This window comes from Ruminococcus difficilis, assembly GCF_016680995.1.
Window position 1 is genome coordinate 1 of sequence record NZ_JAEQMG010000040.1, and the last position, 57,671, is coordinate 57,671.

The 57,671-nt window shown below is 51.3% G+C and carries 41 protein-coding genes and 1 tRNA gene; 19 read left to right on the forward strand and 23 right to left on the reverse strand.

What is annotated here, in order from left to right:
• Nucleotides 1–407: 407 nt before the first annotated feature.
• From JKK62_RS02565 to JKK62_RS02620, 12 genes are all read right to left on the reverse strand, one after another.
• Nucleotides 408–830, reverse strand: a complete 423-nt coding sequence (locus tag JKK62_RS02565) for a flavodoxin (protein WP_201426844.1) — start codon at nt 828–830, stop codon at nt 408–410.
• A 952-nt stretch (nt 831–1,782) separates the two neighbouring features.
• Nucleotides 1,783–2,496 carry an SAM-dependent methyltransferase gene (locus tag JKK62_RS02570; protein WP_201426845.1) on the reverse strand — a complete coding sequence of 238 codons (714 nt, stop codon included), beginning with the start codon at nt 2,494–2,496 and terminating at the stop codon, nt 1,783–1,785.
• Nucleotides 2,497–2,562: 66 nt separating this feature from the next.
• Nucleotides 2,563–3,057, reverse strand: coding sequence for a GNAT family N-acetyltransferase (locus JKK62_RS02575; RefSeq protein WP_201426846.1), 495 nt, complete (start codon nt 3,055–3,057; stop codon nt 2,563–2,565).
• Between the two features lie 50 nt (nt 3,058–3,107).
• Entirely contained in the window at nt 3,108–4,406 is a 1,299-nt protein-coding gene (locus JKK62_RS02580) for a sensor histidine kinase (protein WP_201426847.1), read from the reverse strand.
• Nucleotides 4,403–5,080 (reverse strand): response regulator transcription factor, encoded by a 678-nt coding sequence (locus JKK62_RS02585; protein WP_366502883.1) that lies wholly within the window; start codon nt 5,078–5,080, stop codon nt 4,403–4,405. The genes JKK62_RS02580 and JKK62_RS02585 overlap by 4 nt, the downstream gene beginning before the upstream one ends.
• Nucleotides 5,081–5,156: 76 nt before the next feature.
• Complete coding sequence (locus JKK62_RS02590) at nt 5,157–5,516, reverse strand: four helix bundle protein (RefSeq protein ID WP_316637471.1); 360 nt, start codon at nt 5,514–5,516, stop codon at nt 5,157–5,159.
• A 55-nt stretch (nt 5,517–5,571) separates the two neighbouring features.
• Nucleotides 5,572–6,231 (reverse strand): urease accessory protein UreH domain-containing protein, encoded by a 660-nt coding sequence (locus JKK62_RS02595; protein ID WP_201426848.1) that lies wholly within the window; start codon nt 6,229–6,231, stop codon nt 5,572–5,574.
• Between the two features lie 4 nt (nt 6,232–6,235).
• On the reverse strand, nt 6,236–7,015 hold the full coding sequence (locus tag JKK62_RS02600; RefSeq protein WP_201426849.1) for an acyl-CoA dehydratase activase: 780 nt from the start codon (nt 7,013–7,015) through the stop codon (nt 6,236–6,238).
• A 4-nt stretch (nt 7,016–7,019) separates the two neighbouring features.
• Nucleotides 7,020–8,300, reverse strand: a complete 1,281-nt coding sequence (locus tag JKK62_RS02605; RefSeq protein WP_201426850.1) for a 2-hydroxyacyl-CoA dehydratase family protein — start codon at nt 8,298–8,300, stop codon at nt 7,020–7,022.
• 148 nt (nt 8,301–8,448) lie between these two features.
• Entirely contained in the window at nt 8,449–10,194 is a 1,746-nt protein-coding gene (locus tag JKK62_RS02610) for a 4Fe-4S binding protein (protein ID WP_201426851.1), read from the reverse strand.
• 12 nt (nt 10,195–10,206) lie between these two features.
• Nucleotides 10,207–11,469: a 2-hydroxyacyl-CoA dehydratase family protein gene (locus JKK62_RS02615; RefSeq protein WP_201426852.1), complete on the reverse strand. Its 1,263-nt coding sequence runs from the start codon at nt 11,467–11,469 to the stop codon at nt 10,207–10,209.
• The gene (locus JKK62_RS02620; RefSeq protein ID WP_201426853.1) at nt 11,450–11,965 is read right to left on the reverse strand and encodes a hypothetical protein; all 516 of its coding nucleotides are present in this window, start codon (nt 11,963–11,965) and stop codon (nt 11,450–11,452) included. Before JKK62_RS02620 ends, JKK62_RS02615 begins: the two co-directional genes overlap by 20 nt.
• A gap of 251 nt (nt 11,966–12,216) precedes the next feature.
• On the opposite strand from JKK62_RS02620, the gene JKK62_RS02625 reads away from it, so the two are divergent.
• From JKK62_RS02625 to JKK62_RS02675, 11 genes are all read left to right on the forward strand, one after another.
• Nucleotides 12,217–12,816 carry a ribonuclease domain-containing protein gene (locus JKK62_RS02625; protein WP_201426854.1) on the forward strand — a complete coding sequence of 200 codons (600 nt, stop codon included), beginning with the start codon at nt 12,217–12,219 and terminating at the stop codon, nt 12,814–12,816.
• Nucleotides 12,817–12,835: 19 nt separating this feature from the next.
• The gene (locus JKK62_RS02630) at nt 12,836–13,126 is read left to right on the forward strand and encodes a barstar family protein (RefSeq protein WP_201426855.1); all 291 of its coding nucleotides are present in this window, start codon (nt 12,836–12,838) and stop codon (nt 13,124–13,126) included.
• Nucleotides 13,127–13,368: 242 nt separating this feature from the next.
• On the forward strand, nt 13,369–13,545 hold the full coding sequence (locus JKK62_RS02635) for a hypothetical protein (protein ID WP_201426856.1): 177 nt from the start codon (nt 13,369–13,371) through the stop codon (nt 13,543–13,545).
• Nucleotides 13,546–13,547: 2 nt separating this feature from the next.
• Nucleotides 13,548–13,904, forward strand: a complete 357-nt coding sequence (locus JKK62_RS02640) for a TnpV protein (protein WP_201426857.1) — start codon at nt 13,548–13,550, stop codon at nt 13,902–13,904.
• 327 nt (nt 13,905–14,231) lie between these two features.
• Entirely contained in the window at nt 14,232–15,617 is a 1,386-nt protein-coding gene (locus JKK62_RS02645) for a sensor histidine kinase (RefSeq protein WP_201426858.1), read from the forward strand.
• A gap of 2 nt (nt 15,618–15,619) precedes the next feature.
• The gene (locus JKK62_RS02650) at nt 15,620–16,324 is read left to right on the forward strand and encodes a response regulator (protein WP_201426859.1); all 705 of its coding nucleotides are present in this window, start codon (nt 15,620–15,622) and stop codon (nt 16,322–16,324) included.
• Between the two features lie 239 nt (nt 16,325–16,563).
• On the forward strand, nt 16,564–20,493 hold the full coding sequence (locus JKK62_RS02655; protein ID WP_201426860.1) for a dockerin type I domain-containing protein: 3,930 nt from the start codon (nt 16,564–16,566) through the stop codon (nt 20,491–20,493).
• Nucleotides 20,494–20,660: 167 nt separating this feature from the next.
• Nucleotides 20,661–21,002 (forward strand): hypothetical protein, encoded by a 342-nt coding sequence (locus JKK62_RS02660; RefSeq protein WP_201426861.1) that lies wholly within the window; start codon nt 20,661–20,663, stop codon nt 21,000–21,002.
• A gap of 52 nt (nt 21,003–21,054) precedes the next feature.
• A complete protein-coding gene (locus JKK62_RS02665) occupies nt 21,055–21,432 on the forward strand; it encodes a VOC family protein (RefSeq protein ID WP_201426862.1) in 378 nt (125 codons plus the stop codon).
• An 87-nt stretch (nt 21,433–21,519) separates the two neighbouring features.
• Complete coding sequence (locus JKK62_RS02670; RefSeq protein ID WP_201426863.1) at nt 21,520–22,173, forward strand: hypothetical protein; 654 nt, start codon at nt 21,520–21,522, stop codon at nt 22,171–22,173.
• 235 nt (nt 22,174–22,408) lie between these two features.
• On the forward strand, nt 22,409–23,215 hold the full coding sequence (locus JKK62_RS02675; RefSeq protein WP_201426864.1) for a hypothetical protein: 807 nt from the start codon (nt 22,409–22,411) through the stop codon (nt 23,213–23,215).
• 161 nt (nt 23,216–23,376) lie between these two features.
• On the opposite strand, the gene JKK62_RS02680 is transcribed toward JKK62_RS02675, so the two are convergent.
• From JKK62_RS02680 to JKK62_RS02710, 7 genes are all read right to left on the reverse strand, one after another.
• The gene (locus JKK62_RS02680) at nt 23,377–24,165 is read right to left on the reverse strand and encodes a nucleotidyltransferase domain-containing protein (RefSeq protein ID WP_201426865.1); all 789 of its coding nucleotides are present in this window, start codon (nt 24,163–24,165) and stop codon (nt 23,377–23,379) included.
• Nucleotides 24,166–24,262: 97 nt separating this feature from the next.
• Nucleotides 24,263–24,338, reverse strand: a tRNA-Ala gene (locus JKK62_RS02685).
• Between the two features lie 353 nt (nt 24,339–24,691).
• Nucleotides 24,692–26,071 (reverse strand): thioether cross-link-forming SCIFF peptide maturase, encoded by a 1,380-nt coding sequence (gene scfB, locus JKK62_RS02690; protein WP_201426866.1) that lies wholly within the window; start codon nt 26,069–26,071, stop codon nt 24,692–24,694.
• A gap of 245 nt (nt 26,072–26,316) precedes the next feature.
• Entirely contained in the window at nt 26,317–26,469 is a 153-nt protein-coding gene (gene scfA, locus JKK62_RS02695; protein WP_201426867.1) for a six-cysteine ranthipeptide SCIFF, read from the reverse strand.
• Between the two features lie 63 nt (nt 26,470–26,532).
• Nucleotides 26,533–27,921: an aminotransferase class I/II-fold pyridoxal phosphate-dependent enzyme gene (locus JKK62_RS02700; RefSeq protein ID WP_201426868.1), complete on the reverse strand. Its 1,389-nt coding sequence runs from the start codon at nt 27,919–27,921 to the stop codon at nt 26,533–26,535.
• A 2-nt stretch (nt 27,922–27,923) separates the two neighbouring features.
• A complete protein-coding gene (locus JKK62_RS17720) occupies nt 27,924–29,177 on the reverse strand; it encodes a 2-hydroxyacyl-CoA dehydratase (protein ID WP_201426869.1) in 1,254 nt (417 codons plus the stop codon).
• Nucleotide 29,178: 1 nt separating this feature from the next.
• Nucleotides 29,179–32,199, reverse strand: coding sequence for an acyl-CoA dehydratase activase (locus JKK62_RS02710; RefSeq protein WP_201426870.1), 3,021 nt, complete (start codon nt 32,197–32,199; stop codon nt 29,179–29,181).
• Nucleotides 32,200–32,450: 251 nt separating this feature from the next.
• On the opposite strand from JKK62_RS02710, the gene JKK62_RS02715 reads away from it, so the two are divergent.
• Nucleotides 32,451–33,257, forward strand: coding sequence for a hypothetical protein (locus JKK62_RS02715; protein WP_201426871.1), 807 nt, complete (start codon nt 32,451–32,453; stop codon nt 33,255–33,257).
• A 199-nt stretch (nt 33,258–33,456) separates the two neighbouring features.
• Here JKK62_RS02715 and JKK62_RS02720 read toward each other — a convergent pair whose 3' ends face one another.
• Nucleotides 33,457–34,950 (reverse strand): UDP-N-acetylmuramoyl-L-alanyl-D-glutamate--2,6-diaminopimelate ligase, encoded by a 1,494-nt coding sequence (locus tag JKK62_RS02720; protein ID WP_201426872.1) that lies wholly within the window; start codon nt 34,948–34,950, stop codon nt 33,457–33,459.
• Nucleotides 34,951–35,473: 523 nt separating this feature from the next.
• Between JKK62_RS02720 and JKK62_RS02725 the strand changes: the two genes are divergently transcribed.
• From JKK62_RS02725 to JKK62_RS02740, 4 genes are all read left to right on the forward strand, one after another.
• Entirely contained in the window at nt 35,474–36,763 is a 1,290-nt protein-coding gene (locus JKK62_RS02725) for an extracellular solute-binding protein (RefSeq protein WP_201426873.1), read from the forward strand.
• A 154-nt stretch (nt 36,764–36,917) separates the two neighbouring features.
• A complete protein-coding gene (locus JKK62_RS02730; protein WP_201426874.1) occupies nt 36,918–38,417 on the forward strand; it encodes a carbohydrate ABC transporter permease in 1,500 nt (499 codons plus the stop codon).
• Nucleotides 38,414–39,271 (forward strand): sugar ABC transporter permease, encoded by an 858-nt coding sequence (locus JKK62_RS02735; RefSeq protein WP_201426875.1) that lies wholly within the window; start codon nt 38,414–38,416, stop codon nt 39,269–39,271. The genes JKK62_RS02730 and JKK62_RS02735 overlap by 4 nt, the downstream gene beginning before the upstream one ends.
• Before the next feature lie 655 nt (nt 39,272–39,926).
• Nucleotides 39,927–41,522, forward strand: a complete 1,596-nt coding sequence (locus JKK62_RS02740) for an alpha-amylase family glycosyl hydrolase (RefSeq protein ID WP_201426876.1) — start codon at nt 39,927–39,929, stop codon at nt 41,520–41,522.
• 151 nt (nt 41,523–41,673) lie between these two features.
• On the opposite strand, the gene JKK62_RS02745 is transcribed toward JKK62_RS02740, so the two are convergent.
• The 3 genes from JKK62_RS02745 to JKK62_RS02755 form a co-directional block, all read right to left on the reverse strand.
• Nucleotides 41,674–42,585, reverse strand: a complete 912-nt coding sequence (locus JKK62_RS02745) for an alpha/beta fold hydrolase (RefSeq protein WP_201426877.1) — start codon at nt 42,583–42,585, stop codon at nt 41,674–41,676.
• Between the two features lie 57 nt (nt 42,586–42,642).
• Nucleotides 42,643–46,176, reverse strand: a complete 3,534-nt coding sequence (locus JKK62_RS02750) for an ABC transporter ATP-binding protein/permease (RefSeq protein WP_201426878.1) — start codon at nt 46,174–46,176, stop codon at nt 42,643–42,645.
• Nucleotides 46,177–46,434: 258 nt separating this feature from the next.
• Complete coding sequence (locus JKK62_RS02755; protein WP_201426879.1) at nt 46,435–47,706, reverse strand: MGDG synthase family glycosyltransferase; 1,272 nt, start codon at nt 47,704–47,706, stop codon at nt 46,435–46,437.
• A gap of 319 nt (nt 47,707–48,025) precedes the next feature.
• Between JKK62_RS02755 and JKK62_RS02760 the strand changes: the two genes are divergently transcribed.
• From JKK62_RS02760 to JKK62_RS02770, 3 genes are all read left to right on the forward strand, one after another.
• Complete coding sequence (locus JKK62_RS02760; RefSeq protein ID WP_201426880.1) at nt 48,026–49,732, forward strand: VanW family protein; 1,707 nt, start codon at nt 48,026–48,028, stop codon at nt 49,730–49,732.
• 1,089 nt (nt 49,733–50,821) lie between these two features.
• On the forward strand, nt 50,822–54,061 hold the full coding sequence (locus JKK62_RS02765) for a dockerin type I domain-containing protein (RefSeq protein ID WP_201426881.1): 3,240 nt from the start codon (nt 50,822–50,824) through the stop codon (nt 54,059–54,061).
• A 1,373-nt stretch (nt 54,062–55,434) separates the two neighbouring features.
• Entirely contained in the window at nt 55,435–57,234 is a 1,800-nt protein-coding gene (locus JKK62_RS02770; RefSeq protein ID WP_201426882.1) for a dockerin type I domain-containing protein, read from the forward strand.
• Nucleotides 57,235–57,671: the final 437 nt, after the last annotated feature.

Consider the following 57,671-nt stretch of genomic DNA (forward strand, 5'->3'; position numbering starts at 1 on the left):
TTTACTTCAAGCTGAAAAAATGTTCTTCGGCTTGTTTGCTATGCCTTGCTTTGTGTATGCCCAAATAATCTCATCTTTTTTCATTTTAGGGCTTGACTTTTATTTGCAAGACTCCTGTTTCGGTATTCTATCCTTGTGAAAAACGCGATCATCGGATAACGACGACCGCGTTCTTCTCAGAAGGAAAAAGTACATAGGGTGAAGAGCAATATCATTCAGTTAAGGAAGGCTCCTTTTGGGAAAAGGAGCTGTCGCCCTTGCGGCGACTGAGGAATTGCATCAATTGACCGAGCGGACACTTGTGTCCGCCGAGATACATTTTCCTTAACTTAATGATATTGAGGTGAAGGGGAGCTCAATTTATTCCCTTTACCCAAAAATGAAATCGCTGCAATTCGTTGACTGACTTATTCAGTCAGCGCTTTACCGAGCGCTTCGCACGCGGCGATCGCTTCGTCATCGGGCGCCTCGTTGCAAATAACAGGTTCACAAGTCAAAACCGCTCCGGCGCTCTCACACTCTTCCTGCCAGTTGCGCATCCACTCGCCGTCACCCCATCCGTAGGAACCGAAGAGGGCGATTTTCTTTCCGCCGAGCTTGGGTGAGCAGGCGCTGAACATCGGCTCAAATTCATCCTCTTCAAGCTGCTCTGCGCCCATTGAAGGACAACCAAATGCGATGGAATCATAATCGTCTATCATTGTTTCGTTGAATTGGCCGCAGGTCAAAACATCGACCTCCGCTCCGGCGGCTTTCACACCGTTGGCTACCGACTGAGCCATCGCTTCGGTGTTGCCCGTTCCGCTCCAGAATACAACTGCTGTTTTCATATCAAAATCTTCCTTTCTATTCAGTCCCGTTAAGGGTTTTTACCATATCTGTTTTATGCCGCCGTCAAGCCTGTCAAAAGCGACACGCCGAAGGTTGGCATGATAGAAAATGCTGTCAGCTTCATGATATTCGATTCATTATATATGCTGGTTAGCTTTTGCTAACTAACGGATAAAAATAATAGCGGTTAGTCATCGCTAACTGCTATTGTATATTACTTTTAATGATTTGTCAAGGATTATTTCAAAACATAACCACTTGTTCGTTATGAACAAGTGGTTATGTTTCTGGTGGAGATAAGCTATGCTATATCTGTTGGATATCGGTTACCCCGTCTTGGGAGCGACACCTCCTGTCAAAAGTCGCGCCTACGCTCTCCTTAAAATCAGTCCGCCGGACTGATTTTACCTTCAGTTCTTCGCGCACATAACGGGGTCCCCATAATGCCCCGCATTATTGGGCGAGGAGGAACCGCCACATGAGGTTAAGTCATACCAACCGGATATGACTACCGAATACGGCGAGTGACGACGACGGCACAGTCGCCAAAACGCTGCGCTATCCGCTTATCTGCCACTTTGCTGGTATAATCAGAAAGAACGGATATCCTTTATGGATATCCGTTCTTTCTGAAATGGTGGAGATAAGCGGATTCGAACCGCTGACCTCTTGAATGCGAACCAAGTGCTCTCCCGAATGGGTGGCTTACGAACCCCATAGAGATTGACAAAACATTAAAAGGTGCTTCATCCTAACTGCCGTGTAATTATGGCGAAATCGCCATAATTAAAAAACTTTGTACCTCATTAAATGTTTTGAATGGAAGCAACTGTTGATCCGCAAATTGAAATTCAATATCATTAGATTAACATTACAAACAAATATCGGGCGAAGATGGATTTTTTAATTCACCTTCGCCCGATATATTTTTGCAAGTATTAAGGGAACCCTTTACACTTTTTGAATAACAAGTCCGACCGTTGACAGATACTTTCCGATTCCTTTTTTAAAGAACTCCTCATCATGCAGTGCCAATTCATGTCGGGACAAAAACCAATCCTGCCATGCTTCATCAAAGCTCTCTAAATCAAAATCCATCAAAACCTTAAAGTCATCACTCTGACCTATTTGTTTCAGCCACCAGTCCCTGCAGTGATATAAAGAATATTCGCTTTCCTCACCGTCTAACCATTCCAGTATTACTTCCGGTTCCTTGCCGTGTATCTCTTCTTTTAATCCCGGCATTGCTATTATTGCCACGCCTTCCGGTTTCAACAACGGTAAAATCTTTTGCTCAAAGAAATGCGGTTGTGCTGCAAAATAATGAAAGGAATCTATGCTCACTACAGCATCAAAATAGCTCTCGGCAAACGGCAAATCATTCGCATCAGCATGGATCGGGATCACTTTGTCCGAAATCTGCCATTCATTGAATCGAGTATGATTCTCCGTTGCACTGATCCACAAATCGTTTGCAAAAACATTTACATCAGCCTCTTTTACAAGAAACAAACTGGTCAATCCTTTTCCGCAGCCGAGGTCTAATACGCGCATACCCTTCTCAAGCGGATATTTTTCAAGCATTTCTTCAAGCAACCTCACGCTGTTGGGCCCCATCAAATAATCTTTATTAAAATACATCTTATATGCATCAGCTTTTTTCACTGTAATACCTCCTTCTGTATTCACATAACTATCTCACGGCAGACTTCAAAAAAACTGTCAACCGGTTCATCGTAAGCATTTATAATCGGTATATTCTACAACACCCTGAATATGGTCGAGCGCACCGGCAACAAGCTCCTTCACCATCAGGCACTCCGGCGCAGGAAGTCCTACGCTTTTGCCTGCAATGATACCGAAATCCGCAGAGGTCTGAAAGCCGCGGCTTCTGTAATTCTGCGGATTGCCCTCGACGATCACCGCGCTGAATCCCATTTGCCTTGCTTTTTCAAAACCGTATTCGATGATTTCTTTTGAAATATGCTGCCGCTGCAATTCGATTTTGACGGCAACAGGGCTAAGCAGCAAAAGTTCATCCTTATATTTTCCTCCGAGGTGAAAGCCTGAGAACAAAGCGTATCCGATCACTTCGTCTTCGTCGTTCACCATTATCAGCTCCAGCTCGGGAATATAGGTGCTCATTGAACGGGTTTCCTTTATCAGCCTGACGACCAAATCCGCTTCCTCCTCGTTTGACCAATCGGCAAAGCTTCTTCTTACCATATCTAATGACGGTTTTAAATATTTATCTTCCATTGATTTGATGATTCTTTTCAACTCAATACACGTCCTTTCGGCAAGGTACAGATAATTTGCAATTTGTCATCATCAACAATCTTTGCCTTGATGGTTCCGTTATGCTTTTCGGTGATCGCGCGAGCTACGGAGAGTCCGATGCCGAAGCCGCTGTTCTCTTCCTTGGAGCGGGATTCGTCACCGCGGTAGAAGCGGTCGAACAGGTGCGTCAGCGCCTCCTCGCTCAAAGGCTCTTTCATGGTGTTTTCTGTTTGGAAAATAATGTTCTTTCCCGATTGACGGAGCGATACATGGATATCGCTGTCCTCGGGTGCGTATTTGACGGCATTGTCGCACAGGATACCGATGAGCCTTCTGACAGCAGCCTCGTCGCCGTTGAATATCAGTTTATCTTCCGCGTTGACGATCAGGTTTTTGCCGTTAAACTCCGCCATGCCGATAAACGGATCGGCAGTATCACGCACGGCGTTTGAAAGGTTGAATTCATGCATTTCCAAAGCGGAATCCGCTTCATCCATGCGCGAGAGGTAGACAAGTTCGTTTACGAGCTTGCGCATATTGGCCGCCTGTTTTTGGGTGCTCTGTATCCACTCGTTTGGCCCGATATCCATCGACAGCACATCCATGTTAGCGGAGATGACCGTCAGCGGTGTTTTCAGCTCATGGCCCGCGTCGGTGATGAATCGCTTTTGCCGTTCGATGTTATCCATCATCGGCTGTATTGCTCTCTTGCTGAGCAGCGATACCAGCAGCAACGACAGCAGGATACCGACTGCGCAGGCGATCAGCGAGATCACGGCGAGCGACACGATCTCTGAACGCTTGGATTCGATGTTGAGGAACACTGCGGACTTTGAACCATCAGTATTCTGTGTCACCTGATACAGATAGTTGTTGGCATAACCCGAGGCTTTGCCCGAAGCAAAAATGTTTTCCGCGATCAACAAAAGATCCTCTTTCGCGTACTCGGTTTCCTTAGTGCCTGTACCGAGAAAGGCTTCACCGTCCGCACTTTGGATCGCGATAAAATACCGTGATTCTTCAAGTTTGGTATTCATGCGGTGATCGCTGCCCTTGTGACGATACAGCTGTGCACTTTCGTCGGTCGAGAGAGCCTCTTCTTTTTCAATATCAAATTTCCCCTGCTTTTTCTGTGTATTGTTGTTCTCGCTTTCGACAAGGTAGTTCAGCGTTTCTTTCAATTCACTTGTCGTGTTGACATAATGAACAGCATTGATGACGCCTGCCACTAACAGCATAGCAAGCGTCAGCGCGAGTAACGCAATCTTGATAAAGCGTTGTCTGATCTGTTTCATAACGAACTCTCCAAAGAATAACCGACTCCGCGGACTGCCTTGATCTTAACATGCGCGCCCAGCTCCGATAGCTTCTTGCGTAAAAAAGAGATGTTCACCCATACGACGTTGACCTCTGCGTCGCTGTCCCAGCCCCAGACGCGTTCCATGATCTGCGAGATGCTCAGCACCGCGCCGGGATGTTCAACGAGCATTTCCATCAGCTGAAACGCCTTGTTGGTCAGGCTGACGCTTTTCTCGTTACATCGGACGGTCATTGCAGATCTGTCCAGCTCGATATCGGCGAATTTGATCACATCATGCCGGTAATCCTCCTTGCGTCTGAGCATAGCACGGATACGGGCGAGCAGTTCCGAGGCAGCGAAGGGCTTGGGCAGATAATCATCCGCGCCGGTATCCAGCCCTTCCACTCTGTCCTCGATCGCGTCTCGGGCGGTGAGCATGAGTACGGGCGTTGTGATCCCATTGGAGCGCATTTGCGCGAGCACCTCGATACCGCTGAGCCGCGGCATCATCCAGTCGAGGATCACGCCGTCGTAGTCGCCCTGTTCGATATAGTCGATCGCGTCCCGACCGTTATAGACCGTGTCAACGGAATAGCCCGAACGCGTGAGAAGTGTTTGCACCGCTTTGGAGATATCGCGGTCATCTTCCGCAAAGAGTATACGCATCATAAACACCTCCGGTGTTTTTTTAGTGGTTAGTGGTTAGTGATTAGTGGTTAGAAACAATCAATAACGCATTTTAATACTACAAACTACTTAGTTTTCCTATTAGTCCGTTCAACATTTTCCCTACTTCGTTTGAAAGTTGCATTGCGGTGTCGATTTCTTCTTCGGACAGATAATTCAAGCCAACGCAAATCATCAATTGCGTTTGCAACTCTGCATTTGAACCTTTTGCTATGGAAAGGAAATTAATGAACTCTTTCTTTGAGTTTCTTTGTTGTCCCTCTGCGATATTGGAGGGAACCGATACAGCAGAACGTCGGATTTGAGAGGACAAAGCATACAGCTCTTCTTTTGGCAGATTTTTTATCAAACGATAGACTTCAAATACCAATGTCATCGATTTCTGCCAAACTGTTAAATCCCTATAACTCTTTACCACAAAAAACGCTCCCTTCCAACTCTATCCACTAGCCACTAACCACTAACCGCTTTTTTTAATTATACCAAAACAGTGATACGACTGCAAGGATCAAAAACAGGATATATACCGTTAACTGCACATACGGCATCGCCTTACCGAGCTGTTTGTTGATCTTGCCGCTGAGCGCTCCCGATAAGCCGAAAACAACCAGCATGGGCGTCAGGGAACTTGCCAGTGCAAACGCGGCGCCGAGCAGAACAGCCGCAGGCAGCGACAACAGCATCGCGTAACCGGCTACCATCGTCAGCGGAACACACGGATAAGCGCCGTAGGCCAGCCCGACAGAGAAGGATGGGATCAGGCGAGTCTTGTGCTTTGCAGAGCACTTGCCGCCGCATTTTTTGCAGTCGGGTTTGCGATTGCGAAACCACCGATAGATCAAAAACAGAGCCGATACGATCATCACCCAAGACACCAGATGATGCAGGTTGAAGCCGCCGATCATGCCGTTCTCATCGATGAACACCTTACCGATCGCCGAGGTCAGCGCGCAGATGGCACAGACCGCGAGGATCTTGCCGAGAAAGTAACTGCCGACGTGTTTCATCGAGCTTTTGAAACCGCCGCCCTCGGTAAGTATGTAGACCGCCAGAAAAGATGACGCTGATGAGCCGCAGCAGGTGCCGCAGCCCAAGCCCACCGATACCGACGCCGCCAATGCTTCCATCAACATACGCTCAACCCCTTTCGCTTGCGAGCAGCGCCGCACCGATCGCTCCGTTGAACTGCGGATGATTCGCGACAAAGATATCGCGCATCAGCTCATCCTCAAACGCCTTGCGCAGTCCGATATTCAATGCGCCGCCGCCTTTCATCAGAACATCGCCGTTCTTCTCGCTCTTTTTCATCATCTTGATGATGCGCTTCGCCATCGACAGGTGCATTCCGGAGAGGATGTCGCGGCGGTCGAATTTGCGCGCGATCAGAGAAATGACCTCCGACTGTGCAAACACCACGCAGGTGCTGTTGATATCGCAGGGCGCGGTGCTTTCCAGCGAAAGCGGCCCGACTTGGTCGATGGTGGTTTCCAAAATCTGCGCGATGACCTCCATAAACTTGCCGGTGCCCGCCGCGCATTTATCATTCATGCTGAAATTCTTAACGGAATAGTTGGCGTCCAGATAGATAATCTTGCTGTCCTGACCGCCGATATCAACGATCATGCCGGGACGATAATCGCGCGGAGCCGTCACGCGCACACCGTAGGCGTGAGCGGTGATCTCGCTGACATCGTCATCCGCTACCTCCAGAATCTTGCGGCTGTAGCCGGTCGCCATCGTATAGTCGACGCGGGATACGCCAACCTCGCTCATCAGCTTTGCAAGCAGCTTTTGTGCCGCGCCGTTGTTGTCGATACCGGTATTGGTTACGCCCGTGCGGAGCACCCTGCCGTGTTCGTCCAATAAAGCGGCTTTCAGATAGGTGGAGCCGCCGTCCAAGCCTGCGTATACTTTCATATTCTTACCTCCCATACTTGATCAATTCGATAAACGCCTCCACACGGATGCGGAGCTGTTCGACGTCCTCTTCGTTATAATCGCTCTCGACGCGGATAATAGGAATACCGAGCTTTCCGAGCTCTTCTTCCATTACCTGATACTCATAGTCATAGACGAGGCATCCGCGCAGGACGTGATAGATCACACCCTGCACCTTGTAATCCTCCAGCATTTGCATGATACGGTACAGCCTACGCTTGTTATCGACAAAGGTCGGACAGGTACAGGGACGGGTGCTCTTGTTCGCCAATGCCCGCATGATACCGTCGGTGCTTTGATCGACGATAGCGGGCGGATCATAAGCACCGCGCTCACCCATGCAGGTCTCATCAGCGACCAGCGCGCCGCCCATTTCTTCGATCAACAGCGGCAGTTTGAAGTTAGGGAAAACGATCGGCGAGCCTGTGATCAGGATGCGCGGACGGTTTTCTTTGGATGCCATCTCGCCGCGCTTTGCTTTCGCTTCTATCTCATCACAAAGGTCATGCATATACTGCGTCCAAAGTGAGATATGGGTGTAGCTGATCGCATTCATCGCCGCCATGTAGTGCGTTCCCTTAACGGCAAGCGGATATCTGCGCCGCAGTTCGATGAAGCGGGACAGCTCATACTGCGCCGCAGCGGTCATGCCGCAAGCCCATGACAGACGCTCATAGCTGAGTTCGATTCCTGTTACTTCTGTCAGCTTTTGGCTGAACAGATACAGCTCTCTGACGTACTGCTCCATATCCTCGTCGCGGTCGCGTCCGGAGGGGACATGAAGTGTAACGGTCTTGCGGTGTTCGGCAAGGTAGCCGGCGAGCTTCTTTTTGCAGTCACAGGTGATCGGCACCGCCATCAACTGACACTCCTGATACACCGGCATCACGCCGATGCTCTCAAAGCCCATGATCGCCTTGACCAGCGGACAGGCGTCGCGCGGCGCGATATCGTCGCCGACGTTGAACGCGGTATAACTGCCGCCGCAGAGCTTGACGGGCATCGCGCCCGCCGCGTAGATCAGCTCGGGCGGTACCATCACGCAGTAGGTGCCGACGGACGGGACACCCTTGGGCTTCACCGCGCCCTGCATATCGACGAAAACGTGTTTTAAAACATCCGTGAACGGCTTCAGTGCTTCCGGCTTATGCGGCAGGTCTTCAATTTTTCTGAGATACTTGATCGCGGTCGCGGAAGATTTATTGAGAAAACGCGCTTTCCTGCGCTCCTCCGGGGTACCCTGTCGGGTGTATATCTCACTCATTCTTATCACTCTTTTCTCGTCCTCATCGGCTGAACTCGGTAGGCGTAACCGGTAGGTACGCCTTGACCTCGTATCGCCGTTCGTCCTCTCCCCAACACGCAGGCGTGTCGGGGACCCCATATCAACCTTGCAACGAACGCAATGGTTATCAGTGCTTTTCCTTATCATAAAACGGTGTGTATTTGTCGGGTTTCGGTGCGTATTGTTTCATGAACTTCATGCGGTCTGCGTTGTAGACCTTCTTTCCGCAGAAGGTAATAGCTAGAGCATTGTTTTCCGGGCATCGGCGCACACTTTCGCCGCACATGATGCAATCGGCGGTGGTAACGTCGATCTTGCGGATATCCTTGCCCTCGCGCTCGGTAAAGATCGACTTGATCCCCATCGGACAGGCTTCGTAGCACGCGCCGCATTCGGTACAGGCGACCGCGTCCTTTTTGAGCTTGAACAGCGACGCCTTATGCGTCAGCCCGAGGATATAGCCCAGTGGACAGATATTGCAGAAGGCTCTGCGCTTGAAGAAGCCCGCGACGATCACAACGATCATGAAGAAACCGCCGAGACCCAAGCTCAATTTAAAGCCCGCCAGAGCCGGAGATAGTGCCGCCGCGGGACAGAAGTCGCAGAAGTTGCCGCCGATAAAGCCGATCCCGAGGAAGATGATCAGCATGATCCATTTGACCAGCGTGAGGACGGCGTACATCTTCTCGTTGAGTGAGATCCCCTCGATGTGCAGCGCCTGTCTTGCTTCATGCGCGACGTCCTGCACAAATCCCAACGGACAGATAAATCCGCACAGGACGCGTCCGAGCAGGACGGCACAGATGATGAAGCTGCCGAAGAAGGAGAGGATCTCCTGCCAGCCTTCGCTGAATAACACGTCGAGGTGGCTGAAATAGTAGCAACCGGCGCTTGTCAGCTGATCGAGGTTGCACGGACAGGCGAGCACCGGGAGCTGGACGTTGGTGAATACCGTTCCCGTCAGTCTGCTGCCGAAGATCAACAGCCCGAAGCTGAGAATCATAATGATCCATCTGATCGTCTGAAAGCCGAATACAAATCGCTTTTTGCGTGTATCTTTGGAAGTGATCTGCGTTTTGCCGACCGGCATCTTTTCCTTTTTGTACAAGAGCTTTCTCAGCCATACATCCAGCGCGATGCAGATGACCGATACCAGGATGATGATCCCGAACGGCAGCATTGCCAACAGCCATCGCGCAGTGAAGATCGTATCCGCCTCCACCTGATAGTGGAGCGTATAGGTGTTGTGTGCATCGGGGATATAGGTAAAGGTCAGACCGTCGCGAACATCGTTAAGGTCAAGCTCGTTGATGTTTCCGTTCTCGTCGGTCGTGACCTGCTTTGTCGTGCCGTCCGCAAGCGTTACGGTGATGGTTGTATCAGGTATGGTTTTGCCTTCGAGATAGACGGTGAAATGATCTCTGTCGACATACGCGACCTCAAAGGGTATCTCGTCGCTGAGGAAGACGTTTGCCGAGGTGGTATATCCCTGCGTGTATTCCATATCGGTCTTGGCGATATGATAAACATGTTCGGTGGTCCCGTCGCCGTCGTCGTTCGACACATCGATCCGTACAGCGGCGAAGCTGCCGAGAAAATCAGCAGGCAGGGATTCTGTATGTGCTCCCTCAACGGTTTTGACACCCTCGACCGTCAACGCGTAAACGGTCGAATCCTCCGCGCCGTGCAGGGTGATCGCGTCGTTATCATAGGTGAAAGATAAATTTTTGTCGTCGTTTTCAACGGTCAATGAGGCGCGTGCTAAGGGATCGTCATACTGAAAGAACGCCAGATCTGCCGCAAAGTATGCCGCGACGCATATTGCAACCGCGAATACGGCAAAGAGAATCTTTTTTATTGTTTTGTTTTTCATTGTGATCCTCCTTTATGCGCTTCGTTTTGCCTTTCTTTTGACGATATTTCTTTGATTCAGCATCTCGCCGAACGCCTCCATACGGATCCTGAGCTGTTCCATATCCTGATACTGATAATCGGTCTCTAAGCGGAACACCGGGATGTCGAGCTCCTCCGCCGCCTTTTCGATATGCGGCAGCTCAAAGTCGTATTCGATCTGACCTTTCAGGATATGACACACGATTCCGTCGGGACGGAGCTGATCGACTAGGTGCAGGAAGTAGGAATATAAGCCCTCGTTGTTCACTCTTGCGCCCGAGGACGTCGCCCGCAGATGATCCTGCGCGATCTGATCCAGTATGCGGTCGGCTGAGATCATCCTGCCGCCTCTTTTGACCGACAGCGCCGCCTCTACAGACAGGCTGTCGGCGATCGCCGCGATCCGCATATTTGCCGAAGCGATCAACTGCGGCACCTTGTAGTTTGGGAACACGACGGGTGAGCCGAGGATCAGGACATTAGGCTTTTCTTTTTGGTTGAGCATGAACCGCTTGTTCAGCGTTTCCAATTCCGCTGTCAGAGCAACGGTATGAAGTGCCCATTCATCCAAGCTGTCTGCAAAATACATGCACTGCGTGACCAACAGAACCGCCTCATCGGTAATGAAACCCTTCGCAGTATGCGCTGTCGCGGTGAATCTTTGCCAATGTCGGTGCGCGCGGGCGACCTTTCGTACAGCGTGCCTGAGATTACCGCCTGTCAGATGCTTATGCGTATGCTTGCCGATCTTCTCCGCAAGCATCACCATTTGATCTTTATAGTAGTGAATCGCGTTGCTCGTGTTGTTCATCGGAGGGACATCCATCGCGGCGACCTGACGCCCCGCGCTTTGCAGGACGGAGATCAGCTTGCGCCTGCTGTCCGAGGATGTTGCCGTGACAATCAGAGCATTTTTGGTGATATCAAAATCGGGATTGATCAGCCAGCCCAGTGTCGATCGGCTGAACGGATCGGTATCGCGCGGGGTCAGTTCATCCGCCCAGTGCGCCGTACCGAGGCTGCCGCCGAGCACATAAAAGGGTTGATCGCATACCGCGTACAGCACTTCGGCGGGGATATCGTTGCCGAGGACGATCACCTGCGGCCGCGTTTTCTTCAGATAACTTTCATCAAATCTTAACAGCGCTGTTTCCAAAAACCATTTCAATTCAAAGAGATTGCTGTTTTCTGTTTCGATCCTGCCGATCGTTTCCATGGCTTCATTTTTGAAGCTGTTATGCTCCGTATGTTTCATAGTATTCCACCGTTGCGCTCTCTGCCTTGGAGCGTCCTTTCATACATCTGGGGCTGACGAGTGAGCATCTGTGTCTGCACCCGCCGCAGATCATGGTCGAGAGGAATTCTGTCAAAGACGGTACGTCGCCGCCGGACTGCTGTTCCGGTTCGGGCTGCCATTCCTCATCACGATTGTCGTCCTGTGAAGAATCATCTTCGTAATTGTTTTTCTCGGGTGCCTCGGTCTCCGCAATAGTCGGAGGTTCGGTCGGCATTTGCGTGGGGGCTGATGTTTCCGCCTGATGCCGCATGAACATTTCTGTCGGCGATTCCGTCGGAGCGGATGTCGGGGGCTGTGTCGCCTGTACCGCTGTTGTCGGCTCTGTCTTCTTCCAATCAGCCGCAATCAGCGCGCCGGGATCGCTCATTACCGCGAACGGCTGTTTGATCAGCGCATAGGCGAAGAGAACGCCGACCGTCCCCGCCGCGAACCGCTTCAATATCTTATCTCTCATATGAGCCACCTCCTGTGCTATGCTTGTATTGTAATCGGTGAACCTAATATGAAACTTAAATCGCCCCCGCGTTATGTGAACACCGTGTGAAACTTGTATGAAGATTGTTTGAAATAAAAAGCAGATTATCGACAAACACAAATAATAATGTTACAATCATTTTATAGTTGCATAATACTATGCAACTATAATCGAAATCTCCTCATAAGTGAAAGGCGAAACTATCTTTTACTAAATGAAGGAGAGAAATAATGTTTGTTAAAAAGACAAATGGCTATGTTATCAGAAACAATCGGATAAGCACAACCAAATTTTTACAGGCACTTCTTGTGGATTGGATTACCGATGCAAATGTCCATTTTCTAAACTGGGTAGTAGTTGAAGACGAAAAGTTGTGTGTACAATGCAAGAATATGTGGGGGAAGGTTTACAAAAGACATAATCTGGTCTTTCCTCTTCCGCCTTTACACCCTCATTGTCGATGTACTATACAACCGATTCAAATAGCTATAGTCGGAACCGCAACTAACGAGAAACATAATGGAGCTGACTGGTGGATAAAAAGCCAAGGAAAGCTTCCTGACTTTTATATCACTTATCAAGAAGCTGTGAAATTAGGCTTCAAACCTAAAGAGGGGAATCTCGACAAGGTGGCTCCCGGTAAGATGATTACAAGAGGTCAGTACTTCAATCGTAACGAGCATCTACCTGAGAAGCCCGGACGAATATGGTATGAGGCGGATATCAATTATTCCGGGGGCTACAGAAACAGTGAAAGAATACTATACTCCAATGACGGATTGATTTTTATTACTCTTGATCATTACAGAACATTTGTTGAAATTATATAAGGAGGTTAATCTATTTAATATGAAAGCAATAAAGATAACATTAGATTTTACCAATATGAAATATCCTGCACAACTCCATAGGGAACTGAAAACAAAGTTTGAGTTTCCGGATTATTACGGTGAGAATTGGGATGCTCTTTGGGACTGTTTAGATGGCTGGTATGAAGATGATGAGAATGTAACTGTTGAAATCAAAGGGTTAGAAACAATGCCGGATGATATGCGACAATACGCGCAGACTATGCTCAAGGTTTTTGATGATGTACACAGCAATTCTCCCAATGTTATTTTTATAATAGCGACAGCATAATAATCACATAACAATAACCGCTTGTTCGTTATGAACAAGCGGTTATTTTTCTGGTGGAGATAAGCTATGCTATATCTGTAGGATATCGGTTACCCCGTCTTGGGAGCGACACCTCCTGTCAGAAGTCGCGCCTACGCTCTCCCGAATGGGTGGCTTACGCACCCCCATAATTTAATCCGCACATTCGTCTTTTGGAGCTGTCTGTTATACAATGATGGTACTATATCAAGGGAGGAATGTCAATGCGAAAGAAATATCATGTTTATCTAACAAATGAACAGCGTCGTATTATGTTAGACAGCCTTATCGAAAAGAAGAATGTGCTGATCAGAACAGGACACTACACCGATGCGATTGATGAAATCATCATCAAGGTTATGAAAGCGAAAATCATGCGAGCGCGCGTAAAGGAGCGATGACTATGAGCACAGATATTACTTATACCAGACAGGGAGACTACAACCTGCCTAACCTGATCTTACCGGAGCAGGGTAATCGTGAAATCGGGATTTGGGGAGCAAGGCGAAGACGCTGTCTGAGAGAGCATCACAAGATTCTCTACTACAATTTGCTGACAGCCTGCAAACTCCACGATCACCTTGCCGAGATCAACGAAGAAGCAACCGAAATGTATGATCTCCTTGTACGACAACTTGCTGAACAAGAAGGATTAACCGAACAACTCAAATCGGAAAGTCAAATGTTGTGGATTAAGCGAATGAACAACATCCGCAATAGGGCAACCGAAATCGTCAACGATGAAATTATCCATCAATAAGCATAGCCTGCTGATCGAATCGGTCAGCAGGCTGTTTTTTATACAAAAGATAAATGGAAATGGGTACAATAGTTTCTTAGTAACCATTCCAAGCGAAAAGTGATTATTTTCACTTGATTTGTTATGATTTATTATTATTTATTAAATATTTTTTGTTGACAAGTGATTGTTATTAGTTATAAATTAGAAGTAGACCAACAAGGAGAGATATTCGTACGGATAATGTACCTATTAGCCAAAAGTTTTATAAGGCGTAAATCGCTACAGTATGAAGGGGAGATAGAAAAATCATGAAACTATTATTTGTTCAATTGAAGGATGATCGGTATGAATGAATTGATACAGCGGATCGGGATATCGGGAATAATACAAATCGCCGTGTCGCTTTGGAGCAACATACTTCTTGTTATTATCACACTGTCGCTTTCATCAGGCATCAAAAAAAGCAAAAGCGCTGCCGGACCGAATAACTACCAAACGCCGTTCACCAAAGAAATCATGATTTTCTTTATCGCGGTGTTTTTCTACAACACCTTTGATATCGTCATCAATCTGATCACAGGCGTACCGGGGGATTTCAGCGTATCGATACACTATGTGATGCTCATCGGCTATTTTGCCGTAGGCGCTTTTCAGACCTTGCTGTTTTTGCAGGTCGTCAAAAAGTATGTGGCTCAGGTAAACGGAATGGAAAGGCTGAGAAAAACTACGTTATTGATTCAGCTCCTCCATATACCCGCGCTGGTGCTTCTGGCGATCACGCCGTTCACGCATTGGCTGTTCTACCTTGATGAGCGCTCCGATTATTTTCGAGGCGCACTGTATCCGATATGGTATTACACCACGATCATATCCTTTGTTTATATCTTACTTGTTCTCGTTTTCTGCCGTCGGAAGATGGATCGGTTTATCTTTAAGGTGTTGATCACCACCTCTGTTCTGCCGATCATCGGATTTATCCTTAACATTACCTACACGGGAATCAGCTTCAACAATATATCCGTCACGCTTTCGGCGCTGATCGTATATGTGTTTTACGAAAGCTACCGAACCTCAACAGCTGTCAGCAGAGAGCATGAGCTCAACCGGGTGCAGCAAGAGCTATTGGAGAGCAGGCTTGCGACAGAGCAGGCGAACAATGAAATGCTGATGGCGCAGATCCAGCCGCATTTTATCAGCAATTCGCTGATGGCGCTGCGCGCGCAGTGTACCGAATATCCTGAGATATATGAAAGCATCACCAACTTTTCCATGTACCTACGTTCTCATTTTGAAGCGCTCAGCGGTTCCAATAAAATGATCTCCTTTGAAAAGGAAATGGAGAATACCGAAGCCTACCTCGCCTTGGAACAGCAGAACTTCGGAGATCGCCTGAACGTGATCTATCACATCGAGTGCGACGACTTCATGCTTCCGCCGCTGACCGTACAGCCGCTTGTCGAGAACGCTGTGCGCCACGGTATCGGCACCTATGACGAGGGCGGCGATGTACAGATCAGCTCCCGCAGAGAGCCGGGCGGTATCGTCATTGAAGTGATCGACAACGGCTCCGGCAAAAGCAATATCACACAACAGCAGACCGAACGCCGCGGGATCGGTATCGAAAACGTCCGTTCGCGGCTGCGGTCGATCACGGGCGGCGAGCTGGAGGTCATCACCAACGAGAGCGGCACCACGGCAAGGATCACGCTGCCCGAGCCGATAGGAGAATGATTATGAAAACCTTATCCTTAGACGATCAAAAGACAGCAACCGATTTAATGACCTTTATGCTGCACAAGCTCGATCCCGCGGGCACGCACCTTGCGGCAAATTCCGTCAGCGAGGCGATGGCGCTGCTCAGCGACGACATACAGATACTCTTTCTCGATATCGAAATGCCGGGACTCAACGGGATCCAATTCGCCGACAAAGTCCGACAGGAACACAAAGAGCTCAACATCATATTTGTCACCGGTCATCCGGAATACAGCTATGAAGCGTACGGCGTCCGTCCCAGCGGATTTCTCGCAAAGCCGGTCGCCGAAAAGGACATCGAGCGTGAGTTGAAGGAGCTGCGATATCCCATCTCGAAGGCACAGCCGCGTCTGATGGTGCAGTGCAGTCCCTTTGCGGTTTTTGCAAACGATAAACCGCTCGGCTTCAAGCGCCAGTCAACAACAGAGCTTTTTGCGTACCTTGTTTACAAAAAAGGTGCTTACTGTACCAACGGCGAGATCATTGCGGCGCTGTGGGGCGGAGATGTACAGAAACAGCCGTACCTGCGCAAGCTGATCAGCGATATGCGCTCGGGTTTTCGAAGCGTCGGCGCGGAGGATGTGATCTTAAAAAAATACGGCGAGATCTGCGCGAATATCAATATGTTTCAAATCACCGGAGATCCGCAAATCATCGCGGAGGAATTCAGGTGGATAGAATAATACTTTTCAGAGGACAGCTTGGATAAGCCGTCCTCTTTTTTTGAAAAAGATTTGGGTATTTGCGGTTAAAAAGACCTTCCTTGTAAATTTCGTTATATTGCACAAAATACGATTGATATCTTTGGTGAGATTATAATTCTTATATAGAAACTTGTCACGGTTTGTGTACAGTTTGTCTGCTATAATACAATATGGTGTTTTGTTATAAAGTTAAATACTTTAAAAAACGGAGGCCTTTCATGAAAAAGAGCATGAAGAAAATGATCAGTATTCTGCTTGCGATCGTGATGATCGCGAGTATGTTCTCGGTACTGCCGCTCTCGGCGAGCGCAGCAGGCGAGGGAGATTTGCCTTCCTCGTTCGATCTCAGAGACCGCGACGTTGTGACCTCGGCGAAGCAGCAGGACCCGTGGAGCACCTGTTGGGCTTTCGGCAGCACGGCGGCAGCTGAGATCAGCATTCTGTCTATGCTGAAGGATAAAGGCAAGGGCATAGACGCTTCGGACCTTGACCTGTCTGAAAAGCATCTTGCATGGTTCGGCGCAAATCCGATCACTGAAGCGGTCGATCCCATGCAGGCAGGCGAGGGTATGTATGTAACAAACAAAGAAGATGTACCGAACATCACCTATAATAACGGCGCATACGGCGTTAATGTTTCAACCCTGTTTGCTTCCGGTATCGGTCCCGTATATGAGAAATATTTTCCGTATCAGGGCGACGAAGCTATCACAGAGGTGCAGTTCCTGAAAAAGTATCCCGAGAAGGGCAGGGCAACTGCGATCCAGGCCTTTGTGGATCAGACCGGTATGACGCCGGAGGAATTGATACAGGATCCGGATGCGGCGGATGCACAGGGATATCTCCGTTATCTGCGCAGAGAAGGTTATCTGACTGAACCCGATAACACCAAGCTTACCGCAGAGATGGTGGAGGAAGCGACCTTAAAACAGTACATCGACGGTTCCGCAACCACCAATTGTTATGCAAAACAGGCGGATTGGTCTATCCCGGAATACTCGACCATAGAAGGTGAAGAATGCCTGAGCCGCAACGTCAGCTCCGGCTTTACGATGGTGGACGGCAACCGCCTACCCGATCTGTTCAACGTAGATGAAAACAAAAAATGGGAGAGCGTCAACTGGGATGGCGTCAATGCGGTCAAAGCCGAGCTGTATGCGGGACACGGCGTCACCGCAGGCCTCAAGGCGGATACCTCTGCGCCCGGCGAGGTTTCGGAGAATCCTATGATGAACGAAGAAACATGGGCGCACTATACAAATGAAGATCTGAATACGAATCATATGATCTGCATTGTCGGCTGGGACGACGATTATTCCGCCTCCAACTTCTTGGAAGGAAAACAGCCTCCCGGAAACGGCGCATGGCTTTGCAAAAACTCATGGGGCTCCGAGGTGGATTATACGGAGCTCGAAGGCGGCGGAACGATCGGATATTACGAATGGGGTATTGAAGAAAACGGAAAGCATACCGGCTATTTCTGGGTCTCTTACTACGACAAGACCCTGAGCTGCTGCGAGAGCATGACCTTTGACACCGACCTTTCGGAAGCCGACGGAGAGCTTGTCGTCAGAATGTACGATTATATGCCGTCGCTTATCGGCGTCCGTACAAGTCAGATCACGAATATCCAGGACAGCGGTCTTCTTAAGACGGCGAACGTTTTTGTCAACGATTCCGGAGCCGACGTCAATCTTGCCTCTGTTTCCACCAAGACCGCTTACCCGAACGCAAATGTGAAATACTCCGTCTATCTGCTGAATGATAACGCGGCAAATCCGGAGGACGGCACGCTGCTCGGCACAAAGACAGCCGCCTATGAATATGCCGGCTTCCACCGTGAAAATCTGGACGGCTCGATCACCATCAAAAAAGGCGGGAAGTTTGCCGTTGTAGCGGAAGAAACCGTTGTTAAAAACGGAGCGACGATGTACGAATACGCTGTGAACGCGTCCTATTCCAAATCGTACGCGGAAGCGGTAAAGACTGCGGAAGCCGAAAGCGGTATCTCCTCTGACGACAGAGACAGAAACGCCGACGAATACGGCGTCGCAGTCGTCAATAAGGGCGAGAGCTTCGTCTTTGAGGATGGTACATGGACAGACTGGAGCGAATACGAGCCCAGAGTCCAAAATCTCAACGATTATGCAATCGATAATTTCAGCATCAAAGCGTATATGATCGCAAAGACCCCCGAGCCGGAGATCATCCTGGGCGACGTCGACGGCGACGGTGTGGTTGATGTAACGGACGCGACCCTGATCCAGCGCTATGATGTAAAAATGGCTAAGCTCGACGATTGGCAGCTCAAGGCGGCGGATGTTGACGGCGACGGCGAGGTCACCATCCTCGACGTGACATGGATCCAACGCTATATCGCGGAGATGAAAGCGCCCGAGGGTATCGGAAAGCCCATCAAGGACTACACGGAAAAGAAGCTTCCTGTTTATCGCGAGACAATGGACAGCGACGAGACTGTCAATGTCCGTATGTACGGCGACGTACCCTACATGAAGATCGACGAGTATTACAACCAGCTTTATTTCACGGGCGCCGACGCATATCCTGAGGAAGCGTCCGAAATGACCGTGACCCGCAGCGGCAGCAGATATGTTACCACTGCCTATAACGGCGTAAAGGGTACCTTTGACGCTGAAGCGGATACCCTCAATATTGAAAACCTTGAAACGTACACGGCAACGCCGTATTATACGATCCTTCTCGATAAAGAGGGGGATCCCAGCGCGCCCTTTGTGAGGAACACATCGACCGACTATACAGGTGAAGTCAAGCCGGTAGCGGTTGATCTTAGTCAATACGGCATCAATGTCATCGGCGACGGCGATGAGCTTTGGGTTCCGCTGGGGTTGCTCCAGTATACCTTCTGTTCTCCCTATAGCTATGTAGCGTTCTATAACGGCAAAGGTATTTATATAGAAGACGGTATGAGCATTTTGCAGAAGCAAAACGCTAAGAGTCTTGACCCGAATTACTATGATTTTACCAAAGAAGAACGTTCGCAGCAAAAGATTGATTATGACTACGGCTGCCTCTGCTACTATGTTGATACCTTCTACGGATATCCCGAAAGATGCAGATTAGCCGACAGTATCAGAGCAGTCGGTCTTGACAAGACGCTCGACAAGACGATAGACGGTATGAAGCTCCCGCTTGTCAAGCAGTATTTGACGTCGAAGGATATGGGCGATTATGCGCTCGGATTGTTATGCCTCTTCATGTTCGGATGTGACGACGGCGGACACACAGCCTTCAACGATGTGATATGGGCTGCTCCGGACGTGACCGCAACATGGAGAGAAAAACGTATGGCGGCAGGCATCGACTATACCGAAAAGACAAATCAGTCCGAGGCGTCTATGGCTGCTCTCAGCGCCACGCTCACCGGGCTTGACCCCGCCGACTATGACCGCTTCGAAAGACTCGTGTACAGCAACGACGACGGCGCGTATTACATGGAAAAGGGCGATACCGCTATGTTCGTTGTCGCGGGAGGTTACTTCTGCGACCGCGCCGGATGGACAGCATATTATAATGACAAAACCATCAACGAGCTGCCGGCTGATACCCTCGGCTCTCTGTCAAAGGCGCTGGAAAAGGCAAAGTCCAATGCCTCTATCAAGAAATTCGTTGTGAATATCGCGATGTGTAACGGCGGCGAAAGCGGCTTCTCTACTTATATTTCCAAGCTGATGTCCGGTCAGACATACCGTCATCAGTTCAACGAATTCTCCGGTCAGGATGAAATGCTCCACTATAATGTGGATATGAACTTCGACCGCGTCTTCGATGAAAAGGACGACGAGGTAACTTATCCGTTCACCTTTGCTGTAGTAGCAGGCGCGCAGTCCTATTCGGCGGCGAACTATCTTGCAAATATGGCTAAGGATAACGGAATCGCTCTGCTCGGCGAGACCACCGGCGGCGGCGCGTGCGCTCCGCAGCATACGACCGAATCCGAAGGTCTTACCTTCAATCTTTCCAGCCGCTACAAGCTGATGGATAAGAACAACAAGCACGTCGACTTCGGCGTTGATCCTGACTTTGTCCTCACGAAGGACAATAACGGCACACCGGATTATTCCGATTACTTCAACCTCGACGTCATCGGAAATATGGTGGACGAATAATACAATCCGTCATTCACGACCAAAACTGTTCCCGTACTGCGCAGCAGCCTCGACAGCACCGAGACCGCGACCCTGCGCGTCTATGCCGATCAGCCCGATGTTCCTTATATGAACGTAAGGACTTTTACGATCAGTTCTATACGATCGGTACCGATCTCACCGAGGGCATGACATGCACAAAGTCGGGAAGCAACTACGCCGTGCTGACCAGCAGCAAGTCTTTCTCCTGCGGCAACGCCTATCCGTGGTTCATGCATGAGCACGACGCGATGATCCTCGGACAAAAGAGCTACGGCGGTGCCTGCGCGATCCGTAAAGGCAGCGTCGGCGGCATTGGAATCCAGTGTTCCGCGGCGACCAGCGCTACCATTTTCGACGACGGCAGCAGTGTGGACTTTGGCTGTCCTGTGGACGCTGACCTGATGACCGACGGTAATAATCCTTACGAAAACTTCTACGATCTGAGCCTGATCAGTCAGAAGATGAATGAATTCTTTGCAGCCGGCTGAGTAGCTTTGCAGAGAAAGCTCTGACAGAATAATTGATACGATGGAGGAAACGATGAAAATCACCAGCTTTAATCCTTTTGTTGTAACTGAACAGGTCGATGATACGATCAAGCTGTTTGAAGCACTCGGCTTTGAACGCCGTCATACAAAGGAAGGAATCGAGATCGCGGACAGAGATGACACTGTGATTCGGATGAAGGACGCAAACGGCTTTTATCTGGATATACTGCAGTCGAACGTCGAGGCGGAACACGGCACGGCAGGCATCCGCATGAATGTGGACGATTTTGACGAGGCGTATCAAACGCTCCTGCGGCACGGCTATCAAAATGCCTACGGCGATGAAACTGTCAACACAAAATCATCCAAAGCCGCTATGATGAGATCTCCTTCCGGATTCAGCATCAGTATCATCCAGCACATCAAATAATAAAACTATTTCGGTGAGTCAGCGCCCGGCTATGCAGGGCAGGGCGCTATCTTATAAAAATCCATATTTATTTCAAGGAGGAACACTATGAAATTCCAAAATGCTGCAACAGGCGTGAAAAGAATCTTCACTGCCGAAATCCTCAAGCTGATCGCTGCTATCGTGACCGTCGTCGGTATTGTCATGACGATCGTCACTGTCGCTGCGGCAAACGCTAATTCCCAGGGCGGAACGATCGCTGCCGGTGTAGGTACCGTACTTCTGATCGCTGCCGCTTCGATCCTGGCGCTGATCGGCGGTATCATGGCGCTGGTCGGTATCATCAACGCCTCTAAGGATGAGGGCGCTTTCAAGACTGCTCTGATTCTCATTATCATCAGCTTGATCGCTGCAGTTGTCGGCGGTATCTTCTACCAGAACGCTACCGTTCAGAGCATCTGCCAGATCGTACAGAACCTGATGTCGATCTTTGTGACCGTCTTTGTCATCAAGGGTATCACCAACATTGCTGCTAAGATCGGCAACGACGAAGTCGCACAGCAGGGCAAGAGCCTTCTGACCATCATCGTCGTATTCTACGCGCTGTCTCTGATCGCCAACATCCTTGTTCTGGTATTCGGCGGTATGTTCGCTTCCGTCCTCGGCGGCGTTATCGCGATTGTTGCTATGGTACTGAACATCATCGCGTATATCGTATATCTGTCCTTGCTGAACAAGGGCAAGAATATGCTCGCAGAATAATCATTCTACTATGTCTCCCTTTTCTAAGGGAGGTGGCACGGACACTTGTGTTCGTGACGGAGGGTTGTTTCGATCAATCCGTAATATAATGCTGCAGCCGTTCTTAAATTGAGAGCGGCTGCACTGCATTGCCGATCGTCGGGAAGTATAATTATGCCGATTTCTGATAGGAAACAGGCTTTAGCGGTTTTATTCGATTTCCTATCAGAAATCCACATAACGTAAGGAGTAAACAATGGTTGAGGATAACAAAGCTGTGAATACCATCCCATCGGAAGAAACCGATGCGAATATAACAGAAAAAGCCGCACCCGAGGATGTTTCCGAAAACGGCGGATCAAGTGCCGAAAAGCCGGAGAAAAAATCCTTTTGGAATGAGAACAAGGTCGAGATCATCGTGGCGATCCTTCTCGGCGTGACCGCGCTGCTGACAGCGTGGGCTTCGTGGATCGGATCCCTGCACGGCGGCATCCAGGCGATCAACTTCACCAAGAGCAACAATACGTCCTCACAGGCGACTTCCGCGTATAACCTCGGTTTACAGATGTTTCTTTCCGATATCATGACATGGAACACGATGATGGATTATTCCTTTGAAATGGCGATGGCGGAATCTGACGGCAATCAGGATAAGGTTGATCTCATCAATGAAAAGCTCAAAACATATACGGAACAGAACGCGAGCGATATCCTGATGGAGGGTATCAAATGGATGAAGGACAACGATGAGGACAGTCCGTTCAAAATGCCGCAAATCACCGAGAAGTATTTTACGGACGCCGAAGAGAAGTCCGAGGAGGCGAGAGACCTGCTCAAAGAGGGTCAGAATGATAACGCGCGCGGCGACGCCTATAATCTCGTGAGCGTACTCTATTCGCTGGTGCTGTTCCTGCTCGGTATCGTCGGAATATTCAAGCGGCTGCCGAACCGTATCGGCGTTTTGTCGATCGCTTTAGTCATTCTGATCGGCGCTTTGATCTATATGCTGACGATCCCGCTGCCGACAGGCTTCAATATATGGAACTATATTGGATTGAAATAAATCAACAGATTCATTTGTTTACCATGGAGAGCCTGAATATCCGCCTATTCTTCCTCGGTATGGAGGAAACAGAGAATATTCCGATTACGGCATAAAATATACCTGCCTGTTCACATCGCGTGAGCAGGCGGGTTTTTCACATCAGGTTTTTACGGATAATATCATAAACTCTCCCGTATTAGCACTGATTTAAGCTCTGTAATAACAGTATTCAAATCTTCGGTCAGATTATCGCTGTGTATCAACATATCATCAAAAAGTCGGTTGAGGTTTTCTTCAAAGTGATCAGGAAGAATAGTGCAATTATTTCTGCAAAGCTCAATCAATCGCTTTTCGCCGGGATGTGTTTGCATGTTCAATGCGAAAATCACATCAAAATACGATTCCAAAAAGGCGGCTGTTCTGTGAACAACGCTTACTCTGTCGTTTCTGCCGTTCGCCTTTTTCAATTGCAGGGAGTATGCAGGCATGGCGCTGTATAAAAGAGCTGTGTTTCTTTTGATGATGTTATTTCGGAGTTCTTCGGGATAAGGAACGGAAAAGCGTTCTTTGGCGTTTAGAAGCCTTCCGTACTTATCGCAGACAATTTTACAGGTCAAAAGGTTATGCCACATACAGGTAGTATATCCGTTGTATGCCTCAAACCTTTCCACAACTCTCGCAACACCGTCACAAAATTCGTCCAGATTGCGATAAAGGATGTCGATGTCGATTCCATTGTTCAGAACGCAGTTATCCTCGTATTCCCAGTAATGGTTTCCAATCTCCATATATTGGCAGTAATCAGCCAACAATGCGCGTCTGCTTTCTTCTCTGATTGGTGCAGTGATGTAAACATACACATCATAATCGGATTTTTCATCATAGTTTTCTCCCGAACGTGAACCGCCGAGCGCAATCGCCTCCACCTGATCAAATTCGGAAAGTTTTTCAAATAGCTTATTTATCATTTTTCATCACCTAAATTCCGATTTATCTTTCAAAAAATATAACACAAAACTCACAATAAGAAAAGAGGGAGTATCATGGTGATACTCCCAAAGTTCGTGGTGGAGATAAGGGGAATCGAACCCCTGACCTCTTGAATGCGAACCAAGCGCTCTACCATCTGAGCTATACCCCCGTGTCAAATGTATGAAATTGTCAGGTGCCATCGGCACATTTTGCTTATGGGGTGCGTAAGGCAACCTGTTGGGCTACCAACTGAGCTATACCCCCGTGTCAAATGTATGATATTTTCAGGTGCCGTCGGCACATTGTGCTCATGGGGTGCGTAAGCCATCCTGTCGGGCTACCAACTGAGCTATACCCCCATAACGCTAAGATATTATACACTATTTTTTTGCGTTTGTAAATAGGTAAAGAAGATTTTTTTGCAAAGAGCGGGATTATCGTTTGTTTTATCCTGTGATCTAAAACAAAAAGCAGCACCGCGTTTTCTCATCGCAGTGCTGCTTTATCTGTTGTTTTTATCGGTCACTCGGCGTTTTGAGCCTGTGCCACCTTCATCATGATGGCGCACTCGATACGCTTTTTGAACAGCTCACAGCCGTATTGGTAGGTTCCGGTGACGGAGCCTGTCGCGTGATAGGCGTTTGCGGCACATCCGCCGGAGCAATACAGCTTTGCCCAGCAATCCTTGCAGTCGGGGCGGGCATAAGCGTTGCACAGCTTGAATTCATCCTGCACAGCGGGGTTGGTGACGCCGTCATAGACGTTGCCCAGCAGGTGTTCGGTGTTGCCGACGAACTGGTGACACGGATACAGATCGCCCCACGGGGTGACCGCCATATACTCCGTACCCGAGCCGCAACCCGAGATACGCTTGTAGATGCACGGACCCGCGTTCAGGTCGAGCATATAGTGATAGAAGGTGATGGGCTTGCCTTCCTTTTCCCGTCTGAGCATATCCTTGGCGAGGATCTCATACTGCTCAAAGAGCACGGGCAGATCGTCATAAGTCAGCGCGTACGGATCATCGGGCGGGCATACCACCGGCTCCATCGAAAGCTCCGTAAAACCGAGGTCCGCCATGTGGAAGATATCGTTGGTGAAATCGGTGTTGTTGTGGGTGAAGGTGCCGCGGATATAATAGCCCTTGTTGCCGCGTCTTTCGACAAAGTGCCGGAACTTCGGCACAATCAAATCATAACTGCCGTTGCCGTTGACGGTTTTTCTCAGGCGGTCATGTACCTCTTTTCTGCCGTCGAGGCTGAGCACGACGTTGTGGCACTCCTTGTTGGCGAAGTCGATCACCTCGTCATCGAGCAGAACGCCGTTGGTGGTCAGCGTAAAGCGGAAGTTCTTGCCCTTTTCCTTTTCGATGCTTCTGCAATAGGCGGTGATTTCTTTGACGACGTCAAAGTTCATCAGGGGTTCGCCGCCGAAGAAGTCGATCTCAAGATTCTTCCTCGAGCCCGAGTGCTCGATCAAAAAGTCGATCGCCTGCTTGGCAACATCAAAGCTCATCAGCGCTCTGTCGCCGTGATACTTGCCTTGGCTTGCGAAGCAGTATTCGCAGTTGAGGTTGCAGGTGTGCGCGACGTGCAGGCACAGCGCCTTGATGACGGTGTTGCGCGCCTTGAAGTCAAAGGCAAGATCCGCGTAATCGTCAGCGGTGAACAGCTTGCCCTGCTCTTTCAGTTCCTCGATATCATCGATGCAGTCGCGGATCTCGGCTTCATCAACAGAAGCGTCATCGGCGTACTGCTTGAGCATGGCGGCGATGATGCCGTCTGTGTCCGTATCCTCGTACATCCCGATGATATCATACGCGAGATCGTCCACGACATGGACGCTGCCGCTGAAAACATCGAGGACGATGTTGTAGCCGTTGAGTTTGTAACGGTGTATCATAAGTTCCTCCGTAATGAACAATGTCATTAAGTTAAGGAAGGCTCCTTTTGGGAAAAGGAGCTGTCGGCTGACACGCGTGTCAGTCGACTGAGGAATTGTATCGATTGATCGAGCGTCAGCGAGATACTATTTCCTTAACTTGATGATGCTGTCCGTAATGACCGTTCGTTAATTCATTGCATAAGGAAAGCCGTCAGACCTTGGCGGTATAACGGCTGAAAGTTCCTTATTGTGTTCAGACGTAATTACTTCTCGCTGAGGCACTTCTCGCACTGCTGGTTAGCAACGCCGCAGGAAGTCTTGCAAGCAGACTGGCAGGAGGTCTGGCATTCGCCGCAGCCGCCGGTCTTAACGCTCTTCTGAAGGTCACGAGTCTCTATGGTCTGGATTCTTTTCATAATTGTCAACTCCTTGATTTATCTTGATTTATATGGATATTCTAACACGCGGTGCGTGCTTTGTCAACCGATTATTGAAATTAGCGGGAACGCCGAATTGTCGGTGACGATCTCATTTCCCGCCGTCCTCAAAGCCATGAGCTGCCGGAGCACCTCGCAGTCGATCACTTCACCGGGCGCGATGATCGGGATGCCCGGCGGATAGGCGCGGACATATTCGCGTGAGATCTTTCCCTCAGCTTGATCGATGTCGCGCATCTCGCCGTCCGCGTTGAGGGCTTCGCTGATGGTACAGCGCTTTTGGGGCAGGAAAGAGGCGGTGATGGTTTTCGGGTGATCTGCCGCTTTGCATTTGCTGTCAATGTCGACAAGCGCGTTGATCAGGCGGTCAAAGCCCTCGTCGGTATCGCACACGGACGTCATCGCGAGCGCATAGTCGCCGAGCGCCATCTCGAGCTCAAGGTGATAGTCCGATCGGAGCGTATCCATGAGCTCCCTGCCGCTCATACAGCCGTTACCGAAGATGCATAGCTTGCCGATATCGAAGTCAAACACATTCCCGGCGTTGATCAGCTCATCATGCGCGACGGACAAATGCCGCAGGGATGTAGCGGATTGCCGGAATTCTAAAAGCCGTCTTGTATAATCGTCAAAAGCACCGCGGCTGTCCTTCAAAAAAGTCAGACAGCGGTCGACGGACGCGAGCAGTACATAGGATGGACTGCTCGTTTCAAAAACAGAAAGCTGCCGCTGCATTTCTTTCGCCAAACCATCATCATTTGTCAGCAGCAGCGCCGTTTGCGTCATGGCGGGCAGCGTCTTGTGCAGACTGGTCACAGCCGCGTCGGCGCCGCATTGGACAGCGCTTTTCGGGAAGCTGTCCGAAAACGGAAAGTGCGCTCCGTGCGCTTCGTCGACCAACAACCTCGCACCGTATCGATGACAGATCGCGGCGATGCTTCTGATATCCGACACCACGCCCTCATAGGTGGGGGAGGTGATGACGACCAGAGAGGTTTCGGGATTCGCTTTCAGCATCTTTTCGACCGATGCGGGAGATACTGATGCAAAGATCCCTGATCCGTCGACCGTGTCGGGCAGGATGTATTCCGTATCGAGTCGGCACAGCTCGGCGGCGTGATAGACCGCCATGTGGCTGTTGCGGGCGATCAGCACGCGGTCGCCGTCCTTTGTCATCGCGCGCGTTGCCGCGAGGATCCCGACGGTCGAGCCGTTCACCAGCGCGAACGCATAGCGTGAACGGAACAGCTCCGCCGCGTCCTTTTGCAACCGAGCAAGGCATCCGCAAGGCTCGTGCAGATTGTCAAAGCCGTCGATCTCCGTGATGTCGATCTCATAGGGCAGACCGCTTTCCGCGATCCGTTTATGCCCCGGCATATGGAACGGATATGTGCCGCTGTTTGCGTAATCCTTCAGCTTTTCATACAGCATGATCAGCGCTCCGCGTTGGACAGCATCAGCTTGATGCGGTTTTCCTGATTGATCGCGGTGGCGCCGGGGTCGTAGTCGATGGCGACGATGTTGACCCCCGGATTGCGCTCCTTGATCGGCTTCATCATGCCCTTGCCAGCGATATGGTTCGGCAGGCATCCGAACGGCTGGGTGCAGATGATGTTGTTCACACCCTCGCTGATCAGCTCGAGCATTTCTGCCGTTAAAAGCCAGCCCTCGCCCATCTTCGCGCCCTGGTTGATATAGCCCTTGACGCGCTTTTGCGTTTCGTCAAAGTCCGCCATCGGCATGAAGTTCGGGTAGTAGTCCTGCATCATTTTGCGGATGTAGCGCTGTTTTTTCAGCAAAAAGCGGTACAGGAATTTGGAGCCGAACGCCTTGAATGGTCGGATACGGTACAGGTCATAGTCGACCAGACCGTTATAAACACAGTACAGACAAAAGTCGACAAAGCCCGGGATGACGGGCTCGACATTTTCTTTCAATAGGAATTGTTCCAGATTATTGTTGCCCAAGGGGGAGAACTTGACATAGATCTCGCCGACGATGCCGACCTTGACCTTGTCGCGCGGCGTATCGCCGAGGATCTTGTTGAAGTCGTCCGCAATCAGCCGATAGTTCTTCTTGACATGGCTGTAGCGCATGGTGGAGCTGTGGGAGCTTTCGTCGAGCAGACGGTTCACCCACTTTTTCACCACCCGGTCGGTGTCACCCTTGCGCTTTTCATACGGACGGCACTGGTTCGCCATCAGCATCATCAGATCGCCGTAGAACGCGCAGTACAGCATACGGTACAGCATCGGCAATGTCAGTTGAAAGCCCGGGTGACTTTCGAGCATATTGAAGTTCAGCGAGATGACGGGGATGTGCCCGTAGCCCGCCTTTTTCAGCGCCTTGCGCAATAAGTAGATGTAGTTGGAGGCACGGCAGCCGCCGCCTGTCTGGGTGATCAGCAGGGCGATCTTGTCCTTGTCATAGCGCCCCGATTCGACCGCGTTGATCAGCTGTCCGATGACCAGCAGCGCGGGATAGCAGGTGTCGTTGTGGACATACCGCAGTCCCGATTCCTTGATGTTGCCGTCAACGTCCTCGAGAAAGTCGATCTTATAGCCGTATCGCACCAGCACGTTGGAGATCAGCTTGAAGTGGATGGGCAGCATGGTGGGGACGAGGATGGTGTATTCGTCCCGCATTTCTTTGGTGAATTTCACATAATCCGCTTTTGCGACCGCCATATTACTGCCCCCTTTCCTGTAATGCGCCGATCAGACTGCGCAGACGGATCCTGACCGCGCCGAGGTTGGTGATCTCGTCGATCTTGATCTGTGTATAGAGTTTGCCGTTGCGCTCGAGAATGGAACGCACCTCGTCGGTGGTGACCGCGTCCACGCCGCAGCCGAAGGATACCAGCTGTACGAGCTGGGTATCGTCATGCTCCGAGGCATACTGTGCCGCCGCGTACAGACGGCTGTGGTAGGTCCACTGGTTGAGCACGCCGAGGGTGGGCGGCTCTTTGTCGGCGGTCACGCTGTCCTCACTGACTACGACAAAGCCCAGCGAGGTCGCCAGCTTGTCGATGCCGTGGCAGATCTCGGGATCGATGTGATAGGGTCTGCCCGCGAGGATCATGATGCGCTTGCCCTTATCGCGCGCGAACTTCACGGCGCGCGCGCCCTCGTCATAGACGCGCTGCATATGCGCGTGGTATTCGGCAATACCCGCCTTGACCGCGCGGGTCACGTCGGATTTTTTGATAAAGTCAAAGTGTTTGGATAAAACGAGCGTCAGCTCACGGCTGAGCTCCTTTTCGCTGTTGATGTTCAGATAGGGGCACAGGAACTTCGTCTGCTTGAGCGAGTCCATGTTGCTCTGCAGCAGCTCGGAGTAATAGGCGACGACAGGACAGTTGTAGAAGTTGTCGCCCTTGTTTTCGTTGATATTATAGGTCAGGCAGGGGTAGAAGATCGCGTCTGCATCCTGCTCGAGCAGGGTCTCGATGTGACCGTGCATGAGCTTGGCGGGATAGCATACGGTGTCGGACGGAATGGAGAACTGACCCTTTTGATACAGCTTGCGGGTCGAAAAGCCCGATCCGACGACCTCAAAGCCGAGCTGAGTGAAGATGGTGTGCCACAACGGGTACAGCTCGTACATACCCAGCGCCATCGGCAGACCTATTGTTCGCCTCCCTTTCCTAAGGGAGGTGTCCCGGACACGCGTGTCAAGGGACGGAGGGTTGTCAGGTTGATGGTTTGATGTCTGATAGTTCTCTATCAGCTGACGTTTATATTCATAGAGGTTGGGTAGCTTTTCATCGTCGCTGAGTCGGATGCCCGCGCCCTTTTCGCACTGGTTGCCCGAGATGAGCTTATCCTTGCCGTTGAAGATATTGATCGTCAGACGGCAGTTGTTGGTACAGCCCTTGCATACCGCCGAGCGGCTTTCATGCCTGAGCGTTCTGACCGCCTGAGCATCAAGGATAGATGATGTTTTGGGACGGTGCTCTTTCGCGTACAATGCCGCGCCGAACGCGCCCATCAGTCCCGCGATATTGGGGCGCACGACCTCGCGCCCGATCTCTTTTTCAAAACAGCGCAGTACCGCGTCGTTCATGAAGGTGCCGCCCTGCACGACGATCCTTTGCCCCAGTTCGTCGGGCGTGGTGGCGCGGATGACCTTGTAGATCGCGTTTTTGACGACCGACAGCGAGAGCCCCGCCGAGATATCCTGCACCGAGGCGCCGTCCTTCTGCGCCTGCTTGACGGACGAGTTCATGAACACCGTACAGCGTGTGCCGAGGTCGACCGGCGCCATGGAGAACAATCCCTGACGGGCGAATTCCTCGACCGTGTAGCCCATCGACTGCGCGAAGGTCTCGATGAACGAGCCGCAGCCCGAGGAGCAAGCCTCGTTGAGCATGATGCTGTCGATACTGTTGTTGCGGATCTTGAAGCATTTGATATCCTGACCGCCGATATCGAGGATGAAGTCGACATTTTTGTCAAAGAACTTCGCGGCGGTATAATGCGCCATCGTTTCCACCAGACCGAAGTCGATGGAAAACGCGCGCTTGATCAGCTCCTCACCGTAGCCGGTGACGGCGCATCCGCGGATCGTCAGCTTGTCGCCGAACTCGTCATAGATCTTTGCCAGCTGTTCCTGAACGATCTGTACGGGATTGCCCTTGTTGGAGCTGTAGTAGGTGTAGATGATGTCGCAGCTGTCGGTGATGACGACCAGCTTGGTCGTCGTGGAGCCGCAGTCGATGCCGATATACGCGTCGCCCGTATAGCCGCCGGCGTACTCGGTCTTGACACTGTTCTGCGTATGGCGGTGGATGAACGCCTGATATTCGTTTTTATCCTTGAACAGAGGAGGTAAGGTCGAAACCTTCTCCTTGTGCTTCATGCTCTCTTTGAGGCGCTTTACCAGCTCCTCATAGCCCATCAGTTCGCTGTCCTCGGAGTAGAGCGACGCGCCGATCGCGACGGCGTACAGCCCGTAGCCGGGGAAGATCGCGTTCTCTTCGCTGAGCTTCAACGTCTCGACAAAGCGCTCTCTGAGCCCCATGCAGTAGTGGAGCGGCCCGCCGAGGAACATGACCTTGCCCTCGATCTTTCTGCCCTGCGCCAGTCCGCCGACGGTCTGATTGACGACCGCCTGATAGATGGAGGCGGCGATATCCGCCTTGGTCGCGCCCTGGTTGATCAGCGGCTGGATATCCGTTTTCGCGAATACGCCGCAGCGCGAGGCAATGGGGTAGAGGTGTTGATGCGTCAGACTCAGCTCATCCATCTCGGTGTTGGAGAGGTTCAAGAGGGTTGCCATCTGGTCGATGAACGCGCCGGTACCGCCCGCGCAGGAGCCGTTCATGCGCTCGTCCAGTCCGCCGGTGAAGAAGATGATCTTCGCGTCCTCACCGCCCAGCTCGATCACCGCGTCGGTGTCGGGTTGTAAGCAGCGCACACATTCGGCGGTGGCGTAGACCTCCTGCACAAAGCTCAGCCGCGCGGCATTCGCCATGCCCATGCCCGCCGAGCCGGATACCGCAACGGTAAAGCTGCGTCCGTCGAGCAGTTCCTTGATCGCTTCCACCATTTCGAGCGTCTTTTGGCGCACCTGCGAGAAGTGGCGTTCGTAGCGGCTGTAGATCAGCTCGCCGTCATCGATCAGAGCGAGCTTGGCGGTCGTGGAGCCGATGTCGATGCCCAGCAGCAGATTGCCCTCTGTTCTGTTTTTCGGATCGTTTATCTTCATGTTGTCCTCTTATCAAACGACATATACGTAAGTCGGCAAAAACGCCTGTCAATCCATGTCGAAATTTGCATATTAATAGAAATGCCCACACTATTTTACCATCTTTTGGAGCAAATGCAAGATTTGCGGGACATTTCGCTGTAGTAAAAATACGGTCAATCGGGAAAAAATATGTGTAAAATACCTATGTGACTTGCTATTTGCCCGATAATGGTTTATGATAAAGATACTATCGTTAGGAGGAAATGATCATGAAACGATTGTTAGCATTATTGCTTGCCGGTATATTGACGGCGAGCGCGCTGAGCGCATGCTCTTATTTGCCCAAAAAGGGAAAGTCGACGAGTCCGACAGACGCGCCCTTGCCTACCTATGTGCCCTCGTCTAAGTCGTCAAAATCCGAGAAAGCAAAAGATGATGAAAAACAAGATCCCGATGTAGCGTCTTCTAACGCGAGAAATAAAGAGGTGAAGAACGATTCCTCTACCGCTGTTATTTCGGATTATATCAAGGATGCGAAAGAATCGGTCATCATCCTGCCCGGCGGCGGTGAAAAGCGCTGTGCGATCCCCGAGGTCTTGTTGAGCAGCAGTGACGCCAAGGCCGCGAACAGTGAGATCATTAAGACATACGGTACTTATTTTGACGATCCCGAAAAATATAACTATGTGAGCGAGCTGTATTATGAAGCCTATTTGTATGATAAGTTCCTCAGCGTCTATGTCAAGGAGAAGGTCGACGGCGGCAATACCACCGGACTGTGCTATTGCTTTGATATCACCGACGGCAGCGAGCTGAGCGCCGAAAAGCTCTGCTCCATGACCAATCATGACTACAACACCGCGATCAGTACGCTGAAAACCAACCTGACCTCATATTATGACGGCAAATACAGCAATCTGAAGGATAATGACGAGATGAGGAGCAAGACGCTCGAGGACAGCAACATCAAAGCGTCTAAGATGTTCTTCAACGATTCCCATGAGCTGACCGCGATGGTTCAGATCTACGCCGCGGTAGGCGGCGGCCACTGGGTCGAAATCATCCCTGCAGAATAATACTCGATAAAGGCTCCCTTTTGTAAAGGGAGCTGCTGAGCAAGGCGAAGCTGAGGGATTGCATAATTGTTCGAGCGTCAGCGAGATACAATAAGATAACGAAACGCCCTGCGGTTTTGAGCCGCAGGGCGTTGTTGGTGTTTTGATAGTTATTGCGAGAGGCAAGCAAACGCTCAGCCCGCGGCAATCCCGACATCTGTTATCTGTTGCCGGAATCGTCATCATCCTCGTCGTCCTGATCGGCGTCGATGATGTCGGCGATGATCTCGCGCTCATCCATGTGGTATTTCACGCCGCGGATCTCCTGATAATCCTCGTGACCCTTACCGGCGAGGACGATGATATCGCCCGCCTCGGCGTTCTCGATGCAGTAGCGGATCGCGTCGATACGGTTGGGAATGACGACGTATTTGCCGCCTACCTTGTCGAGACCGACCTTGATATCCGCAATGATGTCATTCACATCCTCAAAGCGGCTGTTGTCCTCAGTGACGACGGAGAGGTCGCTCAGCTTGCCGCTGACCTCGCCCATCTCGAAGCGGCGGCTCTTCGGACGGTTACCGCCCGCGCCGAACATCGTGATCAGGCGGTGGGGCTTATATTCGCGCAGGGTTGAGAGCACGTTCTCCATCGATACCGCGTTGTGCGCGTAGTCGATGAGCATGGTGTAGTTGCCGGGTACCGGCACGACCTCGACTCTGCCCTTGACCTTGACGCTCTTCAATCCGTCGAGGATATCCTGCTTGTCGATGGCAAAATGGCGGCATACCGCGATCGCGGCAAGCGCGTTGTAGACGGAGAAGCGTCCCGGGATCGCGACGTTTACGCTCAGCTCCTCGACGCCGGTGGTCTTGAAATGTACGCCGATGAAGCCGCGCTTCGCGACCAGCTCGTCACCGTGCGCGACAAGATCGGCATTCTCGCTGTAGCCGTAGGTCTCGATCTCGCAGGTGTGACCCTCAGTCACGCCCTTGGCATTCTCATCATCGATGTTGATGAGACCGGTCTTGCAGCGCCTAAAGAGCAGGGCTTTGCAGGCGAGGTATTCCGCCATATCCTTGTGCTCGCTGTCGCCGATATGATCGCTGGAGAAGTTGGTGAAGATGCCGTAATCAAAGAGGATCCCGTCGGTGCGGTGCCATTTCAATCCGAGAGACGACGCCTCGACGACCATCGCCTTACAGCCCTCGCTGACCATGCGGCGCATCGCCTGCTGGATCTCATAGCTCTCGGGCGTGGTGTTGTTGGTCTTGTAGATACGGTTATCGATCAGGATGCCTAAGGTGCCGATGGTGCCGGTCTTGATGCCCGCGTTCTCTAAGATGGAGCGGATCATGGCGACCGTGGTGGTCTTGCCCTTGGTTCCCGTGACGGCGATGGTGGTCAGCTCCTCGGCGGGTCTGCCGAAGAATTCCACGCTCATCAGCGCCAGTGTGGCACGCGCGTCCTTGACGCGGACGACGGTGACGCCGTCATACGCGACGCCCTCATTCTCGACGACCAGCGCCCTTGCGCCGCGCTCTACCGCGTCGGGGATGAACTTGTGACCGTCGACGTTGTAGCCCTTGAGCGCGACAAAGACGCAGCCCTTGACGACCTTGCGGCTGTCATAGATCACATCCTTGATGTTGACGTCAAGCGAGCCCGCGTCTACGGTATATTCACAGTTTTTCAGTAATTCGATCAGTTTCATCGGGAACCTCCATGATATGACGAACAGGATCCGTTTTTGCGCAAAACAGCGATCCCGTTGTGTGAATGCGGTGTTGATACCTATATATTATACATAGAAAACAGGCGGAATGTCAACGTGTCTTTTTAGAGGTAAAATGTCAATTTAGTCAAAATAGACGAAAATATTTGAAAACTTCGGTACACGGTTGGTTTAATTCCGATGCAGAAAAATAAATCCCTGTGCGAGCAACATTGACCTATGTTTCAAAGAGATGACACTGACAAGTTGCACAAAAGCGAAACAGTTATATTCTACAAAAACAAAGGACAGCATTTATGCAAAACAAACAATAATCTTTTTTTCAATTGTCAAAACCAACAAAAATCAAATCCCAAATTAATGTTTTAGATAAAAAGTACAAAAGGAGTTGAAATCACAGGGGCAACTATGGTAAAATTGATACAGTGATTAGGTGCGCCGGTCCGGATTCTCGGTGCAGCTATCCAAAAAATATTTTTGGAAAGAAAGAAGGAAAACAAACATGAAAAAAATCATTGCTCTGTTGCTGGCAGTTATGATGCTGGCATCCGTACTCGCTGCCTGCGGCGGCAACAACAACGGCGGCAGCAACGGCGGCGCCGCAAAAGGCGACGTTTTCCAGGGTGAAGACAATGTCACACTGCTGGTATGGGCTCCCGAAGCTGCTGTTGAACTGACTCAGCAGTTATGCGAAGAGTTCAAGAGTGAACATTCCGACAAGAACATCACCATCGATGTTAAGCCTCAGGAAGAGGGCGACGTAGCTGCTCAGATCCTGAACGACCCGTCTGTTGCGGGCGACGTATTCAGCTTTGCATGCGACCAGATGAACCGTCTGGATAAGTCCAAGGTTCTCGATCCCGTTCCGAAGGCTGAAGACAATCTCGGCATCGATTATGTCAGCGAAGTCAAGGGTCGCGACTCCGAGGCTTCTGTTGAGGCTGCTACCATGAAGGGCGAACTCCTCGCTTACCCCGAGACCGGTGAGAACGGCTACTATCTCGTATACGATAAGAGCGTTGTTTCTGACGAAGACGCTAAGACCTTTGAGGGCGTTCTCGAAGCTTGCCGCAAGGCCGGTAAGAAGTTCAACATGGATGCCGGTAACGGTTTCTATTCCTGCATGTTCATGTTCACCGGCGGTCTTGAGATCCAGGGTCTGAACGATGAAGGCGTACAGCAGTTCAACAGCTATGACGAAGAGAAGGTCGTAGATTCTCTCGAGGCATTCGCTAACCTGTTCCATGAGTACAGCGACATCTTCCAGTCCGATAACGTTGATAAGACCGGTTCCGGTATGGCTCAGAACCCCAGATCCGTAGCTGCAGGTATCGACGGTTCCTGGAACGCTGCTACCGTTAAGAGCAAGCTCGGCGACGATTACGGCGCTGCTAAGCTCCCCACCATCAACATCAAGGGCACTGACACTCAGATCATCTCCATGAGCGGTTACAAGCTCATCGGCGTTAACGCTCAGTCCAAGGCTCCCTACACCGCTCACGCTCTGGCTAACTACCTCGCAGGCGAGAAGTGCCAGCTGGCTCGTGCAGAGAAGCTGTCCTGGAGCCCCTCCAACAAGGTTGCTGTTGAGTCTGACACAGTCAAGGCTAACCTCGGTTCCATGGCTTGCCTCGAGCAGGCGAAGTTCGCTCTGCCCCAGGTCAACATCGCTGATACCTTCTGGGCTCCCATGGGTACCCTCGGTAACTATCTCGTAAAGACCAAGGATATCACCAGAGACGGCATCAAGACCGAATTCAACAAGACCATCACCAACATCAAGGACGAATAATTCTTTGATCGATTCACCGCAGCAGCGGTGCAGGATTCTATCCGTATCTTAAACAGTCCGACAGTCAGGCGGCGCCCTGCCGCCTGACTGAGAGATCGCCTTGAGCGATCACATTACCGCTGCGCGGTATAAATCTATACTGGGAAGTGAACTGATGAATTATATTGATTATGTACAGCTCAATCCCTTCCAGAAATTCGGTTATAATTTCGTAAAGTTCTTTAAGGCTTTACCCGGCAACTTAAAGAAGATCTTCTGCGCGATCGGCAGATTTTTCAAGAGAATCTTCTTAACCATCGGAAAAGGCTTTGCCGGATATTTCTCGAGATTTGTAAAGGGTGATTGGGCGACTAAATGTTCCTACCTCATCATGGGTGTAGGTAACGCTTCCAAGGGACAGCTTGTCAAGGGCTTTTTGTTCCTGCTCGTAGAGGTAGCGTACATCCTGTTCATGATATTCTTCGGATGGGGCTATCTTGTCAAGTTCCCGACACTGGGCACTGTCAGCCCGGTAGATGAGAACGGTCGTCGTGTCAAAGGTATCGTTCCGGATAACTCCATGCTGATCCTTCTGTACGGCGTTATGACCATCATCGTTACCGTTCTTTTCTTCTGCGTTTATATTGCAAACACCAAATCCGCTTACAAGGCACAGCAGACCGTTGCCGAAGGCAAAAAGCCCATCGGCTTCAAGGATGAGATGAAGGAATTCCTCGACAGCAAGTTCCATGTAACGCTTCTCGCGTTCCCGACGCTGACGATCTCCGTTTTCACCATCCTGCCGCTGATCTTCATGATCCTGATCGCGTTCACGAACTTCGACAGCGATCATAACGAGTTGGCGCATCTGTTCACGTGGGTCGGATTTGATACATTCAGGCAGGTATTTGAAACATCAGGCAGAGCCTCGATGGGCGCTACCTTTATCGAATTGACTGAATGGACCCTGATTTGGGCTGTTTTCGCTACCGTACTCAACTACATCTTAGGTATGGTCGTAGCCCTGATGATCAACAAAAAGGGCATCAAGCTCAAGGCGCTGTGGAGAACCCTGTTCGTTGTTACCGTTGCGGTTCCTCAGTTCGTATCTCTGCTGCTCATGAGCCAGATGCTGAATGTTAACGACGGTGCGATCAACACGCTCTTGTGTGAAGTGCTGCATATCATACCGCAGCACATCGACTTCTTGGGCGGCGATCCGACGGTAGCGCGTATCACGGTTATCGTTGTTAACTGCTGGGTAGGTATTCCCTACACGATTTTGATTACATCCGGTATTCTGATGAATATTCCGGCTGACCTATATGAGAGTGCGACGATCGACGGCGCGGGTCCTGTGAAGTCCTTCTTCAGCATCACCCTGCCCTACATGCTCTTCGTCACCACTCCTTACCTCATCACCAGCTTTGTCGGCAACATCAATAACTTCAACGTTATCTACCTGTTGACGTCAAATCTGCAGAATTCTAATGACTTGTACAAAGCGGGTCACACCGACTTGCTTGTCACATGGTTGTTTAAGCTGACAATGAATGAGCACGACTATAACCTGGCTGCCGCGATCGGTATTCTGGTATTCATCGTCTGCGCTACGATTTCCTTGCTCACCTTCAACCTGACGAAGTCAGCTAAGAACGAGGAGGAATTCTCATGATTAAGAGTTATAAGATTCGCAGAGTTATTACCAATATCTTTGTCTATGTCCTTCTCGGCGGTTTGGGACTTATCTGGATCTCTCCGCTTGTATACCTGGTCCTCCACTCCTTCAGAGCAGAGGGTCTGGCACAGGTTGACTATCTGATCCCCAAGTCCTACTCATTCCAGAACTACATCGATCTGTTCACGGTAACCGGCGGCGGTACCAACTTCCCCAGATGGTTCCTGAACACCTTTATCGTAGCGATCTTCAGCTGCATCATCTCCACTCTGGCTGTTATGATGGTTTCCTATGCGTTCAGCCGACTGAGATTCAAGGCGAGAAAGCCGATGATCAACATCGGTATGATTCTGGGTATGTTCCCCGGCTTCATGACCATGATCGCTATCTATTACCTGTTAAAGGCTATGGGTCTGACCCAGACGCTGGTAGCGCTGGTTATCTGCTATTCGGCAGGCGCGGGCTTAGGCTATCAGATCAGTAAGGGCTTCTTCGATACGATTCCGAGAGCGCTGGACGAGGCTGCGACCATCGACGGCGCAACGAAGAACCAGATCTTCTGGAAGATCATTCTTCCGATGTCAAAGCCGATCATCGTCTACACCGTACTGACATCCTTTATCGGTCCTTGGACGGACTTCATCTTGGCTAAGATCATCATGGGCTCCAAGATCGATAACTATACGGTCGCGATCGGCCTGCAAAACATGTTGGCTGCCGGTAAGTCACTGACGCAGTTCAAGATGTTCCTCGCCGGTTCCGTCGTAGTTGCGGTACCTATCACAATTCTCTTCCTTGTCATGCAGAGATATTATGTAGAAGGCGTCACCGCCGGCGGCGTAAAGGGCTAATTAGGTTGATATTGCAAAGGGCGGGGTTGCTACTCCGCCCTTTTGTGGTTTTTGATGATGATGTAGGGACGAGCATTGCTCGTCCGACGCAAGTGTATTATGTTCCCATTGATACAAAGCTTTTTATTCAGAATAGTCATTGTGAGGGGCGCGAAAGTTAGGATGAAGGGAGTCGAACTCAATTGCCGATAATGAGTCATTTTCAGTCTTTATCGGCTTATCGTCGATCGCAACCCGTCAGGGTTACTCCTCCTCTGCACCGAGAAATCCATGAAAAATGATCTCATTCTCGGTGCGAAGCAGTTTATAGCGAGTAGATTTTTGTCTGGTCGAGGAAAAGCCGGAGTGAATACTGGCGTATTCACGAGGATTTTGACGAAGAGCAGGCGGAAATCTACCGCTATAAACCAATTGGGGTTCAACTCTCTTCATCCTAAGGTTGAGATTAACACATCGGAACGCTGTTCCTCCTCGTAATGACGATTCGTATGCGCCCCGTGGCAATCTCAACCGAATAAGAAGGCGGTTCAATACCACGTTTGCACTGTGTGTGGATAAAGCGGCGTATTATATAGGAATCATATCGTTTGTGACAGTCCTATGCGGACGACCACTGGTCGTCCCTACCACCATAGATAACGAATAGGAGAGTAATATGAAAAAAGTACTATCCCTTCTTTTAGCGATTTGCCTGATCGTATCGTTGCTCGCGGCATGCGGCGGCAACAAATCCGGCGACCCTGTAGATAACAATAAGGCGGAGGCGTCAAAGGACAAATATCGCGATTACTATCAGGTATGGATCGGATCGTTCTGCGATTCCAACAATGACAAGATCGGCGATCTGCCCGGCGTGCTTTCCAAGCTGGATTATATCAATGACGGCGATCCCAACGGCGGCGACGACCTCGGCGCCGACGGTATCTGGCTCTCGCCGATGATGCCGTCACAGTCCTACCACAAGTACAATGTGCGCGACTACTTCAATATCGATCCCGATTTCGGAACGCTCGAGGACTTCGATAAGCTGCTCACCGCGTGCCATGAACGCGGCGTCAAGGTCATCATCGATCTGGTGCTCAATCACAGCGGTAATGACCACGAGTTCTTCGAGAAAGCAGGCGAAGAACTGCGCGAGGGCAAAGAAGACGGCTACGCGCGCTATTATAATGTGTCAAAAACACAGGACAGCACCTATAATCGCCCCGTCATGGGTTCCGATTATTACTATGAGGGACAGTTTGATTCCACGATGCCCGACTGGAACCTGAGCTATCAGGGAACCCGTGATTATTTTGAAAAGGTCACCAAATTCTGGCTTGACAGAGGCGTAGACGGCTTCCGTCTTGACGCGATCAAGCACTTTGAAGATAAGGATACCGACGGCGTCGAGTTCATGAAGTGGTTCTATCAGATGGCACAGGGCTACAACCCCGACGTCTATATGGTCGGTGAGAACTGGTCTGAGTCCGGCGACATCTATGAGATGTACGACAGCGGCATCGACAGCCAGTTCAACTTTAAGTTCGCCGGCAACGGCGGCGAGTTCATCGTCGCGTCACACGGCAATGTGGCGGACATGGCGACCAAGCTCAAAAAGTTTGACGATAATATCAAGAAGCACAACGAAAAGGCGATCAACGCCAACTTCCTGAGCAATCACGATATGCTGCGTCTGTACAGCATACTGGAAGAGGAAGATAATAAGATGGCTGCGGCGCTGTATATGCTCGCGCCCGGCAACACCTTCACCTATTACGGCGAAGAGATCGGTATCGAAGCACCGTCCTCCAAAGGCGACGCCAACTACCGCACCGCGATGATCTGGGATAACGAGAATCTGCCCGATATCAAGTTCCAGGGCTCACCCGCCGTGCAGAAGAACGAGCTCGGCGGCGTGGAGCAGCAGCTCGGTCAGGAGCACAGCCTGCTGAACACCTACCGCAAGCTGATCAAGATCCGCCTGCAAAATCCCGAGATCGCCCGCGGCAGCATCGAAAAGGTCGTGGATTTCGAAGATCCCATGTGCACCGGCTTGCTGATCAATTATAACGACAGCCGTGTGCTGGTCATCCATAACGGCGGCAAAGAGGCAAAGGAGCTGACGATCGATGCGATCGAAAAGCCCGAGCTCAGAGGCTGGTCGACCGCGGATAAGGCGGAGAGCCCCTCCACAGAGACCCCGAAGCTCTCCAATACCAAGCTTTCTGTTCCCGCCAGAACATCTGTCGTCCTCAAGGAAAAGAAATAATGTCAATCCCCGGTGAGCTTCCTCCCATTTGATCCAACAAAACAGCGCCCGACCGCGATGGTCGGGCGCATTTTTCATTGTTCGGTATAGGGGAGGGGATCGATCCGATTTTATTGTATTTGTCGTGCGATCAAAGCGGACGCGCTATTGATCAGCCGACAAAGACGAGGATGTCGTTGATGACGTCATCCTTGCAAAAATCCTGAAGGATCTCGTGACGATAGCCCTCATAGAGCTTCATATGGACATTGGCGCCTTTCTCCTTGAGAAGCGCAAAGACCTTTTTGATGCCCTTGCCGTGTTCGCCGACGGGATCCTCACTGCCGGAGAGCAGGAGGATGGGCATTTTCTTGTTGATCTTATCGAACCAGCCCTGATCGTTGCTGTATTTGTTCAGCTTCACCAGATCCTGCATCGCGGAAACCGTGAACAAAAAGGTGCACAGCGGATCCTTGCGATAACGGTCACGGTTCGCTCTGTCCACGGAAAGCCACGCGTATTTATCGTTTTCATGCTCAAATCCCTTGTTGTAGGAGCCGAACGCCATCGAGTAGATCAGGTCGGAGTAGCCGCGGGTACCCTTGAGCTTTTTCAGTACACCGCTCAGCGCGATGCCCGCGCCCGAAGCGGGATTGGGACCGCCGGTGCCCATGATGATCAGCTTGTCGCAGTGATCGTACTTCGCGGCGGTCAGGCGCACGATGAACGAGCCCATGCTGTGCCCCATGAGGATCAACGGGAGCGCCTTGCCCATCTCGTTTTTCACTTCTTTGCCGAAGAGGAACACATCGTCCACCAACAGCCTCCAGCTGTCTTTCTCGGCAAAAAAGCCCAGTTCTTCCTTGGATGCGGTCTGACCGTGACCGATGTGGTCGTATCCGAAGGTGATGTAGCCGGATTCCGCCATTTTTCGCATGAAGCCGTCATAGCGGCCGATATACTCGGTCATGCCGTGAACCACGTGGAATAAGCCCTTCGCCACTCCCTCGGGCAGATAGACTTTGCCCTTTAACATATGCTTTTTATCGGATGAGAGAACCTCTTTATCGATGACGCGTACCATAATAAACCTCCGTTTTCGTTCGGTATTTGCGAGTCAATTTGTTCGTCGAGTCGTTTTTTATTCGGAGCGCAGTGCCGTGACGGGATCGCTCTTAGCCGCTTTGCGCGACGGGATGATACCGCCGATGAGCGTCAGCACGATGCTCAGCAGGATCAGGATCCCCGCGGCGGCAGGCGGCAGGATCGCGTTTATGTTCTGCTGATTGGTCAGCGAATGCAGGATCGCGTTCGCCGGTATGATGATCAGCGCGGTGATACCCACGCCGATCACACCCGCCAAGGCGCCGATGATGAAGGTCTCGGCGTTGAACACCTGAGAGATATTGCGCTTGGACGCGCCGATCGCCCTGAGGATGCCGATCTCCTTTTTGCGCTCCAGCACGCTGATATAGGTGATGACGCCGATCATGATGGACGATACCACCAGCGAGACTGCGACAAACGCGATCAGGATATAGCTGATGGCGTTGATGATCATCGTGATCGAGCTCATCAGCGCGTCGACGATGTCGGTGTATTCGATCACCTTATCGTCGTCACCCGCCGCTTTCATCCGATCGTTATAATCGCTGATCAGATCCTTGATGTGCTGTTTACTGTCAAAGTCCTTGGGATAGATGGTGATGGTGGACGGATTATCGAGGTCGGCATAGCCCAGCTTTCTGAGGTTGCCGTCATAGGAGCTCTGTGTCGTGGACAACAGCGATACCATCAGATCCTTGAGCTCCTCGGCGGTCATCTCGGTCTTGAAGAGATCCGCCAGTGTGTCGGTGTTGAAGTCAAAGGCGCTGAGCAGGTTATCCGAGATACCGGAGGTCAGGGAAGCCATGCTCGACTGCAGAGCGGAGGTGATCTGACCGGTCATCGCGGAGATGATCTTTGTCATCACGCCGCTCAGCTGTGCCGTCACGATGTCGGAGTATTTGGATACGCTGCTTTCGAGGGCGGAGGTGTCGATCGCGTCGGCAACAGCGTCCTTGATCAGCGAGGTAGCCTCATCGGTGGCGAGGTACTTGGTGAACGAGGTCAGCAGGTAGGACGCCGAGGGCAGATCATGGCTGTCGGCGTAGCTCTCATATCCGCTGACGAGCTGAGAAGCCATACTGTTGAGCTCCTCGTCGGTCGGGGAGAGCGACTCCACCTTTTTGCGCAGTCCTTCCGCACCGTCCGTGAGGATCTGCTTTGCGTCATCGGACTGCATGTACTCGGCGATATGGGTATAATCGTCAAGCTCATAGTTGTGTTTTGTCAGCCACAGCGGATATCCCGCGATCAGGTTTTCGGCGATAGCGGAGATATCCTCCTCCTTGATCGCGTCGTCACTGTGCTTGTTGAGATAGTCGTTGATGATGGATTTCAGCACCTCCTTGCCGTCGTCGGAGGTGAGGAACTGGCGCAGTGATGACGGCAGCTTGGAGATATCCGCGCGGCTGTCGGATGCCGAGTAGCTTTCATAGCCGCTGAGCAGCTTGGTGAACAGCGTTTTCATGGTGTCGGAGGTCATCGAGAAGTTGATGTTCCCCAGCAGATCTTCGATCTCCGAGGCGCTGAGCTCGGGCATCAGGGAGCTGAAGTCGTCCGCCGAAACCGCCGAACTCATATCCATGCCGGAGAGATCCATGTCGGAGAAATCGAGCCCGCTCAGATCCATGGAGGAAAGATCAAAGCCGCTGTCACCTAAGTTGAAAGCGTCAGTGATCGCGTCGCTGTCGACTGAGAACAGGGAGCTGAAATCCATATTCTTGTTGTTGGATTTGTCGTCGAAGGATTTACCGGTAAAGACGTCGATATCGGGATTCTCGATCTGATCCTTGACGATCTGTGAATCCTTGGCGAGGTCGATGATATGCTGTGTCAGCGACGCGGGGTAGCCGATGCCGATATTGATCCGCGGGGAGGAGTTGTTGCCGTTTGGCTGGATGACGCCGACGATCTTCAGCGGCTCACCCTTCTCGTCGACCGTCTTTTTGACATAGCTCTTGTCGGAGCTGTGATCTGTCCAGACCTCATAGCTCTTGTCGTAGGTATAAAAATCCGTAACGGATACCATGCGGAATTCGATGCCGATAAAGTCGTCATATTCATAATGTCCCGGCTCGGAGATGTTGTCGACGGCTTTACCCTCCGAGAACTTGTTGATCATGTCCTCAAGCTCTTCGGGATCCTTCAATCCCATCGCGTACAGCGACATATCGGAGACTCTGCCGTTGGAGGAAAGCGCCAACACACATTCGTTGTAGCTTTCAGGCCATTTACCGGCTTTCAGGTCAAAGCCCGATTGGAAGAGCTCTTCATCCGCTGACATCGGGAAGAAGCTGTCGGTGCTGGTAAAGGTGGACAAAAGCCCGTTCGAGCTGCCGTCCGTTCCGGAAAAGCCCAGAGCGGAAAAGCTGGTGTCGGGATTCACCTGACGGTAATCGTCCTCCGTCTGTCTGTAGATGCGCGGAACGATGTTGTAGTCATACTCGATCGACTGGACATGCTCATCGATATCGCACTCATCGCTCTCGAAATATGCCTTGAGGGATTTCAGATCATTTTTGTTCATGCCGGAGAACATATTGGTGATCGTGCGCCATTCCTCTACGGACTTTTGATCCTCGGTCGAGGCGGAGGAGCTGCCGGACGCTGCCATCGAATCGGCGTACATCGACGTCAGGTTAAAGCTGGTATCGGTGATCTGCAAGGGATAATCTTGCAGACTGTCCTCCTCGACGCTGCGGATATATTCATTCGCGCCATTGGACATCGCGAGGATCATCGCGATGCCGATGATGCCGATGGAACCGGCAAAGGCGACTAAGATCGTGCGCGCTTTCTTTGTCCAAAGGTTATTGAACGACAGCTGCAGCGAGGTCAGCAGCGACATAGAGGATTTGCCGAGGTTTTTATGGACAGCGTCGCTGCCCTCGGGGTTGAAGGGATCGGAGTCGGAGGTGATCTCACCGTCCTTGAGGGTCACGATACGCGTCGCGTATTGCTCGGCAAGCTCGGGGTTGTGGGTGACCATCACGACCAGCCGATCCTCGGCGACCTTCTTGAGCAGATCCATGACCTGGATACTGGTATCACTGTCCAGCGCGCCGGTAGGTTCGTCGGCGAGCAGGATATCCGGATCGTTGACCAGCGCGCGCGCGATCGCGACACGCTGCATCTGACCGCCGGAGAGCTGAGAGGGCTTTTTATGGATATGCTCCTCGAGCCCGACCTCCTTGAGCGCTTCAGTCGCGCGGCGGGCACGCTCATTGGCGCTGATACCGCTGATGGTCAGCGCGAGCTCGACATTTTTGAGAACCGTCTGGTGGGGGATGAGGTTGTAGCTCTGAAAGACGAATCCGACGGTATGGTTGCGGTAGGAGTCCCAGTCGCGGTCGGTATAGCGCTTTGTGCTCACGCCGTTGATGATCAGGTTGCCGTCGTCATAGCGATCCAGTCCGCCGATGATATTCAACAGGGTCGTTTTGCCGGAGCCGCTCTGTCCGAGGATCGCGACAAATTCATTGTCACGCAGGCTCAGTGACACGCCCTTGAGCGCCTCTTGCACCAGATTTCCCGTTTTATATACTTTTCGTATGCCTTCGATTTGCAGCATCGTTTTCTCCTTTGCGGGGCAGAGGTTGATGTTCTATATTATATGTTATATATAATGATATAATCGTCTACTTTCTTAGCCTATATTATAGCGGGAAACGGGGGTGAAGTAAATAGATTTCCGCAAAGATTCACAATAAATTTCAAAGAAGGCATAATCATGCACCTGACCCGCAAAAAAACATCCCCCGGGCACACTGCCCAAAGCGGGGATGTTCTCATACAGATCGTTATGGTGAGCCGGATAAGGGTGGGGAGATCACGTTTTGTCGTTCTCCTCTGCCAGCCGCTTCGCCAGCTCAATGATATTCTGACACGAGTTCTTGCGCACATAGCTGCGGCAGCTCTCGCGCATGGATTCCAGCTTAGCTCTGTCCTTGAGCAGACTGCCGACCGTCTCGGCTGCCTTGCTGCTTTCCTCTAAGATCACGCCGATGTTGTTCTCCACCAACAGCGCCGCGTTCTGCTCCTCCTGTCCGGGATACGCCTTGAACACGACCATCGGCAGCGCGCAGGCGATGCTCTCGGAGGTGGTCAGACCGCCGGGCTTGGTGACGATCAGATCACTCGCGTGCATATAATCGTCGACGTTGTTGATAAAGAAAAACAGCTTGGTCGGCTTATGATCCTCGATCGTGCGGCGGAAGGTGCGGTTCAGCTGTTCCACGACACTTTCCGTCTGATAGTACATATAGCGCAGGACGTTATCGTCGGGGAAGCGTCGGAGCAATTCGGGCTCCTCCTCGGTGACGAACTCCTTCTCGTCATTGAGCAGCATTTGGAACGCGTCATACAGCTTTTGGTTGCGGCCGGTGATGACGATGATCTGGTAGTCGACGTCGATCTTTTGCAGATTCTCATAGATCTCGAGGATATCCGTCACGCCGAAGCTGCCCGCCATGATCAGCACGGTGAGCTTATCCTTGTCAAAGCCCAGCTCCTCAAGCACCTCCTCACGGCTTTTGCCGTTGCCCTCATAGAACTGCTCAAACACCGGATGACCGTAGTCAAAGATCGTGTCGCGTTCGATCCCGTATTCATCCGCTAAGATATCCTTTGCCTGTGAAGAGGCGGTGATATAGGCGGTGATACCGTCCGAGATGTAGGTGCGGTGGGGCAGAAAATCCGTGACGATGGAGATCAGCGGAATATGGATGCTGCCCTCCTGATTCATATAGCCGACGATCGCGCCCGCGAACGGATGACAGCTGATGATAGCGTCGGGATTGAGCTCTTCGATCTTGCTTTGCAGGCGTTTGCTGCATTGCTGATAGATGATGTTCACCGTATCGGACAGCGGAGATTTTTTATCGGAGCTTTTATACATCGCGCCGAACAGCGCGGGCGTCAGGGTGACCAGCGCCTTATATCCCTTGACGACGGTGAAGTTCAGCGCCGGGGAGCATTCCTCGATCGCGTCGATGATCGCGACGTTCGTATCGGGTTGATTCTTTTCGACATATGTTCTCAGCGCGTCGGCAGCGCGGTTATGACCTCCGCCGGTCGAGGCGGTCAGGATCAGGATATTCAATAGTATCGCCTTTCTTTCATATGGATAGTGCCGCGAACATCCTCTGTTCGGTGGCATACATCTATATTATAGCCTATTCATTGAAAGAGTGCAACGCTGATTTTGGCGATTCCGAAAAATATCTATACTAATATAATAGATGTCACCCGTTGAGTATCCGAACACAAACAGCCATGGTCACGGAAATTTTATGTCCATAATTCTTTAACAGATTATTAATCCTTTTTTTCTGGTGTATGATATAATTAACTATACTGGGTAGATATGGGTTTCCGTATCACACCCGTATGATCGATCTACTATAAAGGAAGTGGTTGTTATGGCAGATAAAAAATCCAACACCATGGAATTAGACGCTATATTGGCAGAATCACGTACACGCAGGACAGGCTCCCCCGCGCCGTCAAACGCACCGAAGAGAAACGGCGCGAATCCGCGACAGTCCGCGCCTCGTCCGACTGCGCCGCGGCGCAATCTGAATGAGGATTTCATCGTTGTGGATGACGGCAGGGCTGACGCGCCCCGTCCGAACGGTCCCTCGAGAAGGGCGCCTCATCCCGATGATCGCTATGATTATGACGCGCCTAAGCCGAAGAAGAAAAAGAAGACAGGCCTGATCGTCACGCTGTGCATCGTCGGTATCATCCTGATCGCGGCACTCGGCGCTTTTGCCCTGTATATGTTCTCCGGATCGGGCACCGGTCCCGAAAGCACCTTCTCCGATAATGTCTATGTCAACGGCAAATCCCTCAAGGATCTGACGATGGAAGAGGCGAAGACCCTGATGAAGACCGTCGAGAACGACCTCGCGGCAGGCATCAAGGTCGACGTCAAGGCAGGGGACAAGTCCTATCATTATACCAAGGATGATTTCAAGTATTCCTTCGATACCGAGGCGGTTCTGAACGAGGCAAAGCAGTATTCCGAGGAAAAGGGCATCAAGACCGAGGACAAGAACTACGAGATCAAGATGACCGTCGATGACTCCACCTGCAAGGATCTTGTCACCAAGATCGCCGCTGATGTCAAGCAGGACGCCAAGGACGCCAAGGTGACCGATTTCGATCCCGACGCGGATTCGATGTTCACGATCTCCGCCGAGTCCAAGGGCGCCACGCTGGACGAGACCACCAGCCTCAACGCGCTGTCCACCTTCATCAAGAACGGCAATATCGCGGGCACGGTCGACGCGACCGTCAAGGAGGTCGAGCCCGAAATCACGGCGGATTACCTCAAGAAGAATATCACCAAGCTCTCCGAATTCTCGACCACCTCGACCAACAACTCCAACGGTAACGAGAACATGCGCGTTTCGTTAGCGGCGTGCAACGGCTCGATCATTGAGCCCGGCGAGACATGGTCCTTCAACGACCATACCGGCAACTCCAACCTCGAGTCCAACGGCTACAAGCCTGCCGGCGTTATCGTCGAGGGACGCAGCGAGACCGGTGTCGGCGGCGGTATCTGCCAGTCCTCCACCACCATCTACAACGCCTGCATCCTCTGCGGCATGGACGTCGTCGAGCGCGAGTGCCACTATTATAAATCGGTATACGTTGACGCGGGTCGTGACGCGACCGTCGACTACGGCAACATCGACCTCAAGGTCAACAATCCCTTCAAGTACCAGCTCTTCATGAAGTGCTGGATGGACGGCACACAGCTCAATTGCGAGATCTACGGTCTGGAGAACCCCAAGTTCGACGATATCGAGATCAACACCTCCTCGCCCACCTATTTCGGCAACGGCTACAAGGTCACGACCACCCGCACCTACCTGAAGGACGGCAGCGAGGTCGATTCCGACGACCTGCCCTCCTCCACCTACTATACCTCCGCTCCGTCATCGGGCTCCTCCGGTAACTCCGGCGGCGGCTCCGGCAACAGCGGCGGCGGTGATTCCGGCGGCAACGAAGATTCCGGCGGCGGTGAAGAAGCGCCCGCGCAGGAGGCTCCCGCACAGGAAGCGCCCGCAGAGCAGCCCGCGGCAAACGGCGGCGGTGCAGGCGAACAAGCCCCGCAGTAAACCCAATATCCATCCCCCTGTCTCGGCAGGGGGATTTTTATAACTCTTGCAATCTCAACTGCAAATCGTCATTGCGAACCTATTGGCACGCGTGTCAATAGGTGTGGCAATCTCAACCGAATTAAGCCGATCCTCCGGGGGGCACATGACTTAAAACTGAAAACTGAAGATTGAAGAATGAATAATTAAGGGGCGCGCCGCTTTATCTATGTCACTGCAACGTACTGTAGAAATTAAAAAGCCTTCCCCTCGGGGGGTGTGCATGACTGAAGGCTGAAAACTTAAGATTGAAGAATGAATAATAATGGTATCTCGCTTTGCTCGATCAATTATCATTTCGGGTGCGGGTGTCCCGCCTATAGGCTCCCTTTCCTAAGGGAGCTGTCACGAAGTGACTGAGGGTTGACATGATTTTGTTCGACCGAAGGGAGAAACATTTATTTTTCATTTTTCAGTTTTCAATCTTCAGTCTTCAGTTACTCCCTCCCGAGGGGAAGGCTCTTTTCCGACAGAAGTACATTGCATCATCAAAAGAAATAGGCACACGTGCCCGCCGCAGTATCACAAAAAAAGGCGCACGCGCCCCGAGGGGAAGGCTCTTTTCCGACAGCAGTATGTCACATAGGGTAAGAAAAAGGCACACGTGCCTCCGAGGGGAAGGCTCTTTCCGACAGCAGTACGTAACATAGAGTAAGAAAAAGGCACCGTGGTGCTTTTTCTATCTCTATACAAATGTGATCATAACCGACAGCAGTATGTCTCATAGGGTAAGAAAAAGCGGTGCGCCGTCCCCCCGAGAGGAAGCCTCGGAACATAAAAATATGAACGATCCGCATGTTATTTCACCCTCCCTTTCGTGCAAAACGCACCAAGAAATCAGGCGGATTTCTGTTGATTTTTCGTATCTTCCGTGATTTTACACAACAGAAGCTCACTGCTTTTAGGCAATATACACAAGGCTTTCGGCGCTTTGCCAAAAATGGAGAAAACCGAGTAAAAATCCTTCCAATTGCGAAAATAAATATTGAATAATCAAAAATTTTGTGCTATGATTAAGCTACGCAATAAAATCATTATAAGGAGGAAATTATGAGAAAGTTTATTAGCGTAATTTTAGCTCTCATGTTAGTCTTATCCACGACTGTCGTAGCGTTCAACGCTTACAATGTCGTAGATCCTGACGCACCTACGATCGAAGATGCGTTAATCGAAGACGAATATGAGGACTCACTCGCAAAAGTTTACTTCATGATGCCTAACGGCAAAAACGGCGACATAGCCACGGACGACGTGTATGTACACTATCCCGATGTACTTGATCCCGAAACGGGTGATGTTGTCGAGCCGGCTCACGATGAACTCGTGATCGAGGCAGGCGGCAAGGCTCCGTCCTGGTTCAACGAATTCAACGAAGGCGCAGACGGCAACCACTATGCAGGTATCTATTGGTGGGATGCTCCCGCTTCTCCCGCTGCATGGCCCGGCTACAAGATGGAGATCGACGACGTCGATAACTGCGTTTACTATGCAGAGATCCCCGGCGACGGCAATCTGGCCTCCGCTATCTTCAACAACGGTGTAGACGGCGGTACCGATACCACCCAGGAGATCTTCCATAAGGCTGCCCAGACCGGCAACCTCAACATGGAAGGCGCTTACGAGGGCGATTATGACACCCTCTGGGGCGACACCTACAACGAGTTCGACTTCGATGGTTGTATCTTTGTTGTTGACCCCAACCAGGTTGACATTAATTCCTTCTCCGGCCAGCAGACCTGCGGCGGTAACTGGTACTTCTACTATGGCAACGGCTGCTATGGCGGCTACAGAACCGACGCTGACGAGTTCACCGGTGTTGAGGATTGCTGCCTGAACCCCGACCACTTTAACGAGGCGGGCGAGCACGTAGGCTATCACGAGACCGATGAGCCCACCGAGGCTCCCACTGAGGCTCCGACCGAGGCTGCTACTGAGGCTCCCACCGAGGCTCCGACCGAGGCTCCCACTGAGGCTCCGACCGAGGCTCCGACCGAGGCTCCCACTGAGGCTCCCGAGCCTGCTGATACCTATATCGTAGCAGGTAACGATACTACTATCTTCGGTACCTCTTGGAACGGCAACGATACCAACAACACCATGACCTTCGCTAACGATGTATGGTATAAGGAATACACTGTTGACAGCGCTAAGGCTGCTGTACAGCTCAAGGCTGTCAAGAACGGCGAAACCTGGATCGGCGACGAGACCGGCAACAACGTCACCTTCAACGTGACCGAGGCAGGTACCTTCACCGTATACTGTGACGGCACCAAGACCTGGGTAGACGGCGACAACGTAGCTCCCATCAGCGATCTGGATGTTCAGTCCGTCACCGTAGTAGGTAACGGTTCTCCGGACGGAGACAACTGGCTGAACAACATCGAATGGAATCCTGCTGCCGCAGCTAACCACATGACTAAGGTCGACGACACTGCCGTATACGAGATCGAGTATACACTCGGTGATTATGACACCAGCGATCCTGAGTTCAAGTTCGCGATCAACGACGCGTGGACCGATAACTTCGGTCTCGGCGACAACGGCGTAATCGTAAACGGCGTAGAGACCGACGCGATCTACAACGGTCCTCAGAATCTGAAGATCACCGGTTTGACCGCAGGCACCTCCATCACGATCCGCCTCGATCTCACCAACTTTGATTACAACTCCAAGACCGGCGCGAAGATGACTGTCACATGGACTGAGCCCGCAACTGAGGCTCCCACCGAGGAACCCACTGAGGCTCCCACCGAAGCTCCCACCGAAGCTCCGACTGAGGCTCCCACCGAAGCTCCCGCTCCCGTGCTCAAGCCCAACACCTATTATCTCTACGGTACCATCGCTTCCATGAACCAGAACTGGAGCCTTGATCCCGCTCTTGAGATGACAATGGTAGAAGAAGGTCTGTACAAGATCGATAACATCGCTCTGACTAAGGCTGAGCTCGGCGTTGACCAGTTCGGCAACCCGATCAAGAATTCCGATCCTGCAGGTCCCGAGATCATCGGCGACAACTTCAAGGTCGTTAAGTCCTCTAAGAGAGGCACCTCCGTTTCTTACTACTTCCCCGACGGCGTAGAGAACAACCGTACCGTTGCTGAGGACGGCATCTACACCATCTACTTCCGTCCCGCAGGCGACGGCGATCCCAACGATGGTTGGATCAAGGTTTATACCATGAGCGATCCCGAGGGTGATCCCGCAGCTCACGGCGCGACCGTAGGCGGCTATATGTACAAGTTCGTCAAGACCGGTGAGTATGTACCTCCCACAGAGGTTCCGACCGAGGCTCCGACTGAGGCTGTGACCGAGGCTCCCACCGAGGCTCCGACCGAGGCTCCCACTGAGGCTCCGACCGAGGCTCCTCAGCCTGCTGATGTCTTTATCGTAGCAGGTAGCGATACCACGATCTTCGGCACCTCTTGGAACGGCAACGACACCAACAATGCCATGACATTCGCTAACGATGTATGGTATAAGGAATACACTGTTGACAGCGCTAAGGATGCTGTACAGCTCAAGGCTGTCAAGAACGGCGAAACCTGGATCGGCGACGAGACCGGCAACAACGTCACCTTCAACGTGACCGAGGCAGGTACCTTCACCGTATACTGTGACGGCACCAAGACATGGGTAGACGGCGACAACGTAGCTCCCATCAGCGATCTGGATGTTCAGTCCGTCACCGCGGTAGGTAACGGTTCTCCGGACGGCGACAACTGGCTGAACAAGATCAGCTGGGATCCCGCTGCCGAAGCTAACCATATGTCAAAGGTTATGGACGACGTTTACGTTATCACTTATACTCTTGGCGAGTATGATCCCAGCGACGTAGAGTTCAAGTTTGCGATCAATGACGCGTGGACTGATAACTTCGGCCTCGGCGACAACGGCGTTATCGAGAACGGCGTAGAGACCGACGCGATCTACAACGGTTCTACCAACCTCAAGATCACAGGTCTGACCCCCGGCACCACCATCAAGATGGAGCTCAACCTGATCAACTTCGATTACAACACCAAGACCGGCGCTAAGATGACCGTCACATGGGGCGAAGAGGTTCCCTCGTACATCCTCGGCGATGCAAACGGCGACGGTGTTGTTGATTCGATCGACGCTACTCTGATCCAGCGTTATGACGTTCATATGATCAGCTATGTCATTCCTGCTGCTGCTGACGTAAACGGCGACGGCGAAATCGATATCCTCGACGTAACCCTGATCCAGCGTTATCTCGCAGGTATCGGCACTAACAAGTACCACATCGGCGAAACCGTCGGTGTAGATTAATCCGGCACGATTCTGAGTAACAAATAAACAGCTTTTGCTCCCCTTGCTTTTGCAGGGGGAGCTTTTTTTGGCTCCCTTTCCTAAGGGAGCTGTCACCGAAGGTGACTGAGGGTTGCTAAAACTAATCGTCATTGTGAAGAATAAATAGGCTCCCTTCGGTAAAGAGGACTCAGTCTGTAGGAAATACTTTTCAGCCCCCTCTGACGAGGGGGCAGCAAGATGGCTTTGTAATTGAGAGTATTACTTAACCTGCGGGGGAGAGATAACGCAACTGTATAATAGCATGTAAACGCATGACTCAATACCGTGAGTAATGATACTGATTATGCGGCTTGAGTCAAAAGCCGAAGAATCATTATTACGCATCGTTATCTCTCCCTCCGAGCTCGCAAGCGAGCCCACCTCCCTCGTCAGAGGGAGGATGATAGACGTACCGTTCCTGACTAATGTACCTCTTTGACAAGCCAAAGCCTCCCTTTCCTAAGGGGTCGCGTGTGACATGCTGTCACCCTCCAAGGCTCCCTTTGGTAAAGGGGTCACGTGTGACATGCTGTCACTCCCCAAGGCTCCCTTTGGGAAAGGGAGCTCCCGCGGGAGCGGGTGAGGAATTGTACTAAATTGTTTGAGCGAAGCGAGTATCTCAATTTTATTACCTTGATGATATCGCAAAGTATCATAACAGAGTATCTCCCTACGGTCGGTCAATTAATACAATTCATCCGCCTTCTTACGAAGGCACCTTCCTTTCCCAAAGGAAGGCTTTACCAAGGCTCCCTTTCCTAAGGGGTCGCGTGCGACGCGCTGTCAACGAAGCAGACTGAGGGTTGCTATAAATAATCGTCATTGCGAAGGGCTCGACACGCGTGTCAGCCCTGTGGCAATCTCAACCGAATAATATGCGTTTCATTAACAACAAGCGTAATAATAGAGTATCTCCCTACGGTCGGTCAATTAATACAATTCATCCGCCTTCTTACGAAGGCACCTTCCTTTCCCAAAGGAAGGCTTTACCAAGGCTCCCTTTCCTAAGGGGTCGCGTGCGACGCGCTATCAACGAAGCAGACTGAGGGTTGCTATAAATAATCGTCATTGCGAGGGGCTCGACACGCGTGTCAGCCCTGTGGCAATCTCAACCGAATAATACTGCGTTTCATTAACAACAAGCGTACGAAAAGGATATCTCACCCAAATTGATAACTCATCCCATTTATCATCTTCACAAAAAACACCTGCGGTATTTGTGCGAATCGACGAAAACAGATCAACATCCCAAAATAATTTACCGCAATTTACAAAAAAATATTGAATCCTCGACAATTATGTGATAAGATGAAAGTGCATAACAGCATAATTAATGCTTAGGAGGATTAACAATGAAAAAGGTAATCAGTTTATTTTTGGTAGCAGCATTGCTTACGGCTGCGCTGGCTGTTTCCTTCAACGCGTTGTCCGTGTCTGACGTAGAAGACGGCGTTCCCGTTGTTCAGTCTGTCAGCGAGGGTATCGCGGCGTATGAGGCAGAATACGAGATGGAGCCCGGCTCCCTCCCGACACAGCGTATCTATTTCATGATGCCGAACGGTAACAGCGGCCCCGTGACGACGGACGACGTATATGTACATTACGATGATGAGCTCGATCCCGATACAGGTGAAGTCATCACGCCTGCTCACGATGAGCTCGTACTCCGCAAGGGCGACAAGTCCCCTACATGGTATAACGACTTTAACATCCTCGACGGCAAGCACTATGCCGGTATTTACTGGTGGGGCGGACCTGCCGAAAAGGATGGTTATTGGGTAGGTTATCGCATGGAGATCGAGGACTATGATCAGGGTATCTACTATGCCGACGTTCCCTATGATGTCGATGATCCTACTGCTTCTGTTGCTGTCGCGATCTTTAACAACGGCGTTGACGGAGGCATGGATTCAACCAAGCCAATCTATGATAAGGCAGCTCAGACCGGGGATACCAACGTCGAAGGCGCGTTCGTCGGCGACTATGATTCTTTGGAATACGGTTCTCCCGATCCGTGGAGCTTTAATAACTGTATCTATGTTGTCAATCCCGATCGTTTTTCCATCAATAAAATTTCCCATCGACAGGAGTGCGGCGCCGACTGGTATGTTTACTACGGTAACGGCTGCTACGGCAAAGAGTATCAAGAGGGTATCGGCGAGGATTCCGACTATCCCGACGGTACTCCCGGCTGGTCCGATAACGTAGCAGATATGTGTATGAACCCCGACCACTTCAAGGACGGCGTACACGTAGGCTATCAGCCTCCTGTTGACGATCCCACTGAGCCCGCTCCGACCGAGGCTCCCACTCAGGGCCCGACCGAGCACGTTCACAACCCTGCCGCACCTGTGGCGGAGAATGTCGTTCCCGCTACCTGCACCGCAGCAGGCTCTTATGACGAGGTCGTATACTGCCTCGATTGCCACGAGGAGATTTCCCGTACACACAAGACCATCGAAATGATCGCTCACAACCTGACCTATGTTCCCGTTGTACCCGCAACGGAAGAGTCCGAGGGCGTGAAGGCGCATTATGAGTGTGAAGAGTGTCACAAGCTCTTCTCCGACGCGACCGGCACGACCGAGGTCACCGTTTCTGAGCTGGTGATCCCCAAGCTCGACCATCAGCATACCCTCAAGTTCAAGCCCGGCAAAAAGGCGACCACGACCGCTGACGGCTGGAAGTCCTATTTCTACTGCACCGAGTGCGGCAAGTACTTCAACAACTCCGCCGGTGAGGTAGAGCTGACATGGGATCAGATCGTGATCCCGATGATCGTTCCCACCGAGCCTCCCACAGAAGCTCCGACTCAGGCTCCTCCCACCGAGGCACCGACTCAGGCTCCTCCCACCGAGGCACCGACTCAGGCGCCCCCCACTGAGGCTCCCACTCAGGCTCCTCCCACCGAGCCCGCTGAGCTTCTCGGTGATGTTGACGGCGACGGAACTGTCACAATCAACGATGCTGTTCTCATCCAGCGCGCTGACGCCGGTATCATCACGGCTACCGCTGATATGATCAGACGCGGCGATGTTGATGGCGACGGCAGACTGACCATCTTCGACGCTACTCTGATCCAGCGCTGGCTGAATAAGATCACGGTTTCGTACCCGATCGGCCAGCCTCACTTCTCAACGATCCCGCACTAAGCCCGGTCATAATCAGGTATAGAATTGTCATCGCGAGATGCTAAGCCTCTCTTTTCTAAGGGAGGTGGTGCGGACACACGTGTCCGCGCCGGAGGGTTGCAAGCCCTGTGGCAATCTCAACCTTATACGAAATGACGATCCGCTCCTTCTGTTCTCAGAGGGAGCGGTTTTTATGTAAATGAATACCGAAAACCACTTTTAACAAAACGTCTCCGGCTCATTAAAACAGAGTATTTTTACGAAAGGACTTGACACGGATGGCGGCACAGGCGATAACGCTATATGCAAGCAAGCACTGACTGCGCTTACTTTCGTGCGCCCTTTTTTAACAGAATCACCCCTATCAACTGACACAGACGCACGATAACTGCGCCTGTGTTTTTTTTAGGCTCCCTTATTCGTAGGGGCGGGTCTTGACCCGCCCGTTCGCGAAGCGA

Excerpts from the sequence above, each read along its gene's own strand:
- JKK62_RS02565 (WP_201426844.1), bottom strand. The coding sequence starts at position 830 with ATGAAAACAGCAGTTGTATTCTGGAGCGGAACGGGCAACACCGAAGCG.
- JKK62_RS02575 (WP_201426846.1), bottom strand. The coding sequence starts at position 3,057 with ATGGTAAGAAGAAGCTTTGCCGATTGGTCAAACGAGGAGGAAGCGGAT.
- JKK62_RS02580 (WP_201426847.1), bottom strand. The coding sequence starts at position 4,406 with ATGAAACAGATCAGACAACGCTTTATCAAGATTGCGTTACTCGCGCTG.
- JKK62_RS02585 (WP_366502883.1), bottom strand. The coding sequence starts at position 5,080 with ATGATGCGTATACTCTTTGCGGAAGATGACCGCGATATCTCCAAAGCG.
- JKK62_RS02595 (WP_201426848.1), bottom strand. The coding sequence starts at position 6,231 with ATGTTGATGGAAGCATTGGCGGCGTCGGTATCGGTGGGCTTGGGCTGC.
- JKK62_RS02600 (WP_201426849.1), bottom strand. The coding sequence starts at position 7,015 with ATGAAAGTATACGCAGGCTTGGACGGCGGCTCCACCTATCTGAAAGCC.
- JKK62_RS02605 (WP_201426850.1), bottom strand. The coding sequence starts at position 8,300 with ATGAGTGAGATATACACCCGACAGGGTACCCCGGAGGAGCGCAGGAAA.
- JKK62_RS02610 (WP_201426851.1), bottom strand. The coding sequence starts at position 10,194 with ATGAAAAACAAAACAATAAAAAAGATTCTCTTTGCCGTATTCGCGGTT.
- JKK62_RS02615 (WP_201426852.1), bottom strand. The coding sequence starts at position 11,469 with ATGAAACATACGGAGCATAACAGCTTCAAAAATGAAGCCATGGAAACG.
- JKK62_RS02620 (WP_201426853.1), bottom strand. The coding sequence starts at position 11,965 with ATGAGAGATAAGATATTGAAGCGGTTCGCGGCGGGGACGGTCGGCGTT.
- JKK62_RS02625 (WP_201426854.1), top strand. The coding sequence starts at position 12,217 with ATGTTTGTTAAAAAGACAAATGGCTATGTTATCAGAAACAATCGGATA.
- JKK62_RS02630 (WP_201426855.1), top strand. The coding sequence starts at position 12,836 with ATGAAAGCAATAAAGATAACATTAGATTTTACCAATATGAAATATCCT.
- JKK62_RS02635 (WP_201426856.1), top strand. The coding sequence starts at position 13,369 with ATGCGAAAGAAATATCATGTTTATCTAACAAATGAACAGCGTCGTATT.
- JKK62_RS02640 (WP_201426857.1), top strand. The coding sequence starts at position 13,548 with ATGAGCACAGATATTACTTATACCAGACAGGGAGACTACAACCTGCCT.
- JKK62_RS02645 (WP_201426858.1), top strand. The coding sequence starts at position 14,232 with ATGAATGAATTGATACAGCGGATCGGGATATCGGGAATAATACAAATC.
- JKK62_RS02650 (WP_201426859.1), top strand. The coding sequence starts at position 15,620 with ATGAAAACCTTATCCTTAGACGATCAAAAGACAGCAACCGATTTAATG.
- JKK62_RS02655 (WP_201426860.1), top strand. The coding sequence starts at position 16,564 with ATGAAAAAGAGCATGAAGAAAATGATCAGTATTCTGCTTGCGATCGTG.
- JKK62_RS02660 (WP_201426861.1), top strand. The coding sequence starts at position 20,661 with ATGACATGCACAAAGTCGGGAAGCAACTACGCCGTGCTGACCAGCAGC.
- JKK62_RS02665 (WP_201426862.1), top strand. The coding sequence starts at position 21,055 with ATGAAAATCACCAGCTTTAATCCTTTTGTTGTAACTGAACAGGTCGAT.
- JKK62_RS02670 (WP_201426863.1), top strand. The coding sequence starts at position 21,520 with ATGAAATTCCAAAATGCTGCAACAGGCGTGAAAAGAATCTTCACTGCC.
- JKK62_RS02675 (WP_201426864.1), top strand. The coding sequence starts at position 22,409 with ATGGTTGAGGATAACAAAGCTGTGAATACCATCCCATCGGAAGAAACC.
- JKK62_RS02680 (WP_201426865.1), bottom strand. The coding sequence starts at position 24,165 with ATGATAAATAAGCTATTTGAAAAACTTTCCGAATTTGATCAGGTGGAG.
- scfB (WP_201426866.1), bottom strand. The coding sequence starts at position 26,071 with ATGATACACCGTTACAAACTCAACGGCTACAACATCGTCCTCGATGTT.
- scfA (WP_201426867.1), bottom strand. The coding sequence starts at position 26,469 with ATGAAAAGAATCCAGACCATAGAGACTCGTGACCTTCAGAAGAGCGTT.
- JKK62_RS02700 (WP_201426868.1), bottom strand. The coding sequence starts at position 27,921 with ATGCTGTATGAAAAGCTGAAGGATTACGCAAACAGCGGCACATATCCG.
- JKK62_RS17720 (WP_201426869.1), bottom strand. The coding sequence starts at position 29,177 with ATGGCGGTCGCAAAAGCGGATTATGTGAAATTCACCAAAGAAATGCGG.
- JKK62_RS02710 (WP_201426870.1), bottom strand. The coding sequence starts at position 32,199 with ATGAAGATAAACGATCCGAAAAACAGAACAGAGGGCAATCTGCTGCTG.
- JKK62_RS02715 (WP_201426871.1), top strand. The coding sequence starts at position 32,451 with ATGAAACGATTGTTAGCATTATTGCTTGCCGGTATATTGACGGCGAGC.
- JKK62_RS02720 (WP_201426872.1), bottom strand. The coding sequence starts at position 34,950 with ATGAAACTGATCGAATTACTGAAAAACTGTGAATATACCGTAGACGCG.
- JKK62_RS02725 (WP_201426873.1), top strand. The coding sequence starts at position 35,474 with ATGAAAAAAATCATTGCTCTGTTGCTGGCAGTTATGATGCTGGCATCC.
- JKK62_RS02730 (WP_201426874.1), top strand. The coding sequence starts at position 36,918 with ATGAATTATATTGATTATGTACAGCTCAATCCCTTCCAGAAATTCGGT.
- JKK62_RS02735 (WP_201426875.1), top strand. The coding sequence starts at position 38,414 with ATGATTAAGAGTTATAAGATTCGCAGAGTTATTACCAATATCTTTGTC.
- JKK62_RS02740 (WP_201426876.1), top strand. The coding sequence starts at position 39,927 with ATGAAAAAAGTACTATCCCTTCTTTTAGCGATTTGCCTGATCGTATCG.
- JKK62_RS02745 (WP_201426877.1), bottom strand. The coding sequence starts at position 42,585 with ATGGTACGCGTCATCGATAAAGAGGTTCTCTCATCCGATAAAAAGCAT.
- JKK62_RS02750 (WP_201426878.1), bottom strand. The coding sequence starts at position 46,176 with ATGCTGCAAATCGAAGGCATACGAAAAGTATATAAAACGGGAAATCTG.
- JKK62_RS02760 (WP_201426880.1), top strand. The coding sequence starts at position 48,026 with ATGGCAGATAAAAAATCCAACACCATGGAATTAGACGCTATATTGGCA.
- JKK62_RS02765 (WP_201426881.1), top strand. The coding sequence starts at position 50,822 with ATGAGAAAGTTTATTAGCGTAATTTTAGCTCTCATGTTAGTCTTATCC.
- JKK62_RS02770 (WP_201426882.1), top strand. The coding sequence starts at position 55,435 with ATGAAAAAGGTAATCAGTTTATTTTTGGTAGCAGCATTGCTTACGGCT.